Annotated in this window: 40 protein-coding genes; 26 read left to right on the forward strand and 14 right to left on the reverse strand. The window is 61.4% G+C overall.

Annotation, left to right across the window (positions count from 1 at the left end; genetic code table 11):
* Window positions 1-475 precede the first annotated feature (475 nt).
* On the forward strand, window positions 476-952 hold the full coding sequence (locus tag KHO23_RS31745; protein ID WP_236067074.1) for a hypothetical protein: 477 nt from the start codon (window positions 476-478) through the stop codon (window positions 950-952).
* Between the two features lie 170 nt (window positions 953-1,122).
* Here the strand turns inward: KHO23_RS31745 and KHO23_RS31750 are convergent, their stop codons facing one another.
* The 5 genes from KHO23_RS31750 to KHO23_RS31770 form a co-directional block, all read right to left on the reverse strand.
* On the reverse strand, window positions 1,123-1,485 hold the full coding sequence (locus KHO23_RS31750) for a cupin domain-containing protein (RefSeq protein WP_211616599.1): 363 nt from the start codon (window positions 1,483-1,485) through the stop codon (window positions 1,123-1,125).
* A 148-nt stretch (window positions 1,486-1,633) separates the two neighbouring features.
* A complete protein-coding gene (locus KHO23_RS31755; RefSeq protein ID WP_236067075.1) occupies window positions 1,634-2,710 on the reverse strand; it encodes a polyamine ABC transporter substrate-binding protein in 1,077 nt (358 codons plus the stop codon).
* Window positions 2,711-3,511: 801 nt separating this feature from the next.
* Window positions 3,512-3,823, reverse strand: a complete 312-nt coding sequence (locus KHO23_RS31760) for a DUF4148 domain-containing protein (RefSeq protein WP_211616603.1) — start codon at window positions 3,821-3,823, stop codon at window positions 3,512-3,514.
* Between the two features lie 174 nt (window positions 3,824-3,997).
* Window positions 3,998-5,083, reverse strand: a complete 1,086-nt coding sequence (locus KHO23_RS31765) for an aldose epimerase family protein (protein WP_211616605.1) — start codon at window positions 5,081-5,083, stop codon at window positions 3,998-4,000.
* 33 nt (window positions 5,084-5,116) lie between these two features.
* The gene (locus tag KHO23_RS31770) at window positions 5,117-6,334 is read right to left on the reverse strand and encodes a XylR family transcriptional regulator (protein WP_211616608.1); all 1,218 of its coding nucleotides are present in this window, start codon (window positions 6,332-6,334) and stop codon (window positions 5,117-5,119) included.
* A gap of 14 nt (window positions 6,335-6,348) precedes the next feature.
* Here KHO23_RS31770 and KHO23_RS31775 point away from each other — a divergent pair, with 14 nt between their 5' ends.
* The 5 genes from KHO23_RS31775 (at window position 6,349) to KHO23_RS31795 (ending at window position 12,003) form a co-directional block, all read left to right on the forward strand.
* On the forward strand, window positions 6,349-6,609 hold the full coding sequence (locus tag KHO23_RS31775; RefSeq protein ID WP_211616610.1) for a hypothetical protein: 261 nt from the start codon (window positions 6,349-6,351) through the stop codon (window positions 6,607-6,609).
* A complete protein-coding gene (xylA, locus tag KHO23_RS31780; protein ID WP_211616612.1) occupies window positions 6,609-7,931 on the forward strand; it encodes a xylose isomerase in 1,323 nt (440 codons plus the stop codon). The genes KHO23_RS31775 and xylA overlap by 1 nt, the downstream gene beginning before the upstream one ends.
* A gap of 172 nt (window positions 7,932-8,103) precedes the next feature.
* On the forward strand, window positions 8,104-9,132 hold the full coding sequence (xylF, locus tag KHO23_RS31785) for a D-xylose ABC transporter substrate-binding protein (protein WP_211616614.1): 1,029 nt from the start codon (window positions 8,104-8,106) through the stop codon (window positions 9,130-9,132).
* Between the two features lie 88 nt (window positions 9,133-9,220).
* The gene (xylG, locus tag KHO23_RS31790; protein WP_211616615.1) at window positions 9,221-10,807 is read left to right on the forward strand and encodes a D-xylose ABC transporter ATP-binding protein; all 1,587 of its coding nucleotides are present in this window, start codon (window positions 9,221-9,223) and stop codon (window positions 10,805-10,807) included.
* Window positions 10,804-12,003, forward strand: a complete 1,200-nt coding sequence (locus tag KHO23_RS31795; RefSeq protein WP_211616617.1) for a sugar ABC transporter permease — start codon at window positions 10,804-10,806, stop codon at window positions 12,001-12,003. Before xylG ends, KHO23_RS31795 begins: the two co-directional genes overlap by 4 nt.
* Window positions 12,004-12,082: 79 nt before the next feature.
* Here the strand turns inward: KHO23_RS31795 and KHO23_RS31800 are convergent, their stop codons facing one another.
* On the reverse strand, window positions 12,083-13,504 hold the full coding sequence (locus tag KHO23_RS31800) for an aldehyde dehydrogenase family protein (protein WP_211616619.1): 1,422 nt from the start codon (window positions 13,502-13,504) through the stop codon (window positions 12,083-12,085).
* Between the two features lie 101 nt (window positions 13,505-13,605).
* Here KHO23_RS31800 and KHO23_RS31805 point away from each other — a divergent pair, with 101 nt between their 5' ends.
* The 3 genes from KHO23_RS31805 to KHO23_RS31815 all read left to right on the forward strand — a co-directional run bounded on the left by KHO23_RS31805 (window position 13,606) and on the right by KHO23_RS31815 (window position 17,587).
* Window positions 13,606-14,499, forward strand: a complete 894-nt coding sequence (locus KHO23_RS31805; RefSeq protein ID WP_211616621.1) for a LysR family transcriptional regulator — start codon at window positions 13,606-13,608, stop codon at window positions 14,497-14,499.
* A 326-nt stretch (window positions 14,500-14,825) separates the two neighbouring features.
* Window positions 14,826-17,099 (forward strand): xanthine dehydrogenase family protein molybdopterin-binding subunit, encoded by a 2,274-nt coding sequence (locus KHO23_RS31810; RefSeq protein WP_211616623.1) that lies wholly within the window; start codon window positions 14,826-14,828, stop codon window positions 17,097-17,099.
* A gap of 26 nt (window positions 17,100-17,125) precedes the next feature.
* Window positions 17,126-17,587 (forward strand): (2Fe-2S)-binding protein, encoded by a 462-nt coding sequence (locus tag KHO23_RS31815; protein ID WP_211616625.1) that lies wholly within the window; start codon window positions 17,126-17,128, stop codon window positions 17,585-17,587.
* Window positions 17,588-17,867: 280 nt separating this feature from the next.
* Here KHO23_RS31815 and KHO23_RS31820 read toward each other — a convergent pair whose 3' ends face one another.
* From KHO23_RS31820 to KHO23_RS31840, 5 genes are read right to left on the reverse strand one after another with little or no spacing between them, the layout of a single operon-like run.
* The gene (locus tag KHO23_RS31820) at window positions 17,868-19,415 is read right to left on the reverse strand and encodes an efflux transporter outer membrane subunit (RefSeq protein WP_211616627.1); all 1,548 of its coding nucleotides are present in this window, start codon (window positions 19,413-19,415) and stop codon (window positions 17,868-17,870) included.
* Window positions 19,412-20,419 carry an efflux RND transporter periplasmic adaptor subunit gene (locus KHO23_RS31825; RefSeq protein ID WP_211616629.1) on the reverse strand — a complete coding sequence of 336 codons (1,008 nt, stop codon included), beginning with the start codon at window positions 20,417-20,419 and terminating at the stop codon, window positions 19,412-19,414. Before KHO23_RS31825 ends, KHO23_RS31820 begins: the two co-directional genes overlap by 4 nt.
* Window positions 20,416-20,625: a DUF1656 domain-containing protein gene (locus tag KHO23_RS31830; RefSeq protein ID WP_211616631.1), complete on the reverse strand. Its 210-nt coding sequence runs from the start codon at window positions 20,623-20,625 to the stop codon at window positions 20,416-20,418. The genes KHO23_RS31825 and KHO23_RS31830 overlap by 4 nt, the downstream gene beginning before the upstream one ends.
* A gap of 45 nt (window positions 20,626-20,670) precedes the next feature.
* Window positions 20,671-22,773 (reverse strand): FUSC family protein, encoded by a 2,103-nt coding sequence (locus KHO23_RS31835; protein ID WP_211616633.1) that lies wholly within the window; start codon window positions 22,771-22,773, stop codon window positions 20,671-20,673.
* Window positions 22,774-22,779: 6 nt separating this feature from the next.
* Window positions 22,780-23,241, reverse strand: coding sequence for a MarR family winged helix-turn-helix transcriptional regulator (locus KHO23_RS31840; protein WP_211616636.1), 462 nt, complete (start codon window positions 23,239-23,241; stop codon window positions 22,780-22,782).
* A 281-nt stretch (window positions 23,242-23,522) separates the two neighbouring features.
* Between KHO23_RS31840 and KHO23_RS31845 the strand changes: the two genes are divergently transcribed.
* Entirely contained in the window at window positions 23,523-24,599 is a 1,077-nt protein-coding gene (locus tag KHO23_RS31845; RefSeq protein ID WP_211616638.1) for an alpha/beta hydrolase, read from the forward strand.
* Between the two features lie 28 nt (window positions 24,600-24,627).
* Here KHO23_RS31845 and KHO23_RS31850 read toward each other — a convergent pair whose 3' ends face one another.
* A complete protein-coding gene (locus tag KHO23_RS31850; protein ID WP_211616640.1) occupies window positions 24,628-25,314 on the reverse strand; it encodes a histidine phosphatase family protein in 687 nt (228 codons plus the stop codon).
* Window positions 25,315-25,551: 237 nt separating this feature from the next.
* Between KHO23_RS31850 and KHO23_RS31855 the strand changes: the two genes are divergently transcribed.
* From KHO23_RS31855 to KHO23_RS31870, 4 genes are all read left to right on the forward strand, one after another.
* The gene (locus KHO23_RS31855) at window positions 25,552-25,773 is read left to right on the forward strand and encodes a CbtB domain-containing protein (protein ID WP_211616642.1); all 222 of its coding nucleotides are present in this window, start codon (window positions 25,552-25,554) and stop codon (window positions 25,771-25,773) included.
* 11 nt (window positions 25,774-25,784) lie between these two features.
* Window positions 25,785-26,531 carry a CbtA family protein gene (locus tag KHO23_RS31860; RefSeq protein ID WP_211616644.1) on the forward strand — a complete coding sequence of 249 codons (747 nt, stop codon included), beginning with the start codon at window positions 25,785-25,787 and terminating at the stop codon, window positions 26,529-26,531.
* A gap of 635 nt (window positions 26,532-27,166) precedes the next feature.
* A complete protein-coding gene (locus tag KHO23_RS31865) occupies window positions 27,167-29,611 on the forward strand; it encodes a DUF6531 domain-containing protein (RefSeq protein ID WP_236067072.1) in 2,445 nt (814 codons plus the stop codon).
* Window positions 29,611-30,126 carry a hypothetical protein gene (locus tag KHO23_RS31870; protein WP_211616646.1) on the forward strand — a complete coding sequence of 172 codons (516 nt, stop codon included), beginning with the start codon at window positions 29,611-29,613 and terminating at the stop codon, window positions 30,124-30,126. Before KHO23_RS31865 ends, KHO23_RS31870 begins: the two co-directional genes overlap by 1 nt.
* A 631-nt stretch (window positions 30,127-30,757) precedes the next feature.
* Here KHO23_RS31870 and KHO23_RS31875 read toward each other — a convergent pair.
* On the reverse strand, window positions 30,758-31,570 hold the full coding sequence (locus tag KHO23_RS31875) for a 2OG-Fe(II) oxygenase (RefSeq protein WP_211616648.1): 813 nt from the start codon (window positions 31,568-31,570) through the stop codon (window positions 30,758-30,760).
* Window positions 31,571-31,800: 230 nt separating this feature from the next.
* Here KHO23_RS31875 and KHO23_RS31880 point away from each other — a divergent pair, with 230 nt between their 5' ends.
* From KHO23_RS31880 to KHO23_RS31935, 12 genes are all read left to right on the forward strand, one after another.
* Entirely contained in the window at window positions 31,801-32,643 is an 843-nt protein-coding gene (locus KHO23_RS31880; RefSeq protein WP_211616650.1) for an FAS1-like dehydratase domain-containing protein, read from the forward strand.
* Between the two features lie 375 nt (window positions 32,644-33,018).
* Window positions 33,019-34,518, forward strand: coding sequence for an L-piperidine-6-carboxylate dehydrogenase (amaB, locus tag KHO23_RS31885; protein WP_211616652.1), 1,500 nt, complete (start codon window positions 33,019-33,021; stop codon window positions 34,516-34,518).
* Between the two features lie 141 nt (window positions 34,519-34,659).
* Window positions 34,660-35,832: an NAD(P)/FAD-dependent oxidoreductase gene (locus tag KHO23_RS31890; RefSeq protein ID WP_211616654.1), complete on the forward strand. Its 1,173-nt coding sequence runs from the start codon at window positions 34,660-34,662 to the stop codon at window positions 35,830-35,832.
* A gap of 123 nt (window positions 35,833-35,955) precedes the next feature.
* Complete coding sequence (locus KHO23_RS31895) at window positions 35,956-37,152, forward strand: aminotransferase-like domain-containing protein (protein ID WP_211616656.1); 1,197 nt, start codon at window positions 35,956-35,958, stop codon at window positions 37,150-37,152.
* A 521-nt stretch (window positions 37,153-37,673) separates the two neighbouring features.
* Window positions 37,674-39,464, forward strand: coding sequence for a DUF2138 domain-containing protein (locus tag KHO23_RS31900; protein WP_211616658.1), 1,791 nt, complete (start codon window positions 37,674-37,676; stop codon window positions 39,462-39,464).
* 45 nt (window positions 39,465-39,509) lie between these two features.
* Window positions 39,510-40,238 carry a DUF1175 domain-containing protein gene (locus KHO23_RS31905; RefSeq protein ID WP_236067076.1) on the forward strand — a complete coding sequence of 243 codons (729 nt, stop codon included), beginning with the start codon at window positions 39,510-39,512 and terminating at the stop codon, window positions 40,236-40,238.
* Window positions 40,235-45,028 carry an alpha-2-macroglobulin family protein gene (locus KHO23_RS31910; RefSeq protein WP_211616660.1) on the forward strand — a complete coding sequence of 1,598 codons (4,794 nt, stop codon included), beginning with the start codon at window positions 40,235-40,237 and terminating at the stop codon, window positions 45,026-45,028. Before KHO23_RS31905 ends, KHO23_RS31910 begins: the two co-directional genes overlap by 4 nt.
* Window positions 45,029-45,039: 11 nt before the next feature.
* Window positions 45,040-46,947 carry a DUF2300 domain-containing protein gene (locus tag KHO23_RS31915; RefSeq protein WP_236067073.1) on the forward strand — a complete coding sequence of 636 codons (1,908 nt, stop codon included), beginning with the start codon at window positions 45,040-45,042 and terminating at the stop codon, window positions 46,945-46,947.
* A gap of 185 nt (window positions 46,948-47,132) precedes the next feature.
* Window positions 47,133-47,906 carry a YfaP family protein gene (locus KHO23_RS31920; RefSeq protein ID WP_211616662.1) on the forward strand — a complete coding sequence of 258 codons (774 nt, stop codon included), beginning with the start codon at window positions 47,133-47,135 and terminating at the stop codon, window positions 47,904-47,906.
* Between the two features lie 22 nt (window positions 47,907-47,928).
* The gene (locus KHO23_RS31925; RefSeq protein ID WP_211616664.1) at window positions 47,929-48,726 is read left to right on the forward strand and encodes a YfaP family protein; all 798 of its coding nucleotides are present in this window, start codon (window positions 47,929-47,931) and stop codon (window positions 48,724-48,726) included.
* 296 nt (window positions 48,727-49,022) lie between these two features.
* Window positions 49,023-50,129, forward strand: a complete 1,107-nt coding sequence (locus KHO23_RS31930; protein WP_211616666.1) for a YjgN family protein — start codon at window positions 49,023-49,025, stop codon at window positions 50,127-50,129.
* Window positions 50,130-50,136: 7 nt separating this feature from the next.
* Window positions 50,137-51,171 (forward strand): M48 family metallopeptidase, encoded by a 1,035-nt coding sequence (locus KHO23_RS31935; protein WP_211616667.1) that lies wholly within the window; start codon window positions 50,137-50,139, stop codon window positions 51,169-51,171.
* A 170-nt stretch (window positions 51,172-51,341) separates the two neighbouring features.
* Here KHO23_RS31935 and rpoD read toward each other — a convergent pair whose 3' ends face one another.
* Window positions 51,342-53,345 (reverse strand): RNA polymerase sigma factor RpoD, encoded by a 2,004-nt coding sequence (gene rpoD, locus KHO23_RS31940; RefSeq protein WP_211616669.1) that lies wholly within the window; start codon window positions 53,343-53,345, stop codon window positions 51,342-51,344.
* Window positions 53,346-54,048: the final 703 nt, after the last annotated feature.

Consider the following 54,048-nt stretch of genomic DNA (forward strand, 5'->3'; position numbering starts at 1 on the left):
ATGCCGATCCGGGACTGGAAAGCAGCCCTGAACCGCTTCACCATCCAGTTCGAAGAACGGCTCGTGCCGGGTTAAACACAAACCCGTTTACACAAAATTCGGGACACCCTCCGTCAGTTCCGGCCGAGCAGCGGTCCGCCATCTTGGCCCTACCCAGCATCATCCATTCGGCCAAACGACACATTTAGCCTACGTAGTTGAAAGCACCACACCCACTCTGATTTATAATTACCAAGCCATCGGGAAACACTCGACGGCCAGGTTTGACAGCCTGCGCTTGAAACCGCACACCCGCCCAGGCGGGTCGTGCGTCTACGCCTGCACGTCTATATTCCAATGGGCGGGCTGTAGTGGGGGAGCCGCAAGGCTCGCCGGTTTGTTTCAAGCCCGGTCTGTCAACTCCATTACGTGCCCGCTCACCCACTGCACAAGCGCGAGTGTCGGGCGATCCAAGCAGCACCTGGGAGGTCGCACCATGAGCAGCAAACCAACAAAACCCACAAAACAAACTCAACCCGCTTCACGCCCACCTGTCGACGCGCTCCAGTACGAGAAACTTGCATTGCAGGCCTTCGACCTCTGCAACCGGCAGATGGATCAACTGGAAACGCTTGTCACTTTTGCGGCCACAATATGTAGGAATCCTGCCATAACGATCGAGGAACGTCGGAACCATCGAACGTTGCTTGAATTGCTGGTGCACACCGCGGAGCAATATCAGCAGCAATTGGCTGGCGACCGCGAACTGTTCAAGGTGATCGCGCTTGACGCGAAGGGCGTGGCGCAAAGCCGCATCACAGCGAGCCGTGCGGCGCGCCTGCTCGAAGAATCCGCTCAGATAGCAAACGGAACACCGGCCCCCGCGAAGCCCATCGAACGCGACGAAGCGACTGACACATTCGCAACCGATGTGAACGCAGACGCGCAACAGTCAACCGCCGTCAAGCACTAAACCCCTAAACGCGGTCAACATCGCCACGTCAACAAGATGCGTCGCAGTAGACAAACCGCTCCCCGGAAACCTTGGACATCTGTCCACGCTAACGGGGGCGCGGTTAATCGCTCACGCAACATTCTCCAACTACAACGTCACCACCACCACAAACACACCACCGCCGCAACCTACCCCTTAAACTCCACCGAAACAAAAACCTTCTTGCACGGCTCAAGCACTTCCCACGTCCCCTTAAACCCCGCCGGAATCAAAAACCGATCCCCGGCGCGCACCGTCTTCGCCGTCCCGTCCGCATCGCGAATCACGGACACGCCCTCAAGAATCTCGCAATACTCATTCTCGGTGAAGTTCACCGTCCATTGACCGCAAGCCCCCTCCCAAACCCCAGCCGAAAGCTGTCCACACGGGCTAGCAAAATGCGTGTGAACGGATTGCGAAGGATCGCCCGCAAGCACCGCTTCCGCCTTCGGCATGTACTCAATGCTTTCCTTGGCAGGCTGCGCAAAATCTACGATGTTCAAAATGCTCATAGTGGTTCGAATGCAAACAGAGTTAAAAATCGAAGCTTCAAAAAGGGCGTAGCGCACACACCCACTGCATGCGCCACGCTCAAAAGGAATCAACCAACATCACCAAAGATCACCAAAGTTCACCCAGGCACAACACCACAACTCACTCTCAGCTCCCCGACTTCAACTGCGCCCACAGCCGGTTCTCAAGCCGCATGATCGGCGCAGGCTGCGGCCGCATCAGCGTCATCTTGTTCAGCACCGCCTCGGGCGGATACACATTCCCATCCTGCTCAATCTCCGGCGTCACAAACTGCCGTGCAGCCCGGTTCGCAGTCGGATAGAACACTTCGTTAGTAATCGCCGCGCTCACCTTCGGATCTTCGATGTAGTTCATCCACTTCATCGCCGCTTCCGGATGCGGGGCGTCTTTCGGAATCACCATCACGTCCATCCAGAGCAGACCCGCGTCCTTGATGTTCGAGAACCGCACCTCATACGAGCGCTTCGCTTCCGACGAGCGTCGCCGCGCAATCCCCACATCGCCCGAATAACCGAGCGCCACACAGATATCGTTGTTCGCCAGATCGTTGATGTAGCCGGACGAATTGAACTGCGTGATATACGGTCGCACTTTCTTCAGTACTTCATACGCGGCCTGGTAGTCGCCGGGATTGGTGCTGTTCGGGTCCTTATGCATGTACTGAAGCACGGCCGGGAAAACATCCGCGGCCGCGTCGAGGAAAGACACGCCGCAGCTTTTTAGCTTGGAAAGATTCGCCGGGTCGAACAACAGCGACCAGTTGTCAACCGGCGCATCGGCGCCGAGTGCTTTTTTCACGGCCTGAACGTTATAGCCGATACCATCCGTGCCCCACGCCCAAGGCACGCCATACTGATTGCCGGGGTCCGCATCGGCAATCAGCTTCATCAAACCCGGATCGAGATTCGCGAGATTCGGCATCTTCGATTTGTCGATCTTCTGATACACGCCGGCTTCGATCTGACGCGCCATATAACTCGATGTCGGCACAACGATGTCATAACCGGAGCTGCCTGCGAGCAGTTTGGCCTGCAGTGTGTCGTCACTATCGTAGCTGTCGTATTTCACCGTGATGCCCGATTGCTTTTCAAAGCCGGAAATCGTGTCTTTGGCGATGTAGTCCGACCAGTTGTAGACGTTGATCGTCGTGTCCGCTGCGCGTGCAGCGTTCATCGGGGATAAAGCGGTCAACGAGCACAGCATGGTACCCGTGAACGAGAGAAGCTTGGCATGACGGATTTTCATACTTCTATCTCCTTGGTTTCAATCTTCAGTTTTCGCTGTAGCGCAGGCGCGGATGCACGAGCGTGACGACCCACACGTCCCTCTATCGCGCATGAATGCGGACGAGAACGGGACGCGACGCCGCCTGCCGCAGCGCAAGCGCACAGCAGAGCTAATAGGGATGTGGATAGGCGAGCGCTATAAACCGGCCAACGCTAGCAAGACAACTTGCAAAACGCGGACAGGCAAACGCATTGCAGACGTGAGACCGCTAAATAAAGCGGCCCAATCGCACGCAACACGGGCTCACGAAAAGAGAAGGGGGCTAAGGCAGAAGCGACGCGATTTCGTCAGTTCGCACCCCAATGGCTGCGGGGGCTGCAATGACGTTGTGCCGGCGGACGGAGCGCCGCGACAACACGGTATCAATGGACAGGGGGCGGGATGGCGAAGCGCAGTTGCTCCCCTGATGAGCGATCGAACAGCCGGACAGGAAAGTTCTTTCCCGACCTGGCTGGTATCTCACCAATGGACCACGGACTTTCACGATGGAACCCGAAGCGACGTTGAGTAGAAGTCCTCGCTGATGCGGATCGACTGCACCGCGAGAACCACCAAACTGCCGCCCTAGGATATATGAGCCATTATTTTCGTCAAAGGATTTTCTGACACTGTGCCGTCATAGTCGCGCACAGTGGAGTGCGTTCATGCGGGCGCATGCTTCGACAAACATGGCTCGCATCGAACTACGCAACGACAAATACAGACACCGTTGGCGTATTACTGACCACCCATCGGCTCGGGCTGAACCGCGGGCGCGGCGGGTGTGGTCGTGCCGGTTTGCGACGACCCGTTAGCCGACGAACCATAGCCAGTGTTGTCATGCTGTGCGGCTACGCGCGCTTCGGCTGCCTGGATGTCCCCGGGGTAGCTGGAGTCATTTGTAGCGGCTGGGTTGTAGCCGGCCTGTTCAATCTGGATCAGTTGTGCCTTGACCTCCGCGCGGGTCAGTGGTTGCTCCGACTGTGCGAACGAAGCCACCGGCGCTGCGATGACAATGACCAGGGCGACTGCTTTGATCAGCGAATTCATGATGCTTCCCTCCGAGAATGGTTCTATCCGACACCGCCACATGGGTTCGGCGACCTATGGAGAGATTCTAGGAAGCGGGTGATCTAGGGCAAACCCCTAAACGGGTAATTCAGTCTTGCCTCAAACGATAAGTCGGCGTTATGTAATGTTCTTCGTAAGATAGGGAAAATTGCTTCAGACTCCAGAACGTACGCCCACGCGATACGTCGTCACCTGCCGGTATGTATTGCCGGGCCGCACGATCACCCGCGCCTGCTCAGCCATGTTGACTTCGTTTGGAAAGCCGCCCGCTTCGAGACACAGCCCGGCGTGCGGTTGGTACGCGATGCCACCGCGTCCCGTGTCGCCATTCAGAAAATTGCCCGTATAGAACTGCAAGCCGCGTTGATCGGTCGAGACGGTCAGTTCGCGTCCGCTGCCGGGATCGTAGGCGCATGCCACCGGGCGTACCGGCGGCGCGCGTCCGGCGATCGTGGCATCAGGCGCGTCGCGCAACATATAGCAGTGATCGAAGCCACCGGCCCTCGCAAGCTGCGCATGCGGCCAATCGAGCCGTGCGCCGATCGGCGCGCTCTGCCGGAAGTCGAATGCATTGCCCGCTACGTCGGCAAGCTCGCAAGGAATCATCGACGCGTCGACTTCGAAGAACCGGTCGGCATCGATCGACAACACATGGCCGCGAATGTCCGACCCCTGCCGGCCTGTCAGATTGAAGTAGGGATGGCTCGTCAGATTCAGGGGCGTCGCAGCGTCCGTCATGGCTTCATAAGCGATCGTCAAGGTGCCGTCGTCGTCGAGCGTGTAACGCACTTGCACCGTGACATTGCCCGGAAAGCCAGCGTCGCCTTCGGGCGATTCCAGACGCATGAGCAGCGCGCCGTTATCTTCGCTCACGTCCCACAGTGTGCGATGAAACCCCTGCGTGCCGCCATGCAGCAGATTCGCGCCTTCATTGCGATCGAGCGTGTACTCGATACCGTCGAGCGTGAAGCGTGCATTGGCAATGCGGTTCGCCCACCGGCCGATCAGTCCGCCCATGTAGGTGGTGGCCGCAACGTATTCAGCGGGCGTGTCGTGGCCGAGCAGGATGTCGCCGAGCCGGCCCGCGCGGTCCGGCGCGTGCCACGAGACCAGCGTCGCACCCAGATCGCTGATGGCGACCTTCATGCCGTGTGCGTTGCGCAGCGTGAAGAGCCGCACGGGATCGCCGCCGGGCAGCGTGCCCCATGGCTCAGAAGAAAGAGGTGCAATGCTGATCATGTCGTCGATGGAGATAAAAGATGAAAGGCATGCTCAGCCTGGCGTGGCGGTCGAATTCGCACGGTCCTGGTATTCGCGTGGCGTACAGCCGAGTTCACGGCGAAACACCGCGTACATGTATTGCAGCGACGTGAAGCCGCAACGAATCGCCACTTCGGCGCTCGACGCATCGCGCTTCGCCAGCAGCGCCTTCGCGACGTCGAGCTTGTGGCGCAGAATTTCCTGATGCACGGTGCACTGCCGTTCGCGCCGGAAGTACTCTTCGAGCGACGATCTCGAGACGCCCACGTAATCGGCAACCTGTTCAGTGCGTATGCCCTGGCAGGCGTACTGCCGGATGAAATGCCGCGCGCGCATTACATATGGACTCGCGAGCGGCTGGTGCTTCGTCGATTCGAGTACGTTGATGCCAACCGGCGGCACGAGAATGCGCCGCCCCGGAAAGCGCGCGCCGTGCAGCATTTGATGCAGCAGGTGAGCCGCGGTGCGGCCCATTTCTTCGGTGCCTTGAATCACGGAGGAAAGCGGAATGCGCGTCAACGTGCGCGTGAGCGGATCGTTGTCGATGCCGATGATCGCCACTTCTTCCGGCACAGGAATGCCCGCGATCAAACAGGCCTGCAGCAGATGCCGCGCGCGGGCGTCAGTGACGGCGATGATGCCAACCGGCTTCGGCAGTTGACTTAGCCATGCGGTGAGTTGTTCGATGGCCTGATTCCACGACGGCGCACTGGTGGACAGGCCGCGATAAATCTCAGTGCCGATTTGCTCGGCGCTGTGACCATCCGCGCTGCGCAGATGAGCGAACGCCAATTCACGCTGCTGCGCCCAGCGATTCTCCTGCGCTTGCGGGAGGCTATACAGCGCGAAGTGTTCGAGGCCCGCGCCAATCAGATGCGTGTAGGCGAGTGAAACGAGCTTGGCGTTATCGGTGGCGATATAGGGTAAATCCGGGGGATAGTGCGCGGGATCTTCAAACGACGAACCGACCGCCACCACCGGCAACGGACAATCACGCAGCGCTTCGCCCACAGCGGGATCGTCGAAATCCGCGATGATGCCGTCGCCGTCGAAACGCTCGATACCCGTCAACCGGCAACGGAAATCTTCTTCGAGGAAAAGATCCCATGCCACGCGCGTGGACAGCAGGTAATTGCCGATACCGGTGATGATCTCGCGGTCGTAGACCTTGTTCGCGTTGAACAGCAGCGCGATCCGGTGGGTCGTCTGGGGTGTTTGCGGACGGGTCATGGCGGGTGGGTGGCGTGCGGATCGGCGGGACCCGCAGTGCCTTCGTCTCCAGTTGGGTGCGCACCGAAGGCGGCACCGTTTTTAAGCGTCTGGTTATTCTAGGCCGCGAAGATCGCGCCGGTGTGAAACAAACGCTTGAGCAATCAGAAACATTACGCACGCTGCGCAATTTCGCAATTGCCGATGCATCTTGCAAGCGGCAGCATGGCGTCACCTTGTCAACCGGCGCGGCGATGTCGCACGGGTTGCAGTGCAGCATAAAAAGGAGACGTTGATGTCCTATTTCGAACACATTCCCGCCGTCCGCTACGAGGGCCCGCAATCGGATAACCCGCTTGCGTATCGCCATTACGACAAGAGCAAAAAGGTACTCGGCAAGACACTCGAAGAGCATCTGCGTATCGCCGTGTGCTACTGGCATACGTTCGTGTGGCCGGGCGTCGATATCTTTGGGCAAGGAACGTTTCGGCGCCCATGGCAGCAAGCCGGCGACGCGATGGAGCGGGCACAGCAAAAGGCTGATTCGGCATTCGAGTTTTTCTCGAAGCTTGGCACCCCGTATTACACGTTTCACGATACCGACGTCGCGCCGGAAGGCGACAGCCTGAAAGCCTATAGCGAGAACTTCACGCGCATTTCAGACTATCTCGCCCGCAAGCAGCAGGATACGGGCATCAAGCTGCTGTGGGGCACGGCGAATCTGTTCTCGCATCCGCGTTACGCGGCCGGCGCGGCGACCAGTCCCGATCCGGAAATTTTCGCGTTCGCTGCAACGCAGGTCCGTCACGCGCTCGACGCCACGCAACGGCTCGGCGGTGAAAACTATGTGTTGTGGGGCGGCCGCGAGGGCTATGACACATTGCTCAATACCGACCTCGCGCGCGAACGCGATCAGCTTGCCCGTTTCCTGCACATGGTGGTCGAGCACAAGCACAAGATCGGCTTCAACGGTGCATTGCTGATCGAGCCGAAGCCGCAGGAGCCCACCAAGCATCAATACGACTACGACGTGGCGACCGTTCACGGTTTCCTGCTGCAATACGGGTTGGAGAAAGAGATTCGCGTGAACATCGAGGCCAATCACGCGACGCTTGCCGGCCACTCGTTTCATCACGAAATCGCCACCGCCTATGCGCTCGGTATTTTTGGCAGCGTCGACGCGAATCGCGGCGATCAGCAGAACGGCTGGGATACGGACCAGTTTCCGAACAGCGTCGAAGAACTGACGCTGGCCTTCTACGAGATCCTCAAGCACGGCGGCTTCACGACCGGCGGGATGAACTTCGACGCCAAGGTACGGCGGCAGAGTGTCGATGCGGAAGATCTGTTCTTCGGCCACATTGGCGCAATCGATAATCTGGCGCTCGCCGTCGAACGTGCAGCGACGCTGATCGAAAACGACCGGCTCGAACAGTTCAAGCGTCAGCGCTACGCGGGCTGGGAATCGGAGTTCGGCCACAAGATTCTCAAGGGCGATTATTCGCTCTCGACGCTGGCCACGGATGCACTGACACGCGGCCTGAATCCGCAGCACGCAAGCGGCCGGCAGGAGCAACTGGAAAACGTGGTCAATCAGGCGATATACAGCAGGCGCTAATAGGCAGTTACGAAGTCACGCCCGAAACAGGGCACCCAGTAAGACATAAAAATCGCGCGGCCACGTTGACCGCGCGAATGGAGAAGCTTTGGGTTGTCGCTTGTCCGGCTCTGTGGCTCGCAGCGCAGACCGTCCAATCCGGTATTCCGGCTATCAGAACAAGGAGTGAGACATGAAATTCGCAACGCGTCGTACCGTACTGAGTTCGCTCGTGTGTGGAGCGATGCTCGCCAGCCTGTCACTTGTTGCGCCGCTCGCGCATGCAAGCAAGGATCATCCGGAAATTGGTTTCTGTATCGACGATCTGCGTGTTGAACGCTGGTCGCGCGATCGTGACTATTTCGTTGCGGCAGCAGAAAAGCTTGGCGCCAAAGTGTCGGTGCAATCCGCCGATGCGAGCGAAGAGCGACAGATTTCGCAAATCGAAAACCTGATCTCGCGCGGCGTGGATGTGATCGTGATCGTGCCGTTCAATTCGAAGACGCTCGGCAACGTAGTCGCCGAAGCGAAGAAGGCGGGCATCAAGGTCGTCTCGTATGACCGCCTGATTCTCGACGCCGACGTGGATGCCTACATCTCGTTCGACAACGAGAAGGTCGGCGAACTGCAAGCGCAAGGTGTCTACAACGCGCAACCGAAGGGCAACTACTTCCTGCTCGGCGGCGCGCCAACCGACAACAACGCGAAGATGCTGCGTGAAGGCCAGTTAAAAGTGTTGAAGCCTGCAATGGACAAGGGCGATATCAAGATCGTCGGTCAGCAGTGGGTGCCGGAGTGGAGCGCGTCGACAGCGCTGCGTATTGTTGAAGATGCGCTCACGGCGAACAACAACAAGATCGACGCGATTGTCGCCTCGAACGACGGCACGGCGGGCGGCGCGATCCAGGCGCTTGCCGCGCAGCACATGGCGGGCAAAGTTCCGGTGTCGGGTCAGGATGCCGATCTGGCGGCAGTGAAGCGTGTGATCGCCGGCACGCAAACCATGACCGTGTACAAGCCGCTGAAACTGATCGCGGGTGAAGCGGCGAAACTCTCCGTCGCGCTGGCGAAGGGCGAGAAGCCCGCCTTCAATGCACAGTACGACAACGGCAAGAAGAAGGTCGACACGGTGCTCCTGCAACCCACGCTGCTCACCAAGAGCAATGTCGACGTAGTCATCAAAGACGGCTTCTACACCCAGGCCCAGCTCGCGAGCCAATGAGCGTAACGTGTGTGCGGTTCGAGCCGGTGTGCCGGGCAGGCGTCAGGCACATCGGCGCCACCGCGCGCCTTGCAGCGAGGCATAGCGAATGACGCAACCCTTACTGACGATGCGCGGCATCGTCAAAGCGTTTTCCGGCGTGAAGGCGCTCGACGGCATCGACCTGACGGTGGCGCCGGGCGAGTGCGTGGGCTTGTGCGGAGAAAACGGCGCCGGCAAATCGACGTTGATGAAAGTGCTGTCCGGCGTCTATCCCCACGGCACCTGGGATGGCGAAATAATCTGGGAAGGCGAACCGCTGAAGGCGGCGAGCATCAAGGATACGGAACGCGCGGGCATCATTATCATCCACCAGGAGTTGATGCTGGTGCCGGAGCTTTCGGTGGCCGAGAATATCTTTCTCGGCAACGAGATCACGCTGCCCGGCGGCAGAATGAATTACGCCGCTATGTACCAGCGTGCTGATGAACTGCTGCGCGAGCTTGGCATCAGCGGAATCAACTCCGCGCAACCGGTAATGAACTACGGCGGCGGCCACCAGCAACTGATCGAGATCGCGAAGGCGCTGAACAAGCGCGCGAAACTATTGATCCTGGATGAACCTTCGTCGTCGTTGACGGCGACCGAAATTCACATTCTGCTGGATATCGTGCGCGATCTGAAGCGGCGCGGCGTCGCCTGCGTGTATATCTCGCACAAGCTCGACGAGGTCGCGGCCGTGTGTGACACGATCAGCGTGATTCGCGACGGCCGCCATGTCGCGACCGAGCCCATGCGCGCGCTAACCACGGATCGCATTATCTCGTTGATGGTGGGCCGCGAGATCAAGAACCTGTTTCCGCGGGAGCCGCATCCGATCGGCGACGTGATCTTCGAAGCGCGCCACGTGACCTGTTTCGATGTCACCAATCCGCGCCGCAAGCGAGTGAACGATGTGTCGTTTGCGTTACGACGCGGTGAGATTCTCGGCGTTGCCGGTTTGGTCGGCGCGGGGCGTACGGAGCTGATGCAAGCGATCTTCGGCGCATATCCCGGTGTGAGCGGAGCAACCGTGTTGATGGACGGCAAGCCGATGAAAATCCGCGCGCCTGTCGATGCGATTCGCGCAGGCATCGGCATGGTGCCGGAAGATCGCAAACGCCACGGCATCGTGCCGGGTCTAAGTGTCGGTCACAACATCACGCTTGCGGTGTTGCAACGCTTCGCGAAGGGCGGGCGGATCGATTCCGCCGCGGAACTCGATACGATTCACACGGAGATGAAGCGGCTTTCAGTGCGCGCCGCCCATCCGATGTTGTCGATCGCGAGCTTGTCGGGCGGCAATCAGCAGAAGGCCGTGCTGACGCGCATGTTGCTGACCGACCCTAAAGTGCTGATCCTCGACGAACCGACGCGAGGTGTCGACGTCGGCGCGAAATTCGAAATCTACAAACTGATTTTTCAGCTCGCACAGCGCGGCATGTCGATCGTGATGGTGTCGTCCGAATTGCCCGAGGTGCTTGGCATCAGCGATCGCGTGCTGGTGATCGGCGAAGGCGAATTGCGCGGCGATTTCGTCAACGACGGCCTCACGCAAGAGGACATTCTCAGCGCCGCGATCCGTCCTGTGCAGCGATCCCCGAACTCAACCGCGTCAACCGCGCCAACCACACCAACCGCAGCGAGTGCCGCATGACTCCCGACGTCACTTCCCAATCCGCAGAAAGCGTCGTATCGCGAGGCGCATTCGGTGGCCCGCAGCGCATTCAGCAACTGTTCGCGCGCTACAAGATTCTCGCGTTGCTGATTGCAGTGGCTGTGATCTGGATTTTCTTTTCCTTCCTGACGCACGGCGCGTTTGTGACGCCGCGCAATCTGTCGAATCTGCTGCGGCAGATGTCGATTACCGGCATGCTCGCGTGCGGCATGGTGTTCGTGATCATTGCGGGTGAGATCGATCTGTCGGTCGGGTCGTTGCTGGGTCTGCTCGGCGGTGTCGCGGCGATTCTGGATGTGAACCGCCACTGGCCGATCGGTGTCACCGTGCCGGTGGTGATGCTGCTCGGTGTGCTCGTCGGCATGTTCAACGGATGGTGGTCGACGTACCGGCGTGTGCCTTCGTTCATTGTGGGCCTGGGCGGCATGCTGGCGTATCGCGGCATTCTGCTCGGCGTCACAGGTGGTTCGACGATTGCGCCGGTTTCGGACAGTTTCGTGTTTGTCGGCCAGGGGTATCTGCCGCGTCTTGCAGGCGATACGCTCGCCGTTGTGCTGTTTGTGGTGCTGGCCTTTCTCACGGTGCGGCAACGCAGCAACCGCGAGCGTTATAAGTTGCGCGTCGTGCCGATCTGGCAGGACGTAGTGAAGGTGGTCGGTGCGGGCGTGATTCTGGCCGCGTTTGTCGCCACGCTCGATCGTTATGGCGGGATTCCCGTGCCGGTTCTGCTATTGCTCGCGTTGTTGGGTATTTTCACGTGGATCGCGACGCAGACCGTGTTCGGGCGGCGCATCTATGCGGTGGGTTCCAACCTGGAAGCGACGCGGCTCTCCGGCGTGAATACGAATCGCGTGAAGCTGGCCATCTTCGCGCTGATGGGGCTGATGTGCGCGTTCGCCGGCATTGTCAATACGGCGCGGCTCGCGGCCGGCTCGCCGTCGGCGGGATCGATGGGTGAACTCGACGCGATCGCCGCGTGCTTTATCGGCGGGACGTCGATGCGTGGCGGTTCGGGCACGGTCTACGGCGCGTTGATCGGCGCATTGGTGATGGCGAGCCTGGATAACGGCATGTCGATGCTCGACGTGGACGCGTACTGGCAGATGATCGTGAAAGGCAGCATTCTTGTGCTGGCTGTGTGGATCGACGTGGTGTCGGGGTCGAACCGGCGGTGATGAAGGGGAGGTGCGTTTGGCGAGCGCGTGACGCACCTCCCGCTGCGCAATCAGACACGCAACGTTGCTAAAGCCTTGTTCAGTTCACGCCGAGCAGGGACTTCGGCTCCATGAAGGCTTCCAGTCCGAACGTGCCATATTCGCGTCCGATACCCGATTGCTTGAATCCGCCGAATGGCGCGGCCGGTTCATGGGCCAATGTGTTGACCATCACGCGTCCTGCGTCGAGACGGGCGGCGACCGCGCGAGCACGCGCTGTGTCGGCTGAAAGCACGTACGCTTGCAAGCCGTAGCTCGTGTCGTTGGCAATGGCGATCGCTTCGTCGGTGTCGCGATACGCGATGATCGATAGCACGGGCCCAAAAATCTCCTCGCGGGCAATCGTCATGGTGTTGTTGACGCCGCTAAACACGGTGGGCCGCACGAACCAGCCGCTCTGCAAACCGTCCGGGCGGCCTTCTCCGCCGGCGATCAGTCTGGCGCCTTCGTCGATGCCGATTCGGATATAGCGCTGAACGCGTTCCCATTGCTTGGCGCTGACCATCGGGCCGATCTGCGTAACAGGGTCACGCGGATCGCCGGCTTGTACGCGGGCCACTTCATCGCGTATGCGCGCTTCAAACTCCGCGAGGCGGCTTTGCGGCACCAGAATGCGCGTGCCGGCGATGCACGCCTGGCCGCTATTCATGAAGCCGGCCTGAAGCGCCAACGGCACCGCTTCGGCGAAATCGGCGTCGTCGAGTATGACCATCGGCGATTTGCCGCCCAATTCCAACGTGACGCGCTTCAATGTCTCGGCACCGGTGCGCAGAATCGTCTTGCCGACAGCCGTCGAGCCCGTGAAAGAAATCTTCGCCACGTCCGGATGCGCGCTGATTTCCGCACCGACGGTCTCGCCGCGGCCCGTCACGATATTGAAGACGCCCGCCGGTAAACCCGCTTCGTGCAATGCCTCGGTGACGATCTGCGTCTGGATCGCGCTCATCTCGCTCGGCTTGATGACGGCCGTGCAGCCCGCTGCAATCGCCGCCGCCAGTTTCCCGCAGATAAAACCGCCATTGCTATTCCACGGCGTGATCAGACCGGCGACGCCGAGCGGTTGCATGACGACGTCGGCGGTGCCGGCGCGTCGCGTGAAATCATAGGTCCGCAAGACCTTGATGACCTCCGCCAGCACGTCGGCCGCGTGTTTGGCCATCCAGCGCGCGCGTGACACCGGCGCGCCGTATTCATCGACGATCGCTTCGAAGAGGTCGTCTTCTCTCGCTTGAACGGCGTCGTGCATACGCTGGAGCAGCGCGATCCGTTCTTCTTTGCTGGTGCGGGAAAAGGCCGGGAAGGCGCGTTTGGCGGCAGCGATCGCGCGACGAGCGTCTTCCGCGTCGGCCAGACGCACCTTGCCGATTACCGTTTCCTTAGCCGGGTTGTGAAGATCGAACCACTCCTCGCCGTGCGGCGTCACGAACGCGCCGTCGATATAAACCTTGTCGATTTGCTGCATGAAAGCTCCTACCTGGAAGTTATCTTGCCTCGAAGATAGGCTCAATGGATTAGGCTGACTAGCCATATAATCAAGGATGATTCGTTGAGCAAGATGGGATAATGAAAACACCTGGTTTGAGCGAACTGGAAGGGGTGCTGGCCGTGGCACGCCACCGCAGCTTCCGCGCGGCGGCGACGGAACTCAGCGTGTCGACGTCGGCGCTCAGTCATGCTATTGCGGCGTTGGAGGCGCGCATCGGCGTGCGGCTTTTCAACCGCACGACGCGCAGCGTGTCGCTTTCAGAAGCGGGCGCGCAATTCGTCGACAGCGTGGCGCCCGCTTTATCGACCATACGCGTGGCGATCGAGCAGGCCGGCAGCTATCGCGACACACCGGCGGGCACGCTGCGCATCAACTCATCGGCAGGTGCGGCGCGGCAAGTGATGCCTTTCCTGCTTGAATACCTGCGCCGCTATCCGGAGATGAAGCTGGATCTCGTCACCGAGGGTCGCATGATCGACATTGTGGTGGAGGGCTTTGACGCCGGCATTCGCCTAGCCGATTCCGTGCCGCAGGACATGATCGCCGTGCCATTCAACCAGCCGCAGCGCTTTGCAGTAGTTGGGAGTCCGGCTTATTTCGCCGATCATCCGAAGCCGCGCATGCCAGACGATTTGCGAGCGCACCGCTGTATCCGGCTGCGTATGCCGAGCGGACGCATTTATCACTGGGAGTTCGAGCGACGGGGCGAAGCGATCAGTGTGGACGTGCAGGGCATGCTGACGCTCGATGAACCGTCGCTGATAATGGAGGCGGCCCGCGAGGGCTTCGGGTTGGCGTATATGACCGAATGGAACGTGGCCGCGGACCTGGAAGCGGGCACGTTGCAGCGCGTGCTGGAGGATTGGACGCCGCCGTTCGACGGGCTGTGTCTTTATTATCCGGGGCGACGTCATGTGCCGGCGGGATTGAGGGCGTTGATTGAGATGATTCGGGGGAGTGGGGGAAGCTAGCGGGCGTTCAAAGGTTGCTCGCATGTGTATTCGACGCGTCATGAAACAGCGCCCGATCATTAGCAAAAATACGCCACTTCTCGGCATGCTCCGCCGTTCTTTCCAGTTGCACTGCAGCGTGCCGCCACGCGACGAATAACATTAAATGAACTGACGTACGGCACGCGCCCGCCCGTTCCGCCAGCGCCGCACAGATCGACTGAACCGCTGGCTTTCAGTCCCCCACCCACTCTTCCGTCTTATTACTGTTCCGACGAAACAAACTCCCGCGCCTGGCCGCGCTTTCACAGCTTCCCCGCCACCGTGCAAGCTGATCGAGTCATACGATGCTAAAGCGCAGAACCTTTCTGCTAGGCGGCGCCGGCGCGCTCGGTGCGTTGCTGGTCGGCTGGTCGGTGCTGCCGCCGGGGCAACGCCTGACTGCCTCCATGCCGTTGCCGGCGGAAGGCAACCAGGCCGCACTCAACGGCTGGGTCAAAATCGCCGCCGACAACACCGTCACGATCATGATGTGCAAAGCGGAAATGGGGCAGGGTATCCACACCGGCCTCGCCATGCTGCTGGCCGAAGAACTCGACGCCGACTGGTCACAGGTTCGTGTCGAAAATTCGCCGATCGACAGGATCTACAACAGCGTGCAGAACATCGTCGACGACCTGCCGTTTCGTCCGGACGACGACAGCACGGTCAAGCGCGCCACGGTCTGGATGACCCGCAAGCTGGTGCGCGACGCCGGCACGATGATGACGGGCGGCTCATCGAGCATCAACGATCTGTGGACACCGATGCGTGAAGCCGGCGCCTCGGCGCGCGCGATGCTGATCGGCGCGGCGGCCGCGCAATGGAAAGTGCCACCCGGTGAATGCCGTACGGAAAGTGGCTACGTCCTGCATGCGTCAGGCGGACACAAGGCGAGCTTCGGCGAACTGTCCACGCTGGCCGCACGGCAACCGCTGCCCCGCAAGGTCGCGCTGAAAGATCCGGCCGACTTCAAGCTAATCGGCAAACCGATGCGGCGTATCGAAGCCGCATCGAAAATCAACGGCACCGCGCGCTTCGGCATTGATGCGCTACCCGATGGTCTTCTTTACGCGAGCGTGGTGATGTGCCCCACGCTGGGCGGCACGGTGGCGCATTTCGACGCCACATCTGCGAAGAACATGCCGGGTTTCATCAAGGCCTTCGCGCTAGCGCCCTACGCGGGCGGCGGTGGCGGCGTCGCGGTTATCGCTGACAACGCATTTCGCGCGATGAACGCAGTGAGCGCCATCAATGTGACGTGGCAAGACGGCCCGGCGGCCACGCTGTCGAGCGCCGACGTGGACACCCGCCTCGCGCAGGCACTGGACGACAGCGACGGCCACGCCTACTACGATCGCGGCGACGTCGACGCCGCATTGAGCCGCGCGGCGCGAATTCTCAGCGCCGAGTACCACGCTCCGTACCTCGCGCATGGTTCGGTCGAGCCGGTGAATTGCACGGTGCAGGTCGCGGACGGCGCGGCCACCGTTTGGGTCTCGACGCAGATGCCGGCCCTCGCGCGGCAGCACGTCGCCAAAGTGCTGAACATCGACGCCGACAAGGTCGACGTGCAAGCACAACTGCTTGGCGGTGCATTCGGGCGACGTCTCGAACTCGATTTCATCGCGCAAGCCGCGGCGATTGCGCGGGAGGGCGGTGGCCGTCCAGTGCAAACAATCTGGTCGCGTGCGCAGGATTTCACCCACGATTTCTATCGGCCGGCGTGCGTGTCGCGCCTGAAGGCCGGTTTCGACAAAGACGGCAAGCTGGTCGCGTGGCACGCCACGTCCGCGAGTCAGGCGATCGTGCCGGAAGCGCTCGCGCGTTACTACGGTGTGCCGCGCATGCCGATCGACAAGACCACGTGCGAGGGAGCGTTCGATCAGCCTTACGAATGGCCCGCTGCACGCGTGGCGCACAAGATCGTCGAATTGCCGGTGCCGGTTGGATTCTGGCGATCGGTCGGCCATTCGCATCAGGCGTTTTTCACCGAGGGTTTTACCGACGAACTGGCCGTCGCCGCCGGTCAGGACCCGATTGCGTTTCGCGCGTCGCTGCTCGTGCAGCATCCGCGCCATCTGGCGGTGTTAAGGCGCGTTGAAGCTCTATCGGATTGGGGGCATCCCATGTCGCATGCCGCCGACGGCACCAGGCGGGCACGCGGCGTTGCGCTGCACGAAGCGTTCGGCAGCGTCGTCGCGCAAGTGGCGGAAGTATCGGTCGGCACGAACAAGCAGATTCGCGTGCATCGGGTGGTCTGTGTGATCGACTGCGGACTGCCGGTGAATCCCAACCTGATTCGTCAGCAGATCGAGAGCGGTATCGTGTTCGGCCTTTCGACTGCGTTGCAGGACGAAATCACCATCGAAGGCGGCGTGGTGACGCAGAAGAACTTCGTCGATTTCCCCGTTGTGCGGATGAACGATTGTCCGGTGATCGAAACCGACATCATGCCGAGCGGGATGCACCCGCAGGGCGTCGGCGAACTGGGCGTGCCGCCGGTCGCGCCGGCGGTAGCCAACGCGGTGTTCGCGCTGACCGGCCAGCGCTTGCGCGCGCTGCCGTTGAGGCTCGCGTGAAAAGCATCGGATTGACGGAGACAAGCATGGGATCGCTCAACATCAACGGCCGCGCGGTGGCCGTGCAAGCCGAACCGGATATGCCCCTCCTGTGGGTGCTGCGCTGCGACCTCGGCATGACCGGCACCAAGTTCGGCTGCGGCGTGGGCATTTGTGGCGCGTGCACGATTCATCTGGACGGCAAGGCGAGCCTCGCCTGCCAGACGCCAATGTCGAGCTTGCACTCACAAAAGATCACGACCATCGAAGGCGTGCAGGGTGCCGAAGCGCAGGCGCTCAAAGCAGCGTGGATCGATCTCGACGTGGTGCAGTGCGGCTATTGCCAAAGCGCGCAGCTCATGGCCGCCTGTGCGCTGCTCAAGCAGAAGCCCAATCCCACTGACGCGGACATCGACGCGGCGATGTCCAACATTGTGTGCCGTTGCGGCACGTATCCGAGGGTGCGGGCCGCGATTCATCAGGCGGCCGTGAAGCGGCGGCCCGCTTAGGCGCGGAGCCCGGGTGGGCTGGTCGCGAGCCAGTCGGGCTCAGTTCGCCAGCATCTCCACGACCGCGACGACTACCGTAAAGACGCCGATACAGCCGCCCAATGTGGCTGCGCCTTGCATGAAATTCGACATACGTGACCTCGTGACGTGGGGTTGAGGCTCGTATTTAACCTGAATTGAAAGGTAAAAGAAAGCTTATCAATAATAGAGATTTACCCGGACGTGACAGGCACAGATGGCGGACGTAAGTCGGCGTCACGGGAGTCGATCGAAGCCTCAGTCAGGGCGTTTTTGTGGCCGCCGTCGGCTCGGCTTTGGCCGGTGGTGTCATGGCAGCAGGCGTTGCAGCGTTAGACACCGCTGCGCCAGGCGCCGTCGGCACGTCAGTCTCCCACCCGCCGCCGAGCGCGAGGAACAGATTGACCTGATCGATCGCCACCTGACCTTCCGCGGCTGCCACTTGAGACTTCGTCGAAGTCAGCGTGCGAGTCGCATCCAGATCCGAAATGAACGACTCGCGTCCGGCGCGATACAGGCGATGTGTTTCATCCGCCGACTCCGTCGCCGACTTCAACGCGGCACGTAATGCGTCAGCGCGGGCGTAGTCGGACGCATAGGTCGCGAGACTGGTTTCAGTTTCGCGCAACGCGGTCAGCACTACGCCGTCGAATTTTGCCAGCGCGACGTTGCTGGACGCTTCCGCTTCGCGCACACGGCCACGCGCGCCGTTCGTTGGAAAGGTCCAGCTAATCAGCGGGCCGAAGCCCCAGCGCGCGGTCGGCGACGTGCCGAGGTCTTCCAGAATCCCGGTCAAACCCGCCGAGGCACCGATGCTCACGGTCGGATACAACGCGCCCGTTGCGACACCGATGCGCGCCGTCGAAGCCGCCAGTTGACGCTCGGCCTCGCGCACGTCCGGACGGCGTTTGAGTAGCGCGGCGCCGTCACCGACTGGAATCGGCTGACGGATTTCCGGCAGCCGGCTGCAGGCCAGCACGGCCGGCGGCAAATCGGAGGGCGCGCGTGCGAGCAGCGCCGCAAGCCGGTATTGCGCGATCTGGCGGCGCGCCGTGTAGCGGGGGATATCCGCCGCCAGCGTATCGACCTGGGTCTGGCCGCGCGTGACATCGGTCTGATTGCCGCGGCCCGCGTCGCGCAAGCGTCGTGACACGTCAACGCGTTCCTTCTGCAATGCCAGGGACTGCTGCGCGATTCTGAGTTCATCGGCGGCCGAGCATTGCTCGACGTAAGAGCGCACCACATCCGCAACCACGGTGATCCGCGCAAGATCGCCGGCCGCCCGCACGGCTTCCGTATCCGCCGACGCCGCTTCGACACCACGCCGCAGCTTGCCGAACAGATCGATTTCGTACGAGATGCTGATACCGATGTCGCCTTCGTTAGCGACCGGAAGTTTGTTGAAGAGCAGATACTGCTCGGCCGATTCCTGCGCCCGCTCGACGACTGCCGACGTCTTGCCGGAGAAGCCGCCTTGCGCCTGCGCGACGCCCAGTGCTTCACGCGAACGCGCGAGGTTCGCCGCCGCGACGCGCAGGTCGGTATTCGATTGCAGCGCTTCGTCGACGAGGCTGTTCAGCACCGGATCGTCGTAGAGCTTCCACCAGACCGTGGGCACGTTCTGCCGCGTGGTCAGCCTGGCGTCGGCGCCTTCGATCGGCGCATTGGCGAGCGGGGCGTTGACCAGCGCCTGCTTCGGCAACGCGTAATTGGGACCGACGTTCATGCAGCCGTTGAGCGCGACGGCTAACGGCAAAAGCGGCAAGAGCGGCAGCAGTGGCAATAAGGGCAGGGCGCGCGGCAGCTTCATTGCGACGCGCCCGACATGAGGGCAGCAGATGCCGGCTGCGCAGCGGAAGCAGCGGACGTAGACGAAGACATAGCCGGAGCCGACGATGCATCCACCGCGCCTGAAGCACCTGCAGCCGGACGCGGCTTGCCGGTCGGCGACAGATCGCGCACCGACACCGTCGCCGTGCGTCCGGCGATCATGCGAAAGTCGGCGGGGACCTCGTCGAGTGCAACGCGCACGGGAATCCGTTGCGCGAGCCGCACCCAGCTGAAGGCCGGGTTCACGTTCGGCAGCAGGTTTGACCCTTGCGTCCGGTCGCGATCTTCAATCCCCGCGACGATGCTTTGCACGTGCCCGCGCAACACCTTCGGCTCGCCCATCACCTGAATATCGACCCGCTGGCCGATGTCGATGCCACGCATCTTGGTTTCTTCGAAATAACCGTCGACCCGGAACGAATGCATATCCACGACCGACAGCACCGCGCGGCCCGCCGAGACGAACTCGCCGGTACGTGGCGCGCGGTCGTTCAGATAACCGTCGACCGGACTCAAGATCGTGGTGCGCTGCAGATTGAGCCTGGCGGTATCGATCGCGACGTTCGCATCGGCGAGCGCGGCTCCCGCCGTTTCGACGCGCGAGCGGCTTTCTTCGGCGACTTCCGCTGCGACGAGGTTGCCGAGTTTGCGATTGCGCGCATCTTCGCGGCGCGCCTGATCGAGGGTCGCCCGACGTTGCTGCGCGGTGGCCTGCGCCTGGCGCAGTGCGAGCGCATAGCGGGCCTGGTCGATCACGAACAGCACCTGGCCTTGCTTGACCTGCTGGTTGTCGGCCACCTCGACCGATGAGATCAGCCCCGAGATATCCGGCGCGACCTGGATCACGTCGGCGCGCACGTGGCCGTCACGGGTCCACGGTGCGAACATGTAATAGGCGACCAGTTTCCACAGCACGAAGGCGGCCACCACGACGACGATCAGGGTCAGCAGGATTTGACCGACGGAGAACCAGGTTTTTTTCACGTTATTAGTCTGTGCGAAACAACGACGACAAGGCCCAGCACCAGCACATAGATGCCGAGATCGAAGATGGAACGGTGCCAGACGAAGCGGTAAAAACCGACACGCGCGAGCACCGTGCGGATGGCCTGATTGATCAGATAGGCGACAAACATCAGCACGAGCACGGCCGGCACGAATACGCCGAAGATATCGATTTCACCGATCATCGCGGGAACTGGGAAAGAGGTGGATCGGGTTGCAAGACGGGCACATCAGGCGGCGGCCTCCGGTTCAGGCGGCGTTGGCGTGACTAGCGTGGCCGGAAACAGCGAAAGACGCAAGCCGACCAGCGCGTGCAATGCCTCGCGCAAATGGCGCGCCGAGGTTTGCGAGGTCGGGCTCGGCGCCCCGGCGTTGGCGAGCCCTTGTGCCGTCACGCGTGCCACGGCTGCGTCGATCGACGACATCAGGCTATTGGGCACCGGTTGGCGCGCGCGCTGGTCGATGCACGTTTCGAAGTATTGGCGCACGTCGTCGAGGACATGATCGATCGCGGCCGGCGCTTCGCCGCCGAGCCTGGCGGTAAGGCGGCGCAGATCGAGCGCGTTGAAGGCGATGCGCAGATCGCGGAAGCTCTCGATCGACGGATGACGATGGTCGTCTGTCGCGGCAAGGCGCGGGATCAGCTGCATCAGCCGGTCGAGCATGCGCGCGGCGAGATTGCGCGGGTCTTCGATTGTTCGCGTGGAGGCGGTCAGCGCCACGTCGGCCCAGCTCGAACGCAACAGCCGGGAAGCCGCGAGTTCAGCGCCGAATGGCCGCGTCGCACGGGTCCATAGGTACGCATAAAGCAAGCCTGCGAGGCCCGCGAGATTGCTGTTCAGGAAGATCAGGAAGTCGGCCGAGTAGGCGTCCTGAATGCTGATGAAGGTGGCGGTATTGACGGCCACGAGCACGGTCACCATGTTGAACTGCGGACGCGGGATCATTGTGCCGACGAGGATGAACGGCGCGGCGAACAGGACGACCAGCATCGGGAAATCATGCACGTGCGGCAGGACAGCGAACAGATAGATGCCGGCGGCCACCACGCTGACCGCCGTGGCGACGAAGAACTTGAACACCAGGGGCGCGGGTTCGTCGAGCGCCGCAAAGAAGCAGCAGGCGACCGCCGCCAGTGTCACTGCATTGGCGCCGTCCGCCCAGCCTGAGCCGATCCACAAACTGCACGCGAGGACAACTGCGGCACCTGCTGAAACCGTCGAAAACAGCATGATGCCGCGGTCGAAGAAACGCTCGGTGCCGCCTAGCCGCCAATGGCGAAAGCGCGGCCGCCACGAACCTTCTTCGCGCGTGATGATGATGCGCAGCGAGCGGCAGTCCTGCCAGACATCGATCACCTGTTTCATACGCCATAACGCGTTCGAAAGCAGCGCGCCGTCCCAGCTCGCCAGCGCGGCCGGCGGCGGCTGCATGGCGGCGATGCGCTCGCGCAATGCGTTGGCCTCCGGGTCGGGGTGATAGCCCTCGCTGACTGCTGGAAGTGGCGCATTGAACCACTTGATGACGTCGTTGAGCAACGCTTCGAGACCCTCTGGCCAGGTCTGACGGCCGCTGTTGTAGAGGGCGATGAGTGGATCGGCCAGCGCCGACATCATGGGCAGCAGCAACTGCATGCGACCGCGCAACTCGTGGGCACGGGCCAGAATGTCCGGCCGGGTGTGGTCGTAGGTAAGCTGGCTCAACAGCAGTTCCAGCCCGTTGATCGTGGCCGCGATCCGCTGGCGGGCCCCCGAGATCGCCGCGCCCGCAATGCGCCCGGACAGCGTTTCGGTCGCATAGAACGCGGCGTCGCGAAACCACGCGTCGGTCCGCTCGATGATGGTGGGCGCGAGCCGGCTGGGAAACAGCGAACTGCCGACGATGCTCGCGCATACGATGCCTAGCAAGATCTCTTCGGTGCGGCTGATCGCGAGATCGAACACGCCGCCTGGATTGGTCACCGAGGGGAGGGCGATGATCGGCATGGTGTAGGCCGCCAGCATGAACACGTAGCTGCGCGCGGTGCGGTCAGCCACCGCCAGATACAGCAGCGTGCCGGTCCACAATGCGACGACCACGCTGAACAGATACGGCGATTCGACGAACGGCGGCACCAGCAGCACCGCGGCCGACGCGCCGAGCGCGGTGCCGAGCGCACGATAAAGCGCCTTGGAGCGGGTCGCGCCGACAAACGGATTCGATACGATATAGACGGTGGCCATCGCCCAGTACGGTCGCGGCAGTTCGAGCGAGAGGCCGATGTAGAGGGCGATCATCGCCGCGGCGAACGTCTTGACGGAGAACAGCCAGTCGCGGATGGAGGGATAGACCATAAACCCTTACTCGGAATCCCCGGCGTTGTTCGGCGCCGGTGCGTCCGCGGTGAACGCGGCCAGTACCCGCAAGGTCGCTTCGAGATCGCTGCGCGAGATGCCTTTCAAAGCTTGCGCCCGCAACGTATTGAGCTCTTCTTCCATTTTCGCGGTGACGGCGCGGCCTTCATCGGTGAGCACCACGGTCTTGGCGCGCCGATCCTCGGGATCTTCGTCGCGGCGCATCAGGCCGGCCGCGCACAGTTGATCGAGCAGCCGCACGAGCGAGGGCCCTTCAATACCGATGTGATCGGCCAGCGTAACCTGCCGCACCGCTTCGCCAATCCGGCTGGCGGTGAGTAGCGGCGTGGCGCACGCTTCGGAGACGTTAAAGGCCGCGAGCACGCCATGGCTCGTACGCCGCCATTTTCTGGCAGCGACGACCAGCGTGCTGCTGACAGTGCGGCGCAAGGTATCGAGATTCGACATGGCCGATATTGTATTTCCAAAATATTCGTTAGCAAACTATTGAATTGTGAGTTTTGTGCGGATGGCCTTTGCGACAGCCTGCTGCCGCAATGTGACAACTCTACTAAGATCATCGTGCATTGCACCGTTTGCGGAACGGTTTGCCGGGCAATTGATGCATTTGCGATGACAGATAGCGCTCGCCGGGCATGGTCTGGAGGTCGACATTCAGGCTGTCGATGGCGACGGATTTAACGATGCCCCGCGTTCAAGACTGTGCACGGTGACCAGGAGCAAGCCGCATGGCATTCAATCTTTCACGACGTCTGGCGATGAAGTACGCGGCAGCAGGCGCTGCCATGCTGGCCTTGCTCACGCAACCGGCATTCGCGGTGCCTGCCCACGAGTCCCATCTGAAACCGGTAGCGACGATCTCGGATACTCGGTTCGCGATCGACACGCCGCAAGGTCGCGCTGAATTCCCGCTATATCTGTCGAAGGATTGGAACGTCGCGCAACCGCAGGTGACGCGAGCGGTAATCGTGATCCACGGCAAGTTGCGCAATGCGGACGTCTACTTCCGCACTGCGCAGAATGCACGCGACGCCGCTCACGCGGATGCCGACAGCACGCTCCTGATCGCGCCGCAATTCCTCGCCACGCTCGACACGCGCGTGCATGATGAACCGGCCGATCTGCTGCGCTGGACCGGCGACGCATGGATGGGCGGCGAAGCGGCGCGGGCACCGCTGCCCATCAGTTCGTACGCGGTGCTGGACGCAATCGTTGCGCGCCTCGCGGATCGCAAGCTGTTTCCGAATCTGCGGCACGTTGTGTTTGCAGGGCATTCGGGCGGCGGACAGGTGGTGCAGCGTTACGCTGTGGCGGCGCGTTCCATTGCCGTGTTGACCAAAGAGGGTATCGACGTGCGCTACGTGGTGGCGAGCCCGTCGACGTATGCGTATTTCGATGCGCAACGGCCGAATGCGCAAGGTGTAGCCGCGCCGTTCGATGCCGCGCAGTGCGCCGGCTTCAATCAATGGAAATACGGCATGGACAATCGGCCGCCGTACCTTGATGACCGCTCGCCCGCGCAACTCGAAGCGATTTATGCGTCGCGCCGGATCGACTACCTCGTCGGCGGCGCGGACGACGATCCGCAGCAAAGCGCGCTCGATAGAAGCTGCGCCGCGGAAGCGCAAGGTCCACAGCGTGTCGCGCGCGCTGAAGCGTATTACCGGTATATCCAGGCGCGTCATCCGGAAGGGCTGAAGCAGAGCTTTCATATCGTGCCGGGTGTGGGTCACGACGGCGCGCGCATGCTGACATCGGTCTGTGCGCTGTCGGCGATGTTCGACACCCAGGGGTGCGAGCAATGAGCGGGGCGCGGCTCCTCGCGAGCGGCAGTCATCTCTTCTGCCTTTTTTGTGACGCCGGCCACCATGTCCAACCGCGTCGCGAGCGTCGCAACTCGACCATTGAGAGCGGCGCAATCTCGATGCGAGAGAACACGTCTGGCGACGCCCCGAGCGCATGAACGATGGCGGCCCTGATTAACGGCGCATGCGTGACGGCGACCACATTTTGCGTATTGCGCGGTACGCCGGTCGCTTTTGCGCTCTGCGTTCGGCTTTGTGCCTCGTTTGTTTCATCGCTTGATGCGCTGTCCATTGCGCGATGCGATACGCCGCTTATCGCATCGTCTAGTGCATCGAGCCATTGTCCTACCCGCGTCACGAGTTGACTGAATGACTCGCCACCGTGCGCGGCAGCGTCGGGGTTGTGCGTCCAGGTGGCGAGGTCTTGCGGCGCTTCGACGGCGAGATCGGCGAGCCGGCGGCCATGCCATCGGCCGTAGTTCATATCCGCCAATCCCTCGTGGACCGTTGCAGCGAAGCCCAAGGCCGACGCCGTCTCACGCGCGCAAACCGCAGGGCTGACGAAAACCGCTGCGTCGTCTGGAATCGACAGACGCGCACGCGCGGCGCCTGCTTCGGCGAGGCCGCGTGCGTCGAGCGGATCGTCGGCGGGGAAGCGGGCCGCCCGCATCGCCGCGGTCGATGCGTGGCTGATCAGTAACAGCCGTGTGTCCATTCAGTTGTTTTCCATAAAGGCCGGACTGAAGCAGGATGCATGCGGCCATGCTGTGCCTTGCCGGGAGGCAAAGTTTAGCGCGTAGAATAGCGACACTGCGAAGCACGGAAGCCGGTGAGAGCCCGGCGCGGTCGCGCCACTGTAATCGGCATTTGCAAGCCGAAAGCCAGACCTGAGCTTTGTATCATCCCTCTTCAATCGACTATCGGGGCGCGTTACCCCCAGGAGATGTCCATTATGACCAACGCTGTTTTCGATTCCGCGACGCAGCCTGTCGCCCAACCCACGCCGATTCCGCTGCGTGAACTGCTGCCCTGGATCGTGTTCGGCGGCTTGCTGTTGTTGCTCGCGCTGTATTTCGTGGGTGCGGAACAGGGTGCCACGTCGCTGGTGCCTGGCATGTATGTGCACGAATTCGTGCACGACGGCCGCCATCTGCTCGGCTTTCCCTGCCACTAACGGAGTCGAACATGGTTGGTAAATTGTTGGTACGCGGGATGCTTGCAGGCATCGCCGCGGGGTTGCTCACGTTCGGCTTCGCCAAATTGGTGGGTGAGCCGCAAGTTGATCAGGCGATTTCCTTCGAGGAAAAGGCCGATGCCGCCAAAGGCGACGCGCCCGAACCCGAACTGGTGAGTCGCGGCACGCAAGCGGGCCTGGGGTTGTTGACGGGTGTGGTCACGTACGGTGCGGCGTTCGGTGGGCTGTTCTCATTGGTGTTCGCGTATGCATATGGCCGCGTCGGCGTGTTGAGTGCGCGGGCATTGTCCGCATGGCTCGCGCTTGGCGCGTTTATTGCGCTGGTGATCGTCCCGAACATCAAGTATCCGGCGAATCCACCCTCGGTGGGCGACCCCGAGACGATCGGGATGCGGACCGGCTTGTTCTTCCTGATGATCGCGATCTCGATAGCTGCGATGGTGTTTTCGCTGAAGGTGCGGCGTCGCGCGGCGCTGAAGCTGGGCGCTTGGAATGGGTCGATTGTGGCCGGGGTGGTGTTTGTCGGGATCATTGCTGCTGTGCAGTTGTCGATGCCGGCGATCAACGAAGTGCCGGCGGCCTTCCCGGCGGTGCTGTTGTGGAAGTTCCGCGTCGCGGCAATCGGGATGCAGGTGATTATGTGGACGACCATTGGGCTGCTGTTCGGCGCTATGGTTGAGCGGAGCAAGCTGCTGGCTTCCGCGGAACGTGGTGTGGCGAAGTCTGCTTATCTTTGATGTGAGAGGTGAGGCGGCGAAGGTTGCCGCGATGCCTTTTACTTTTTGGCGCGTGAGGCGTGACCGTTCATGCGGTCACGCCGACGTGCAGCGCAACAGAAGCTAAATACATCAAGTACTTGGCGCGCTTGCCAGAAGGTTATCCACAGGCTTGCGAACAAAAACTGGGGATAACTTTCGGCCGCCCTTTGGGCGGCTAGCCAGTGAGGTTTGGCCCGGTTTTTGATGGGGCTGATTTTTTTGAAATCGCACTTGGTATTGCGATTAGTCTCGTAGCGCTTTCTCGCGCTACTCATCTCCCTTTCGGGCGACGCTCTACGCGGCCCTTCTCTTCCCTTCCAGCCTGCCTTGGTTTGGGTGCCAACGTCCAATTACTTCACGTACGGGTATCCAGCGTCTGACGTTCCAGTTTTTTCACTGCGACGCATTGATGACTGACGAACTCTTTCGTAGATCCGTACGGATTGCGTAGGGAGGGTGACGGTAACGTTTGTACAGACACAAGGAAAATGTAATTTTAGGAATTGTCGGATAGCGACGATGGAATGCTCCTTATAGGGTGCTTGGGCTTCAAACAAGTACAACCAATAAGGATGACTATGAAAAACAAAAGACTGAAGGAGGGACCAGCGGGTATGGCTGCTCGCCTGCTTGCCGCATTCATGCTGCTACTGATCGCGTTCGGCGCAAACGCAGCTGACTGCAACGCGGTGTGGACAGCAACCGGAGCAAAACCGGGCTCGCCTACCTGCCGGTGGGACGCATACGCCGGTGTACCCGGCGGCATTCAATACTACAACTGCGTCAGTTTTCCGCTTATCGACGCGTGGTGCGCGACGCCAACTACGGAAGAACCAGAAGCGAGCTGTCCCGTCGCTGATCCGGTGTACCCGGGCAATGGTGCTGTCACTCTGACTGATGCGGACTTCGTCAGCGGCGACGACATTCCGATGCAGTTCACACGGACCTACCGATTCAGGTCACTGGGCAATTCCACCACGGCGATGGGACCGGTCTGGTTCCACAGCTGGCAGCGCAATCTGGGGCTCGCGAATGCCAACAGCGGAAGCGCGTCCAAAGTGCTTGCGTATCGCGAGAACGGTGAACCTGTCACATTCAACTGGTCGGCGGGCACCTGGCGTACTAGCGGCTTTACCGGCCTTGCACTGGTACAGAACGGCTCCGGATGGACGCTGACCGATCTCAAGACCGATACCGTCGAATCGTATTCGGCTCAAGGCGCGCTGCTTTCGGAGAGCCTGAAGACTGGATTTGTCCGAACGCTGACCTATGGTGGCTCAGGGCTGCTGACCACGATCACGCAACATGCAGCAGGCACGGACGCGAACAACGACATCACGCTTCGCCTCGACTATGACGACAAGAACCGTCTATCTCGCCTGAACGACCCCTTGGGCCGCATGACGCAGTACGGGTATGACACGAATGGCAATCTCGTTTCGGTCACCTGGCCTGATGGCAATGCGCGCCGCTATGTCTACGACGACCTACGTTTCAAGAGTGCGCTGACTGGCGAGATCGATGAGGCGGGTAACCGCGTTGCGACGTGGAGCTACGACTCTCAGGGGCGTGCGGTGGCAGTCAGCCACCCCAATGCCGTGCAAAACGCGCAGTTCGCCTATAACACCGGCTCGACCGTTATCACTAGTCGCAACGGTGCGACCACGCTGAATATGTCGTCGATTGGCGGGCTGCTGCGGCCTACGGGGACCACCTCTGCTGCGGGCAATAGCAGCTCGACTTGGGACGCGTCGGGCAATCTCCTGAAAGACGCAGACGCAAGCGGCGGCACGACAGAGTACAGCTACGACGACACTGGACGGCCAGTTCGGGCGACAGTGAAAAATGCGTCCGGTACGTCGATATCCACGATCCGCTACGCCGACGCGACAAGTCTGCGTCCGTCGATGATCTCGTCACCGAAGCTGATGCAATCCTTCGTATACGACGCAAACGGTAATACGACGGGCGTCAGCGAGATACCGACTACCGACCCGACCGGCGCCAGCGCCTTCGACGCGGGAAGGGCGGATGGCGTGACGATCGCGTACGGGATGACCTATGACGCATTTAACCGGCTCGCGTTCGTTCAGCAGATGGCGGACGGAAAGGTCGCCGGACAATGGAAAGTCACGCGCGACGCAACGGCTAACGCCTTTGCGATCATTGCGCTAGGCGAGCTTCCGCAAGCGACGGAAATGATCTCGCGTGATGCGGCTCACCGTGTTTTGTACGGCTATAACCCGACTGGCGACTTCTATCTTCGTTACGACCGGCGCGCCCGCATTGACCTCTTCAAGTTCAATGAGTATGCGAGTCCTGCAAACGGCGGCATCCGACGCGTGTTCAAGGTCCGGTTCGGCTATTCACCAGATGGCCAGGTCGTGTCGCGTACGGGCACGGTTGCGAAGGACGGCAGCGTTCTTGATCTGAATGACGGCACGGACATCGCGATTTCGAGCGAAGAAATCAACCAGTGGATTGATAACTATAACTACGGCGACTCACCGGTAGGGCCGCCCGCCAACCTCCAGGGCGCGCGTCGGTTGCTGGGCGATAACTTCCTGGGCACGTCGACCGTATGTAGCGGATGCCATTTCTCGGCAGGACTGTTTGACGGTGCTGTGCGCGGTATCGTGATTGTCTACCGGCTTTTGCAGAACCCGGTAGTCCGGTATGGCATCGGGCAGGGCGCACGGAAGGTCTCTGAAAACTGGGAGCGCATCAAGGAGATGTGCAAGCCCGCCGCGGAGATGGAGGTCGATGGGATTCCGCCGGGGCGCACTACTTCAGAATGGTCAGACGCAACAGAAGGATTCAGCGTCCGAAACATCGAGACGGACGTAACGAAAGCTGAGTTCGAGGCAAATCTGCGCAATGAGGGTTGGGCGCAGACGCTAAGCAAGGACGGCAAAACCGATATTTTCAAAAAAGGCGATCTCAAATACACAGTGCGAGAGGAGTCGAGGTCTGGTGGTCCCACGGCCGAATACTTTCCCACTGGTGCAGACAAGGCCACGGTTAAAATTCGATTGGACAAACCTCAAGGTGGTAAGTAATGAGCCGACTAGATTACATCCACGATCTGGAGTCGTTCACGACGCTGCGGGATCGCGCGAATGCGGGCATTCAGCTGCTTGCAAGCAAGCAACGCGATGAGTTGCTCTATTTCGATCCGATCGATATCGCGACGCAAAAGTTCTTCGACCTTGTACAGACGTTGCTGGCGTTCGAGGGCGGGAGCGACTTCGCGACATTGATCCTGAAGCCAGATCCGTTGAACTACTTTCACTATCACTTTGGCAAATATCCGGGCTTTGTTCACGGCCGAGAAAACACCGACGAAGAGTTCTTCCACTTCATGATGCAAGACCCGGGGGGGAGTCCGGCCGATGCGCTTGGAGTGAATCATGAACACTATGTGCTATTGCCGATTGATGGTGACTGGATCGCTTTTGGTGACAGGTCATGGGAGGTGGGTGTGTTCTATGGCCCCCCTGACATCATGGAATGCGCGAGGAATTTTTACCCGTTTTTCATCACCCCTCCGAATGGCTTCCGGATTGAGCTGTAATCGATGACTTCGAATTTGTTGACTAGGTACGGCTGAAGGAGGCTGCCACCCGGTACGGAAAGGGCGCAACTGGTCGCGCCTTTTCCGTCTACCCAGCAAGCGTCCCATTCAAGTGTGTGAAAATTCCGGCAAGTGCCCGTGCCGTTAAGGACGGCGACGCTAGTTCCGCCTCCATCGCGGGTGCAGATCAGGCGAAGGTTAAGGTCCGACCGGATAGGCGGTGAGGCAATTGGATGACGCCGACAATCTGGCGTAGTTCGCTAGGCGCTTCCCCGCGCTGTGCATGCTGAGGACCCTCGAAAGGTATCGAGCGAGAGGGTATTGATGGCTATTGATCCACCCCGTTCCGTAGTTCTGAACTACGACCAGGACGGTCCTGCTGTAGGGGGACGAAAGTTTCCCTGCGCCGCAGCATGTGGGGAAACGTGGCGGAATGGATGGGTGAGGGACCGTGGGGAATGCAATTTTCCCCATGAGTCGTCCGCAAAGCGTTATGAGGCGGGGCATCGTGCCACAGGGGACGGATTGTTCTCAGACTAGTCAACATTTTCTGTGGGCAAGACCACAAGGCCAACGGACCCAAACCCCATCGCCGTCTACGCGAGACCGATGCATACCGCATTGAACTCAATCAACTCGCGTCGTGAAAAATCACCCCAAGCGTGTGCCGGTGGCCCGACCGCAGGCGGCTCACGCCATGTCGCAGATTCACCCGATACACGCCGCGCGTGCCCTTCACCGGTCGGTGATGAACCGCAAACACCACCGCGTCGCCCTTGCCAAGCGGCACGACTTCCGTGCGCGATTGCATCCGCGGACGCTGCTCCGTCATGACGAATTCCCCGCCCGTGAAATCCTTGCCTGGCTCGGACAGCAGAATTGCGACCTGAAGCGGGAAGACGTGCTCGCCGTATAGATCCTGATGCAGGCAGTTGTAGTCGTCGGTGGCGTATTGAAGCATCAGGGGCGTTGGGCGCGTCTGACCGGCGGCGTGGCAGCGCTCGATGAATTCGTCGTGCGCGGCGGGATAGCGGACATCGATATTCATCACCTCGTTCCAGCGATTCGCGACTGGCGCGAGGCGCGGGTAGAGTTTCGTGCGCAAATCACCAACCAGATGCGGCAGCGGATACGCAAAGTATTTGTACTCACCACGGCCGAAACCATGCCGCGCCATCACGACGCGGCTGCGATACAGATCGTCGCTCGGATAGAGTGCGGTCAACGCGTCGCATTCCCGCGCAGTGAGCAGATTGCGCAGCATTGCGCAGCCATATCCGTTCAGCTCTTCTTCGACATCGAACCAGTCGATCGCGTCGACACGCTGCGTTAGCGAATCGGAGGCAGTGCCTGACTCCAATACCCTCGCGTGTTTCGGATTGGGCTCGAACCCCAGGTCCAATTCGGGCGACTGCGAGTGCGGGTCCTTCGCGACCGTATTCATGAGCATTCTCCGTAAGGCGATTCATCGAGTGATGACTGAGTGTAAGGACGCAACTAAGGCCATGCACTCCGACTCTTGCTCTTCAATTCCCGTATTGTTATGGCCGCACCGCTCGAAGCCAGAGCAAAAAAGCAAAGACCTGACTCGAAAATGCAAACTTCGCGAAACGTGCCGCGAGGTTCATAGTAAAACCCTATTTGGCGCACCAAGCGTATTCGGAGACCTTACCCATGTCTGCCTCTCCAGAGAAACTTGACGACTGGCTCAACAAGGAGGTGGTGACCGAAGACGTCATCACCGCTTTCCCGCTGACGGCAATGGGCGCGACCCTGAACCGGGAAGAAAGTGGTGATGAGGTGCCACCGCTCTGGCATTGGCTGTACTTTCTGCCGATCGCACCACTGTCCGAGGTCGGTCCGGACGGTCATCCGAGGCGCGGCGACTTTCTGCCGCCGGTGCCGCTGCCGCGCCGCATGTGGGCCGGTGGCCGCCTGACGTTCCACGCGCCGCTCAAAGTTGGCGAACATGCGAAACGCACGTCGACCATCGCCAATATCGAAGACAAGACCGGCCGCTCGGGTCGACTCGTGTTCGTGACCGTGCAGCACGCGATCGAAGTCGGTGGTGAACTGAAGCTCGAAGAAGAGCACGACATCGTCTACCGGGGCGCGCCGCAAGAGGGCGCCCGGCCGCCGCAAGCGGCGCTCGCACCGGAAGGCGAGACGTGGAGCCGCACCGTTGATGCGGACGCCGTGATGCTGTTCCGATACTCCGCGCTGACTTTCAATGGGCATCGCATCCATTACGACTATCCGTACGTGACCGAGGTGGAGGGCTATCCGGGACTGATCGTGCACGGACCGCTGATCGCGACCTTGCTGGTCGATCTGGTGCGCCGCGAACAACCGGATGCAACACTGGAAAGCTTCGCGTTCACAGCGCTGCGGCCCACGTTCGCTGGCCAGCCTTTTACGGTATGTGGCAAACCTTCTGCAGATGGCAGGACCGTCGACCTCTGGGCTAAAGACCACGAAGGCTATCTGACCATGCGGGCTACGGCAGCGCTTGCCTGAACGCGGCGAAATGGGTTGTGCCGATCGCTACCTCGGAAAATTGAAAAATTCGAAAAGGGGAAAGCTTTCAGAATGAGCCGCGGCCGAATCGCGTCTGTCGTCGGTCGCCAGCGAACTGCAACCTAGGTCCAAGCCGGAATCATTAATTTCCAATAAGAAACGGCTGGGCGAGTTGCGCGACGCCTCCGGAGCCCCGGCCGCAGCGGCCTACAGCACGGCATGGCGCCCCGCCATCCCTACGATGCATCAAGCTCACAAACCCCTACAGCCCCACCCCGCACCCAACCCCGGGCAAATACCCTTGCCGCCATAAACGCCCGCGTGTATAGTTTCCGAACTTACTCTTGTTTCGCATCGGAAATTAAAGGGATTTTCATGAACGCTTCCACCATCCTCGCCGATCTCGGCATTGCCCACGCGGCGCAAGCCGGCGACATCGCGGTTCATTCGCCGATTAGCGGCGAACTCATCGGCCGCGTGGCCAGCAACACGGTGGCGGAAGTCGACGCGGCTCTCGCCAATGCGAAAGAGGCGTACACGGCCTGGCGCAATGTCCCGGCGCCGCGCCGCGGCGAACTGGTGCGCCTGCTCGGCAATCGTCTGCGTGAAAAGAAACAGGCGCTCGGCAGCATCATCACGCTCGAGACCGGCAAGATCCTGCAGGAAGGCTTGGGCGAAGTACAGGAAATGATCGACATCTGCGACTTCGCGGTCGGTCTGTCGCGCCAGTTGTACGGTCTCACGATTGCCTCGGAACGCCCTGGCCATCGCATGGCTGAAACATGGCATCCGATGGGTACGTGTGTCGTCATCTCGGCGTTCAATTTCCCGGCAGCGGTGTGGGCGTGGAATGCAGCGCTGGCATTGGTGTGCGGCAACGCGGTGATCTGGAAGCCGTCGGAAAAGACGCCGTTGACCGCGCTCGCCGTCAACCAGATCCTCAGCGAGGCACTGAAGGAATTCGGCGACGCGCCGGCCGGCCTGACGGCGCTGATCAACGGTGGCCGCGACGTCGGCGCGAAGCTGGTGGCCGACCCGCGTGCGTCGATCGTCAGCGCGACGGGCAGCACGGAAATGGGCCGTACGGTCGGCGTTGAAGTGGCGAAGCGCTTCGGTCGCTCGCTGCTCGAACTCGGCGGCAACAACGCGGGCATCGTCGCGCAAACGGCGGATCATGAACTCGCCATGCGCGGCATCCTGTTCTCGGCGGTGGGTACGGCGGGGCAGCGTTGTACGTCGCTGCGACGTCTGTTCGTGCACGAGAGCGTGTACGACAAGACTATCGAACGTCTTAAGCAGTTGTACAGCAAGGTGCCGATCGGCAATCCGCTCGAAAAGGGCACGCTGATGGGGCCGCTCATCGACAAGCAATCGTACGCCCGTATGCAGGAAGCCCTGCAGCAGGCTACGGCTGAAGGCGGCAAGGTGTTCGGCGGCGAGCGCGTCGAGGTAACGGGCCATGAAGGCGGCTACTACGTGCGCCCGGCCATCGTCGAAATGCCGTCGCAAACGGCAGTCGTACTGAAGGAAACCTTCGCCCCGATTCTCTACGTATTGCGCTATTCGGATTTCGCGGATGCGGTCGAGGCGAACAATGCGGCGGTGCACGGTTTGTCCTCGTGTGTGTTCACGACCGACCTGCGCGAAGCCGAACGCTTCCTGTCCGGCTCGGGCAGCGACTGCGGTATCGCCAACGTGAACATCGGACCGAGCGGCGCGGAAATCGGCGGCGCGTTCGGCGGTGAGAAGGAAACCGGCGGCGGCCGTGAGTCGGGTTCGGATGCATGGAAGGCCTACATGCGCCGCGCGACCAACACGGTCAACTATTCGTCGGCATTGCCGCTCGCGCAGGGTATCGATTTCAACATCGGCTGATCCGGTTCGCAGCAGTACAAAAAAGCAACCAGGCATCAGAAAGCAGCGGCGCATTCCCGCGCCGCTGCTCACAACCTCTTTCGGCAGTCCGTTTGCGCCGCCCGCCGTTTCTGAGCGGCCACGCTATTCGTGGAGTAAGACGTGAGTTCCAAAGTCGTGATCGTCGGCGGTGGGGTGATCGGCAGCTCGATTGCGTATTTCTTGCGACTGTCAGATCCGACGGTCAGCGTCACGGTGATCGAACGCGATCCGACGTATGCGCGGTCGTCGTCGGCATTGTCAGCGGCATCCATTCGCCAGCAATTCTCTACACCGCTTTCCATTCAGATGTCGCTGTTCGGCATCGAGTTTCTGCGCTCGATCGGTGAGCGGCTCGAAATCGATGGCGTGAAGCCGTCGATCGACCTGCACGAAGGCGGCTATCTGTTTCTCGCTACGCCCGCCGGTGAGGCGACGCTGGGTGAGAATCACGCGCTGCAAAGGAATCTCGGCGCCGATATCAGTTTGCTCGACAAAGGCGCGTTGCAAGCGCGCTTTCCCTGGCTCAATACAGAAGACCTTGTTGCCGGTGCTTTCGGTGAAAGCGGTGAGGGCTGGTTCGATGGTTATGGTCTCGTGCAAGCGCTACGCAAGAAAGCACAGGCGCTCGGGGCACGTTACGTTGCCGCCGACGTCACCGCGCTGCATCGCGACGGCAAGCGTGTCACACAAGTGCGGACCGCGAATGGCGAGGTCTATGCCTGCGACGTCGTGGTGAACGCTGCGGGTGCCTGGTCGCGCAAGGTCGCGCAGATGGCCGGCATCGACCTTCCGGTGTTTGCGCGACGCCGCAGTATTTTCAATGTCACATCGCCCGCGCGGCTCGAACATTGTCCGTTGCTGATCGATCCCAGCGGCGTGTATTTCCGGCCGGAGGGCAAGTCGTTCATTTGCGGTGCGTCACCGTCAGCGGATAACGATCCGGACGATTTGCCGCTCGACGAAGTCGACCACGCAATATTCGACGATGTGATCTGGCCGACGCTCGCGCATCGCGTGCCGCAATTCGAAGCGCTGCGTGTGCAGAATTGCTGGTCCGGTTATTACGAATACAACGTGCTCGATCAGAACGCGATCATCGGCTATCACCCGGACGTCGATAACTGTATTTTTGCCAATGGCTTTAGCGGGCACGGTTTGCAACAGGGCCCGGCAACCGGCCGCGGCATCGGCGAACTGATTCTTCATGGCCGCTACACGACACTCGATCTCGGTTCGCTGAGTTTCACTCGCGTGCTCGAAAACCGGCCGATCGTGGAAAAGAACGTGGTTTAGCCGGCGCGCTGAAGGTGATGCGGAAAACGCAAAATGTAGTGCGTAGATATCGTTTGCCGCTTGCCGGGACGATGACCACAATCGACGCCGACCATCCATCGACAAGATAAACGGCCCGTCACCATGTTCACGTTCAATCCTGCTTTCGAAGCGCCGACCGGTTCGCCGATCCGCGAGCTGTTCAAGTATCTGGCGCAGCCCGGCATGATTTCGTTCGCCGGCGGTTATCCGGCGAGCGATCTATTCGACCGCGAAGGTCTCGATGCGGCCGCGGCGCGTGCGTCGCAGCAGCCCACGCTCTGCCTGCAATACGGCCCGACGGATGGCCTCGCCGTGCTCAAGGAACAGCTCGCCCACTTGATGACGCGACGCGGCACGCCTTGCACGCCGCAGGAATTGCTCGTCACGACCGGTTCGCAGCAGGGCTTCGATCTGCTGCTGCGCGTGATGGTCGCCCCGGGCGACGTGGTGCTGGTCGAGCAGCCCGCCTATCCGGCGACCTTGCAGGCGCTGAAGTTGCAGGAGGCCGATGTGGTGACGGTGCCGGTCGATCGTGACGGGCTCGATGTCGCCGCGCTCGCCGCGTTGTTCGAAGCGGGCACATTGGCGCGGCCGCCGAAGCTGCTCTACACCGTCCCGACCTTTGCCAATCCGACCGGCGCAACCTTGTCCATCGAGCGCCGCATGGCGTTGCTGAAGCTGGCGGCGCGCCACCATTTTCTGATTGTCGAAGACGATCCCTATGGCGACCTGCGTTTCAGCGGTACGGCTTTGCCGTCGCTGCTAGCTTTAAGCGACCAGGTGCCCGGTTCGCGCGACTGGGTTGTGCATTTTTCGAGTCTGTCGAAGATCGTCGCGCCGGGTTTGCGAGTCGGCTGGATGGCCGCGCATGCGGAAATCTTGCGCCGTTGCGTGGTCGCCAAGCAAACCGTCGACCTGTGCAGTTCGCCGTGGACCCAGGCCATCGCCGCCGAATACCTCGCGAGCGGCGCGTTGGAGCGGCATCTGCCGCGGATCATCGACGCTTACGCTCTGAAGTGCAGCACGCTGTGCAACGCGCTCGACGAGCATTTGGGCGGCGCCATCGCATTTCATCGTCCTGCCGGCGGCATGTTCGTGTGGGCACAATTGAAGGGCGGGCAGAATGCGTCCGACACGCTGCGTGCCTGTATCGAGCGTAACGTCATGTTCGTGCCGGGCGTCGCGTTCTATAAAGACAATATCGATCTGACGGCACTGCGCTTGTCATTTGCAGCTCCCGGTGTCGCCGATATCGAAACCGGCGTGCAAAGAATGAAGCAGGCACTCGCGCTCTTTTGATGACGGCTAACGCGGCTAACGCGGCTAACACAATACTGGTGGCAAAGCGGTAAAGGCCATACTTGAAATAACCCGGTGAGCGCGTGGTGCGCAGCCGGGTTTTTTTATGCAAATGCTAAATCGCGGAGATTCAGCATAAACATGCTGATCCGGTAAAGCCGCGTAAGGCCAAACGCGCCACACGCGTCACCCTCGGTCGAACCATGCCCGTCGGCACTTCTCCGTGCCAATACTGCCTGCAACAGGCGCGCATGCCGCTCTTTTCGTGTGCCGTCGACTCATTCGGCTACCGTTTTAACTCAAGCCGCCGCTTCAAACGAGCATGCTTTCTAAAGATCTAATTTCGCCCGTTCAATAATTCCGTCAAACTCCTGAAACATGGCTGATTGTTAAATGGAGAGTGCTGCTGGTTTGGGGCTAAAAATATCGGTTATCATCGTTGGCACTCAGCGAATGATTCAGTTGAGTTAATTCATCGGCCATCCACGTTAATACCGTCGCATCGAACCAGAAAAAATCAGATGAAGATGTCACGTAAAAAGATTGCAATCCTGGTGGTCGGTCTTCTGATCGTGGCCGGCGTGATCATTCAGGCGGTGTGGCGTCCATTTGCGCATCGCAAAGCCGCCGGGACCGGCGAAATCGTGCTCGATATTCATCACCCGGATGCGGTGATCGACAGTGAAGCGCTCTCGCGTTTGCCGCGCGACATCTTGCGCGTGCCGCTATTGCACGACGTGCTGACCCAGGACTTCGTCGACTATTACGAATCGAACGACACGCGGCTTTCCACAGAAGGTGCGTTGCGGCGTCTCGCATTCGAACATCAACTGGACTGGCGCGACGAACTGATCCGCCGCGTATTCGACGAACCCGCCCATGTGTTGCTGTGGCGCTCGCCGGATGGCCGGCTGGGTTACTGGGTGATGTCGATGCGCCGCAATGGTCTGGCGAAGCTGCTGCAAGGCTTCGGCAACGTCGCCGCGAGCGACACGCAATTGAGCCAGGTGGCCAAGCTTTCCGGTGACGTTCCGGTTTACGCATTGAAGCTGGCGGTTAACCGCACGATTCTGTTCGCCACGAAGGACGACCGCCTTGTCGTAATGTCCGCACCCGGCGTGCTGCTCGACGCGAAAGGCGGCTTGCTGAGCGAGCGGGCCGACGCCGTGTCCGAGATGCTGTCGTCGGGCCGCGACGACGCGGCGCGCGCCTATCGACTGGACGCACCCGGCGACGCGCCGAAGGGGCACCGGCTGGTGGTGTCGGCGAATTATTTGTCGTTTGGCTATCAGACGTTTTTCTCCGGTATCGACGCACTGCGATTCGACTTTTCGCCGAACGGCAACTCGGCGGCGAACTGGCAGACTGCCGCGCTGATCGAACCGGGCAAGTTGCCGCAGGCGTGGAATAGCGCCGACTTGTGGCGCGCCTTGCCGGCTAATCCGGCGGCGTGCACGAGCTTGCCGGCCGACTGGAAAGAAGCGTCGGGCCTGTTGGGCAAGGTTGCGGATGTTGGCGCGGAGAGCGCTGCTGCGATTGGCGATCAGCTCGCCGGCCCCGCGGCCGTCTGCTGGTATGCGAAATCCACGCTGGTCTCGCCGGTGTTCGTCGCTCGCGTGAAGACGCAGGACCCGGCGAGCATCGCCACACTGAAGACCGCGCTCGGCAAGACCTTTGGTGAAGTGATCGGCGCGTACGAAGCGAAGGCCGCCAAATCCGGCGACGCTGATTCGGGCTACCGTCGCTTGCCGGTCACGAAGCACGACCAGGGCGCAAGCGTCACCGTGTGGCAACGGCCGGTCAGTGCACTGTCGGGCACCGCTCTGTCCAGCAAGGCGCCGTTCGCATCGCAACTGTCGGCGGAGCGCTATTTTCCGGTGACGCTAGCACTGGCACACGGTTATCTGATTTTCTCCCCTGATTCACGTCTGGTCGACGATACGCTCGCCGTGCTCGACAAGCGCTATCCGGCGCTTGCCGATACGCTCGCGCCGCAGCGTCTGCCGCGTACGATTCTCACGCTGACGCCTTCGTCCGCGGCTGCGTTGATCGAACGCGAAGCGGGCGCGGCGCTGCCGGCCGATCAGGAAGCGGTGTTCCGCAATGCGTCGCGCACGCATCTCGTGCCGAAGCTGCACGCGCTCGCCCACTACCCACCGGTTTCGTTGACGCTGCCGGAGAACTTGCCGGGTTCCACGGGCTGGGTGCCGGTGGAGTGGTGGTTCGATAGCGCAAAGGCAGGTGCCAGTGGTGGTGCGGACGCCGGTGCGGCCGATGCGCCTGCCGATCAGCCCGGCACCGAGGGCGATTGAATGCGCCGCCTTCACGTCTCAGACGTGGCGTTCGCGACGACAGCTATGGGCGCTACGGGTGCTACGCCGCGAATGGCTCATACGGCCTGCGCATCACGCCGTGTCTGGCTTACTCGCGTGGCTTCCGCATTCGCGATGGCCAGCCTCGCACCCTATGCGAATGCGCTCAGCAGCACCACCGCATCGCCGGACCCCGACGCGCTCTCGCCGCAGCAATCCGCCGCGTTTCGCGCCTGGTTCGTGCGCATCGTCGACCAGCAAATGCGTCGCGGCCCGACGCCGCGCTGGACGCAACGCGATTGCGCGGGTCTCGTGCGCTTTGCCGTCGGCGAGACGCTCAAGCCGCATGACACCAAATGGCTGCGCGCCAACGGCATGACCAGTCTCGCGGACACCAGCAGCATGCCGCCCGAACTGCAACTGTCCGCATCGCAACGCGGAATCGCGAATCGCTGGACCCGGCTCGACGGGTCCACCGGCGCATATGCCTCGGCGATCGCACTGATTCAACGTAATAGCCGGTTTGTTTCGAAGGACGTGAATCAGGCGCTGCCCGGTGACCTGCTGTTCTTCGACCAGGGCGACGACCAGCATCTGATGATCTGGCTGGATCGCTACATCGCTTATCACACAGGCACCGTTACGCCGACCGATACCGGTCTGCGCGCCGTGGCCGTCTCCGACCTGATGCAATGGAAAGATTCCCGCTGGCAGCCGCTCGACGGCAATCCGAATTTCGTTGGCGTGTTTCGTTTGGACTTTCTGACACCATGACCCGAATGAATTCCGTCACCGCGTCGCGCGCCTGGCTCGGCAACTTACATCGTCGTGTGGGCTTCACCGTGGTCGCGCTTATCGCGGCCATGACGTTCCTCATCGCTCCAACGGCCTATGCCGATGACAACGCATCGAGCACCGCCGCCGATACCAATATCGCCGCAAACCCGACGCTGCAAACCGCGCCGTCGAGCAACTTCGCTTCGCAGAAGGTCGACGGCCAGCCATTCTTCCTGCTCTCGGATGCGAGCTTCGGCAGCGATCAGTTGGCGCAGGTGCGTCTCGAAGCGCCCGGCCGCGAGTTCAAGGACGCGCTGCAAGCGTACGGCGGTGCGGACATCGTTGTGTATCGCGTACCGAAACCGTTGGACTTTTTGAAGGCGCAGAAGAATCTGCATCGCCTGAACGTCGCGCCGAATTATCAAGGTGAAGGCCTCGCAAATACGCTGGCCTATCTGTGGGACCGTTGGTTCACCGAAGCACGCCGCGCCTGGCAGCGCGTGCTGTCGTTCGCGACGCGTAGCAAGGCAACGCAAGCCGCACCGCAATTCAAGCTCGGCGAACAGACTGGCAAGCCGACGCAATTCCAGCAGAACTCGCAATTCGCGCCGCTGAAAGGCTATGACATGGTCGCGCGCTTTCGCTATCCGATCTGGGACGCGAAGGTGATCGAGCCGCCGAAGGGCGTGAACCTCGAAGGCAGCAGCAGTAACTTTATCGAAGCGAGTTCGGGCAACGTGATGATTCCGGTCGGCAAGCTGCCACCGGGGTTGTATATCGTCGAGGCCGTGATCGGCAATTATCGTGCGCATACCTTACTGTTTGTGTCGGACACGGTTGCGGTCGTGAAAGCGGCGTCGAGCGGCATGCTGGTGTGGACCGCACGGCGCGATAACGGCACGCCGGTGGCGAATACCGACGTGAACTGGACCGACGGCGTAGGCGTGCTGCAAAGCGGCACAACCGGGAACGACGGTGCACTGATGCTGCAACACGTGAGCCCCGAGCGCAGTTACGTGCTTGGCACCGATCCGCAAGGCGGCGTGTTCGTCTCGGAGAATTTCTATTACGACAGCGAGATCTATAACACTAAGATCTATGCGGTGACCGACCGTCCGATGTATCGTCCGGGCGACGCGGTGCATGTGAAATTCATCGGCCGCACGTTCCAGAACGCGACGCAATCCACCGCGCCCGCCGAGGCCGATATCAAGCTCGACGTACTCGATCCGAACGGCTCGCCGGTGGCGACCAGCAAGGTGCATTTCGCTTCCGACACGGGCGCGGAGTCGTCTTTCACGCTTCCCGCCGATGCCACCGCCGGCGGCTATACGCTGCGTTTCGACTACAACGGCGATGTATACGGCAGTGCATTTCGCGTCGCCGAATATGTGAAGCCGCATTTCGACGTCAACCTGTCGATGGATAAAGCCGACTACGCAACCGGCGAGCAATTGAAGGGCAAGATCCAGTTGCGCTATCCGGACGGCAAGCCAGTGCGTGACAGCAAGGTCTCGGTCACGCTGCGTGCGCAGAAAGTGACGATCGTCGACGGTGAACTGCGCTACGCAGGGTTGTTTCCGGTCAAGCTGGAACAGCAGGAGCTCACGACCGATAGCGACGGCAATGCGAACCTCACGCTGCCCGCCGCTAAAGAGCCGAGCCGTTATGCGTTGACGCTGTTCGCGCAGGACGGTGCGGCCTACAAGGTGCGTGTGACGCGTGAGGTGCTGATCGCGCGCGGCGCGACGCCTTATCGCCTATCGTCTGCCAAGTCGTTTTCGCAGCCAAAGGAAGCGGTCAATTTCGATCTGCAAGCGCTCGGCACGATCGATCCGTCTTCGCATGCGCTGGCCAGGTGGGAATGGACACGCCTCGAATCGCAAACGCACGGTGAAGGCACACTCAAAGGTGCGACGCCAGGCGGCAAGCTGTCATTTCCGGTGCAATTCGACCAGCCGGGTTCGTACATGCTGTCCGTCAAGGACGACACCGGCAATCTGCTAGCCGCCGCGAGCCACTGGGTGGCGGGCGATGGTCTGAAGGCGATTCCGGGCAGCGTCGAGATCGTATTCGACCGCGACAAGTACAAGATCGGCGATACCGCCGAAGCGTTGATCACCTTCCCGATACCGGTCGACGATGCACTCCTGACGCTCGAGCGTGACAACGTCGAACATCGCGCTTTACTGACAGCAGGCGGCGACTGGCTGCAACTGCAACGCGTGGCCCCCTCGCAATGGAAAGCACGCATCAAGGTCGGTCAAGAATTCGCGCCGAACATGACGTTCTCGGTGCTGTACGTGCATGCCGGCGAATATGTGTTCCAGAACGCGGGCATCGTGGTCGCGCAGCCGCAGATCGAATTGAACGTGAAGAGCGACAAACCGGTGTATGGTCCGGGCGATACGGTCACGCTGAACTTCGACAGCACGCTGAACGGCAAACCGGAAGCGGCGAATCTGACGGTGAGCGTGGTCGATGAAATGGTCTACGTGTTGCAGCCGGAAATCGCGCCGAATATCGTCGACTTTTTCTATCACCCGCGCCGCAACAACGTGCGGACGTCGTCGAGTCTCTCGTTCATTACGTACGACCTTGCGCGCTCACCGTTGAAGGGCGCACCGGGCGGCCCGCAACGCGCGAACTACAACGAGCGCGGCGTGAAGGTGCTCGAACGGCCACGTCGTGACGATCAGGACACGGCAGCGTGGGAAGGCTCGCTGAAGACCGACGCGAACGGCCACGCCACCATGACCTTCAAGATGCCGGATTCGCTGGCCCGCTGGCGCGTCACCGTGCGCGCGGCGGCGCCGGACGGCATGGTCGGTCAACGCACCGCCTACGTGCGCTCGGACAAGGCGCTGTATCTCAAGTGGAGCGGGCCTTCGCATTTCCGCGTCAACGATCAGCCAGCCATCGACATGATCGCCTTCAATCAGACCGACGCCGATATGGAGGCCGAGTGGGTGGTCGACGGCGGCGGTCTCTCGTTGAACCAGAAGGTCACGCTCAAGCGCGGCGCCAACTATCTGCGTCTGCCGACGGGCGCGCTGAAGGCGGGTGTGATCAACGCGACCTTGCGCCGCGCCGGTAAGGATGTGGATCGCTTGCAGACCACCATCCATCTCGATGCGAGCGGCTGGCTCGATCTGCATCAGAATACGGTGGCGCTCGACGGCGCGAACAAGCCGCTCAATCTGCCGCAAGATGCGCAGGACGTCAGCGTGCGGTTCATCGGCAGTGCCGCGAGCCAATTCGCGCGCGTCGCCGACGATCTGATCAACTATCCATACGGTTGCGCCGAACAGACATCGAGCCGCCTGATTCCTTTGGCGCTCGCCCACGATGCGATCGGCCGCAGCGACAATTCGAATTCGACGCAGGGGCTCGAAGCGCTGTTGCGCAATCAGCGGCAACGTCTGGCGATGCTCGCGGGTGTCGGCGGCACGTTCGGCTGGTGGGGCGATACGACCGGCGGCAGTTCGCTGATTACCGCCTACGCGTACTACGCGGACTGGCTCGCGAGCCGTAGTCTCGGCATTACGCTGCCCGCGGACAACTGGCAGCACGCAATGGACGTCTATCGCGATGCCGGTGCGAAAGAGCCGCTGTTGCATCGCGCGCTGGCGCTGTGGTTCATGCAGCAGATGGGCTTGCCGGTCGCGACGCCGGTTGCGGGCGTCGCGGCGGACTTGGTGAGCGATGCAGCGGCTTCGGGCAAGGCGTCTACGTCTGCTCGAAATGGCACGTATGGCGCGTCGGACAGCATCGTGTTCGCGCAAGCCGATTCGCTGCGTGGCAAACAGATGGCGACGTTGCTGATCGCTAACATGGCGCGCAGCGCGAGTGCTCAACTGCCGGATGGCTTCGATGCTGCGGCGAGCACCGCGCGTACGGCCTTGGCCAGCGATCCCGCACCGCTCGTACAGAGCCTGCTTTATATGACAGGTGGCGACGGTGGCACGGCGGTCGATGCATCGGCCTTGCTCGCGAAGAGCAGCGCAGACTACCCGACGCTCGATCGCGCGCTGACATTGCTGTGGGTGCGTAAGGCGCTCGGCGGCGACGCGGCGCCGGCTTCGTTGCCATCGCTGCAAGGCGCGGGTTGGACGCGCGCTGTGACGCCGACCGGCACGCCGCTCTGGAAGTGGACGGGTGCTGGCTTGCCAACCACACTCGATGCAGGCGCCGCGCGCACCGACGTCAACGCGCTGGTCTCGTTCCGCAGCCATACGAGCGAGGATAGCCGTCTGAACATCACCGTCGAACGCCGTTTCTACAAGCTGGAGCCGCTCGAAGTGAAGGTCGATCCGAAGAAGGCGGGGGGCGCCGAGAGCCAGCTGGGCCGCTCGGCATTTACCGCACGTCTCGTCAAGCAGGGTGATGCAATCGACAGCAATGCGCTGTACGTCGACGAAGTCACGCTCACGCCGCGCTCCGGCAATGCATACCACTACGGTCTGCTCGACGTGCCGCTGCCGCCGGGCGGCGATGTCGAGGCGACTAGCTGGGGTGTGTCGATCGACGGTTTGCCGGGCGCGAAAGAAGGGACAAGCGGTCCGCAGCCGTTCGCGCGCGCTGCGTCGTATGAGATGGGCGAGTTGGCCTATCACCAGCCGGTGCCCTTGCTCGACCGTCCGGTGACGCTGCGGCAACTGGTGCGCTTTGCGTTGCCGGGCACGTTCGCGTTGCCGCCGGCTCGCTACTTCCGCATGTATCAGCCGGACGCCAAGGCGTTCGAAGGCGGCAAGAGCGATCGCGTGACGTCCCTGCGTATTCATTAAGCGAGACTGTTATGTTTTCCGCTCTCCGGCACCCGCGCGATCGTCTGGTAGCTACGCTGCGGGTCGCACTCGTGGCGGGAGCGGGGTGTGTTTTTAGTGGTGCGGGGGCTGCTGCTGCTGCGTTGTCGACTGCTTCTCCAGCGGCTGCGGCAAGCTCGTCGCCGATCGCATCATCGAGATCGGCGCCGAACTTATCGCTAAATGTGCCGTCACAGTCGTCGCCAAGTTCATTGCCAAAGTCGACGTCAATCGCATCGCCAGGCTTGCCGTCAGCCGAGCCCTCGGCGCAATTGCTGCGCTTCGCCTGGTTGCACGACGGCCAATCGCAGTTGTGGCAGTTCAATGCTCAGGGTGCCGGCGATGGCATTACGCCTCAGTCCGCACGCCCCTTACCGGCGACATTGGAAACGCCGCTCGGCAGCGTGTGGAAGCTGTTCGTCTACGGCTATCTGGTCGATCGCAATATCGCGACGCCGGACTACACCTGCAGCGGCGGCGATCCTGAAGAAGTGTATTGCTGCATGACGGGCGGCCACATCGACCGTGAACATGCGCTGGTGCAATCCTGCGGACGCTTTTTCGAACCCGCGCGCCTGCAACTCGATCCCGCCGATTGGCGCAAGTACTGGACGGCCGCGCATGCGCCCGCCTGGCTGCGCGACCTCCACACGATGACGCCGACGCGGCGCGTGCCGGTGACCGACTTGCTCGCCGCATTGCAGTCGATGCCGGCACGGCCGCGCGAGGCGGCGGCGAGCACGCTGGTGTCAGTGCTGACCAGCGGACGCGGTGAGGGCACCGTATCGCTCTACGGCAGCGTGCTGCGAGCCAAAACCTGGACCATGCCGGACCCGGCGCGTCCTGGCGCCTCGATCGGCGGTGCGGCAGGCTGGCTTGCCGACGGCACGCCGGTGTGGCTGGGCGGCCCCGGCGGTAGCGCGCGCGTGCTGGCGGACGCCGCGCCGCGCATCGCGCCGTTGCTCACGCAAGTCGCCGTGCCCGACGACAACGCGTGCGTACTGGTCGATTTCTTCAGTCGCTATCCGATTCGTCAGGTGCTCGGCGACAAGGGGCCGGCAGCGGTGCCAGACGGCCCGCTGCGGGGCGATTTCCGGATCGGCTTCGTCAACGGTAACTGGGCGCGGGTGGAAAGCCGCGGTGAACTGCGGCTCGATCGCGACGACGCAGGGGCGCCACAAGTGGTCGGGCGCTTCGGCATGAACGACTACGTCGCGCGGGTGGTCGAGCGGGAAGGCGACACGAGCCAGCCGGAAGCGGCGAAAGCGTTGGCCGTGGCGGCACGGACTTACGTCGTGCAGCATGGCAATCACGATCACGGCTGTTTCCGTATCGACGACAGCAGCAGCACGCAGCGCGTCCTGCCGCGTGCGCCGACCCCCGCCGCGCGCCGTGCGGCCGATCTGACCGACGCGCTGGTGCTCACCGGCGTGCCGGTTCAGTATCACCACGACAAGGCCGCGCCTGGCCAGATGAGCTGGCTGGCCGCGAAGGCGTCCGCGCAAACCGGTCTCACGTTCGACGCCATTCTCTCGCGCACCTGGCCGCAAGCGACCTTGACGTCGTTCGGGAGCCCATTGTCCGGCGATTGCGTCCAGGTGGCCGGCGCGCAGCAATGGCTGCAGCGCAACGCGCCGTTATGGGCACGGCGCATGGACGGCGCGGCGGGCTATGAGACGCCCGATTTGCCGGCCGTCTGCGCGGTGCGCGAAGGGCGGCCTTATGCCGACGCGCAGCGCAATCGCGTGTACGTGTATCGCTTGCAGACAGAAGAAGACCGCATCGCGCTGGCGCATGAATATATCCACCTCGCGTTTCAGCATCATCCGCGTGGCCTTGATGAAGCGTTCGTCGAACGTACCGCGCGCACGTTGATCCGTACCGACAATCCCATCCAATGAACACGGTCTCGCGCCCGCCTTCGCAAATGTTCCGTGCGCCGCTGCTTATTGCAGCGCTTATGGCACCGCTTATTGCATCGCTTTTTGCGCCGCTTTCGGCACCGCGTGTCGCACCGCTGATGCGCGGCGTCCGATCTCGCACGGGAGTCGCCTTTATCGCGGCTACGCTATCGGCAACCACGGCAATGAACGTACAAGCAGCCGGCGCGGATGGCGGTGACGGTGCGATTGCCGATCTCACCGGTGCGTTCGGCGGCTGGCGCCACAGCGGTCTGACAAACGAAGGCGAGCACTTCGTCGCGGCGTATCCCCGGCCGCCGGTCGACCGCGGCGCACAACGCTATCGCACGCTGATCGAAGGGCGCCTGAAGCACATCGACAAACACGCGCGCAAGCCGCCCACGCTGGTCGTCAACGGCAACCCGACGCCGCTCTACACCGACGACGAAGGCGCATTCGCGCGTCCGTGGGCATTCGGCGCGGGCTCGAACAGCATCGAATTGATTTCCGCGGACGGCAAACAGCGCCAGCGCATGCAGTTCTATGAAGCCGACCGCAGCAAGCCGCAGGCCAAGCTGCGCGCGATCGTCACATGGGACGATCCGAAAGCACAGGTGGATCTGCACGTGATTACGCCGGACGGTCTGCACGCCTTCTTCGCCAATCCCACGCTCGAAGACGGCAGCGGCTTCGACGTCGATTCGGTGGACGGCGCGGGTCCGGGGATATTTTCGTCGGCGGCGCCCGAACACGGTACGTGGCTGTTCTTTCTGAACTACTGGGGCAACTTCGATTCGACCGGCTATAACTTCGACGCCGCCGCGCACGAGCGCGACGTGATTACCGCGACGTTGACGCTGGTCTTCAATGAAAACACGCCGAACGAACGGCGTGAAACGAGGGTCGTGCCGCTGCGCAAGATCGGCGACCTGCTGCTCGTGAAAAGCGAGCGACTCTGACAGCGGGATGGGAGCAGTGACAATGAAGTTCAAGACGACGGGTTGGGTGAAGGCAGGCTGGATGGTGTTCGCTTTCGCCTGTTTGCAGGTTGCGCCGGCGGCGCACGCGAGCGATATCGACTTCGCCGCACCGCTGAACGGCTGGCGCAACACCAGGGGCGACAGCGAGCGCTATACGCAGGATGTACATTACCCGGCGGTGTCGGTGTCGACGCCGGAAGGCCAGTCGAAGTTCGCGCTGATCGAAGGGCAGATCCGTAACGCCCCGAAGAAGAAGGGCACGACGGTAGGCACGCTGGTGGTCGACGGTACGCCGTTGCCGCAGCGCGTTGAGGAGGACGGCAAGTTCTCGCGGCCTTACGCGTTTCCGTCCGGCAGCAACAGCGTTGAACTGCGGGCGCCGGATGGGTCGCGCAAGCGCGTGCAGTTTTACGACGCGTACAGCGGCAAAACGCAGCCGAAGTTGCGCGTCGTGCTCGCGTGGGACACCGATGGCACCGATCTGGACTTGCACGTGGTCTCGCCTGACGGGGTGCATACCTGGTATGGGGACCGCGTTGCGCCGAACGGCGGCGCGCTCGACGTGGATGTGACGACCGGCTATGGGCCGGAGATCTACTCGTCGGCCGCGCCATTGAAGGGCACGTATCTGGTCTACGTGAATTACTACGGCAACGGAAACAGCGGCAGCGATATCACCGTCGCTCAGGTGACGATCATCACGAACGAAAATACGCCGAACGAGAAGAGCGAAACGATTCGGGTGCCAATGCGTAAGCCGGGCGAACTGACGCTCGTGAAGACGTTTGTGATGCCTTGAAGCGGTTGGCGAGTCACGGCGTTCGACGTTTTTAAAGCTATGCGAAATGAGTGGGTTTGCCGGCTGGCTTTTCGCTCAATGAGGGAGCGGTTGGTCAGGTTTTAAGTCTGTTTAAAAATATAGAAAAGCGTGTAATCATCGCGCTTATCGGCTTGCTCCTGCTTGCGAGCCGGATTGCAAATTTTCGCCCAGCCTCAGTCAGTTTTGCACGGGAAAGACCACCCGCCCGCAACGCGTATGCGCTTACGCGCACGCGGGTCACAAAAACATATATTTGCCAGCTAGGGGAAGCAAACATGGACTCACTCGACCAGAAGCAGCCGCTTTTGAGCTACGACGGCAGGATTGGAGAGCTCTACGGAATATTTATCAAGAACCTGTTGCTGCAGATCATCACGCTTGGCATTTATCGTTTTTGGGCCACCACCAATAACCGTCGATATATCTGGTCGCGCATGCGCTTTCAAGGTGAGCGTTTTGAGTACACCGGAACCGGCGGCGAATTGTTCAAAGGTTTTCTGCTGGCGATTGCGATTATGTTCGGAGCGATCGTCGGTGCAGTCATTCTCAGCGGGATTCTGCGCGCAATCACAGGGAGCGCGGCGCTGGCCGTCTTGCCGATCATCGTCCTCTACGTTGTGATTGCAGTGGTCGCGGCGGGGGCGTATTTCAGCGCGCAGCGTTATCGCCTGAGCCGCACCCAGTGGTGCGGGATTCGCGGGGGCATGACCGGCTCATCGTGGGTCTACGGCGTGTATGTGCTGCTGTATGGCCTGCTGTGCATCGTCACGCTTGGACAGATGGTGCCGTGGGTGTCCATGCGTCTTGCGGAGCGCCGCATCAACGCGAGCAGTTTCGGCAGCCTGCCGTTTCATTTTGAAGGCCGCGCAGGCGCGCTGTATGGCGCGTTCGTCGGTACTTTTCTGGGCATCGTTGCGCTGCTTGTCGTGCTCGGGGCCATTTTCCTCAAGAGCATCGTGGCGCTGCTGCCCATCGGGCATGCGCCGCTGAAGGCCCATGATCCCGCTGCGTTCGCCGCCTTCGGTTCGCTGTTCCTCTTTTATGTCCTGTTCATCGTTGGCGCGTTGCTGATCCAGTGCTTCTATCTGGCGCTGGTGACACGCCATGTGATGGGCAATACGACGCTCGGCACGCAACTGCGTTTCGGCAGCAGGATCACCGCTCGGGGTCTGCTCGGAATGATGCTGGGCAATCTGGCGATCATCGTTTTCACGCTGGGTCTGGGGCTGCCGATCGTGTTGCACCGTGTCTTGCGGTTTGCTGCCGATACGCTGCAGGTGTCCGGTCAACTCGACCCGCAGACGCTCGGTCAAAGCGATCAGACGCCGCCGCGCACGGGCGAGGGCATGCTGAACCTGCTCGATCATGGCGGCGCGTTCTGACGCGGTTTTGGAACCTCCTGTTCCCACCGGCACACGCTATTACGACGGCAGCGTTGCCGCGGCTCACGCGGCAACGCTGCGCTGGAGCGAGGCGTTTCTGTCGATCGACGGCCTTGAGGGTGAGCTGGCGGTTTGGCCGCGTGCGCGGCTGATCGTCGGTGAGCCCGACCCGGAAGGCAGAGTCGCGTTGTCGTGCAAAGGCGAGCTGGGCCGCGTGTTGACCGACGCCTTATCGCTGCCCGTGCAAATGCCGGTGCCGCGCATGCAGCGCCGGCATTATCTGGGTTGGATCATGGTCGGCGTGGCGGCACTGGCGCTTGCGTTCGTGCTCGTCGCGCGACTGCCCGCGGTTGGCGCGGCGCTTGTGCCGCGAAGCGCGGAAAACCGGCTTGGCGAGATGGTTGAGTCGGTCGTGGTCGGCAAACATCGCGTGTGCCGCGGCGACGACGGACAACGCGCGCTCGAGCAACTCGAAGCGCGGTTGGCCCATGCGGCGGGGATAGTGCAACCGGTACGCGTGGTGGTCATCGACAGCAAGACGGTCAATGCGCTGACGCTGCCGGGAGCCCGCATGATAATCATGCGGGGCCTGTTCGAACAGGTTGGCAATCCTGATCAACTGGCCGGCGTGATGGCACACGAGACCGGACATATCGCACGGCGCGATCCGTTGACCGCGTTGTTTCGCGGCGCCGGTATCAGCGTGATCAGCACGATGTTCGGCATCAATCTTGGTTTTGCAGACGTGTCTTCGCTGGCAGGGCGATTGGTGGGTTTGTCGTATAGCCGCGATATGGAGCGACTCGCCGACGCGAACGGCGTTGCCTATCTGCAAGCGAGCGGATTGCGCAGTGATGGGCTTGCCGCATTTTTTGCATTGACCGAAAAACGTAGCGGCAGCGCTAGTCGTGCGATTGAATTCCTGTCGGATCATCCGCGTACGATCGACCGGGAAAATCGGAGTCAAGGATCGTCACTCGGCGACAGCGCGTTGACGGCGCAGCAATGGGCGGCAATTCAGGCGATGTGCGGAAAGCCGTAGGCCGCGCGATCTGTTGGAAGCGCTGGTCTGAAAGCCAATAGACTCAACGACTTGGGTGACTCTTGCTCAGGATATCCACAGGCTTGCAAACAATTTCTGTGGACAATTGGGAGGGGGCGGGAGGGAGAGGCGCTTGCCGTGCATGACACACGGCAAGCGTAACAGCTTGATTAACGGTCGAGGAACGACTTCAGACGGTCTGCGCGGCTCGGATGCATGAGCTTGCGCATTGCCTTGCTCTCGATCTGACGAATCCGCTCGCGCGTGACGTCGAACTGCTTGCCGACTTCTTCGAGCGTGTGGTCCGACTTCGTGTTGATGCCGTAGCGCATGCGCAGCACCTTCGCTTCGCGCGGCGACAGCGAGTCGAGCGCGTCGTCGATGGCGGCGCGCAAGTCGGCCTGCATCGCTGCGTCAGCCGGCGAGGAAGCCGCCGAATCTTCGATCATGTCGCCGAGCGTGGCGTCGCCGTCGTCGCCGACCGGCGTTTCCATCGACACCGGCTGCTTGGCGATCTTCAGAATGCCGCGCACCTTCTCTTCCGACAGTTCCATGCGTTCTGCCAGCACCGACGGATGGGCTTCCTGACCGGTCTGCTGCAGGATCTCGCGCGAAATGCGGTTGAGCTTGTTGATCGTTTCGATCATGTGCACCGGCACGCGAATCGTGCGCGCCTGGTCGGCGAGCGAGCGCGTCACAGCCTGGCGAACCCACCACGTTGCATAGGTCGAAAACTTCCAGCCGCGGCGGTATTCAAACTTGTCCACCGCCTTCATCAGACCAATGTTGCCTTCCTGGATCAGGTCGAGGAACAGCATGCCGCGGTTCACGTACTTCTTCGCGATCGAGATCACGAGACGCAGATTCGCCTCGATCATCTCGCTCTTGGCCTTGCGCATCTTCGACTCGGCCGCGACCATCTGACGATTGATCTCTTTCAGATGCTTGAGCGGCAGCGAAACGGTGGCTTCGATGTCGATCAGCTTTTGCTGTTCCGACTGGATGGCCGGCAGATGGCGCTCCAGCGCCGCACCGAATGACGACGAGCCGCGCGCGGCACGCTCGGTCCAACCGAGGTCGGCCTCGTGGCCCTTGAACGATTCGATGAACTGCTCGCGCGGCATGCCGCTCTTCGTTACGACGATTTGCAGGATGTTGCGCTCGATCGCGCGAACCTGCGCGACCTGGTGTTGCACGTCGCCGCACAGGCGGTCGATGGTGCGTGCCGTGAAGCGGATCTTGGCGAGGTGCTGCTGGATCTCTTCGCGGGCGCGCAGGTATGCCTTCGAGCTGACGTCGCCGCGTGTGTGCGAGGCGTTCTGCTGGTCGGACAGAATGCCGACCTGGGCGAAGATTTCCAGACAGTCGCTCGTGAGTTGTTTCAGACGTGCTTCGTCCGCTGCCGAGGAGTCGGCCGGACCGGCGTCGTCGTCTTCTTCGCTATCGCTGTCGTCATCGTCGGTCGCGTCGGCGTCGACGTCCGCTGCGGCGTCCGCGCTCGCGTTGGCTTCTTCCGCGGCGGCCGTGTCTTCATTCAGACCGTCGACCAGTTCGTCGATCCGCAGTTCGCCGTCCGCGACCTGTTGGGCGCTCGCCAGAATGGCGGAGATCGCGAGCGGGCATGCGGCAATCGCCTGCACCATTTCGTGAAGACCGTCTTCAATGCGTTTCGCAATCGCGATTTCGCCCGCGCGCGTCAGCAGCTCGGTTGCGCCCATTTCGCGCATGTACATGCGCACCGGGTCGGTCGTACGGCCGAACTCGGAATCGACGGTCGACAGCGCGACCTCGGTTTCCTCGTCTGCCTGATCGTCCGACACCACAGCCGGGGTGTTCGAGTTGAGCAGCAGGGTTTCCGCATCCGGAGCCTGCTCATAGACCTGCACGCCCATGTCGTTGAAGGCGCTAACGATGCTGTCGATCGCCGCCGTCTGCGCGAAGTTGTCGGGCAGGTGGTCGTTGATCTGCGCGTGGGTCAGGTAGCCTTGCTCCTTGCCCAGCTGGATCAGCGCGCGCATCTGGCGCTGGCGCTCTTCGGCTTGTTGCGGCGGCAGTTCAGCCGCGACGGGGATCGCTTTGCCTGCGCCTTTGCCCTTGGCTGTACGGCCAGCGGGCGCCTTGGCGGTGTATCCGGCAGTTTCGTGTTGCGAATCTTCGCGATCAAAAGGGTTCACGTATTCTCCTCTAGAGACTTCGCTATGAGACGCAAGACGCTACCGTCAGGCGTTTCGAGCATGGCTCAACATCACCTGAGTGACTCAACGCGGTTGTTTGGCTGTGCTCTGGGGAGCAAAAAAGATGAGCCCGCTCGAAGCGGGCCGATAGAAATGTGCGAAATTCGCGCGGCTCGTAGTATATACGAGCTTGCGCCTTCGCGCTCATTGTGAGTGCACCTTTTGTTGTGCGCTCCTGTTGCAGGCCCGTTCGCGCCCCGCTGGCCATAGGGCGGATGCTCGTCACGGGCGGCGCGTTGGCAGTTCACCGCGCCTCACGACATGCTTCCTACTACCTACTATATAGATGAACTCGTGCGCCGTCACACGACGTACTCGTAATCTGCTGCCTTGCCATATATAGGGGCGCTATGCGGAGACGCAAGTTCTGGCGCTGATTCGCACTTGCCCAAAAGAAAATTCACAAGAGGGGGTTGACGACATGCCGATCGTTCTCCATAATCTCGTTTCTCTGCTGCTGATGCAGCGACGCAGAACGAAGCGGTGCCGGGTAGCTGGAAGTCTGGTGCGGTTTTGGTGGTGAATGCGTAAGCGATCTTTAAAAATTAACAGCCGATAAGTGTGGGCGCTTGATGCGCGACGCGAGCCAGGTTCTTCGGGATCTGGCATAAGCGAAAGTATCAAGTCTCACACTAGTATTAAA

Source organism: Paraburkholderia haematera, assembly GCF_905220975.1.
Classification (GTDB): Bacteria; Pseudomonadota; Gammaproteobacteria; order Burkholderiales; family Burkholderiaceae; genus Paraburkholderia; species Paraburkholderia haematera.

What these genes read in the sequence shown, in the direction of transcription:
- KHO23_RS31880 (WP_211616650.1), top strand. Translation starts at nt 31,801, where the DNA reads ATGTCTGCCTCTCCAGAGAAACTTGACGACTGGCTCAACAAGGAGGTG.
- xylG (WP_211616615.1), top strand. Translation starts at nt 9,221, where the DNA reads ATGACGCAACCCTTACTGACGATGCGCGGCATCGTCAAAGCGTTTTCC.
- KHO23_RS31875 (WP_211616648.1), bottom strand. Translation starts at nt 31,570, where the DNA reads ATGAATACGGTCGCGAAGGACCCGCACTCGCAGTCGCCCGAATTGGAC.
- KHO23_RS31840 (WP_211616636.1), bottom strand. Translation starts at nt 23,241, where the DNA reads ATGTCGAATCTCGATACCTTGCGCCGCACTGTCAGCAGCACGCTGGTC.
- KHO23_RS31765 (WP_211616605.1), bottom strand. Translation starts at nt 5,083, where the DNA reads ATGATCAGCATTGCACCTCTTTCTTCTGAGCCATGGGGCACGCTGCCC.
- KHO23_RS31905 (WP_236067076.1), top strand. Translation starts at nt 39,510, where the DNA reads ATGGGCGCTACGGGTGCTACGCCGCGAATGGCTCATACGGCCTGCGCA.
- KHO23_RS31760 (WP_211616603.1), bottom strand. Translation starts at nt 3,823, where the DNA reads ATGAATTCGCTGATCAAAGCAGTCGCCCTGGTCATTGTCATCGCAGCG.
- KHO23_RS31865 (WP_236067072.1), top strand. Translation starts at nt 27,167, where the DNA reads ATGGCTGCTCGCCTGCTTGCCGCATTCATGCTGCTACTGATCGCGTTC.
- KHO23_RS31910 (WP_211616660.1), top strand. Translation starts at nt 40,235, where the DNA reads ATGACCCGAATGAATTCCGTCACCGCGTCGCGCGCCTGGCTCGGCAAC.
- KHO23_RS31750 (WP_211616599.1), bottom strand. Translation starts at nt 1,485, where the DNA reads ATGAGCATTTTGAACATCGTAGATTTTGCGCAGCCTGCCAAGGAAAGC.
- amaB (WP_211616652.1), top strand. Translation starts at nt 33,019, where the DNA reads ATGAACGCTTCCACCATCCTCGCCGATCTCGGCATTGCCCACGCGGCG.
- KHO23_RS31860 (WP_211616644.1), top strand. Translation starts at nt 25,785, where the DNA reads ATGGTTGGTAAATTGTTGGTACGCGGGATGCTTGCAGGCATCGCCGCG.
- KHO23_RS31930 (WP_211616666.1), top strand. Translation starts at nt 49,023, where the DNA reads ATGGACTCACTCGACCAGAAGCAGCCGCTTTTGAGCTACGACGGCAGG.
- KHO23_RS31900 (WP_211616658.1), top strand. Translation starts at nt 37,674, where the DNA reads ATGAAGATGTCACGTAAAAAGATTGCAATCCTGGTGGTCGGTCTTCTG.
- KHO23_RS31755 (WP_236067075.1), bottom strand. Translation starts at nt 2,710, where the DNA reads ATGCTGTGCTCGTTGACCGCTTTATCCCCGATGAACGCTGCACGCGCA.
- KHO23_RS31895 (WP_211616656.1), top strand. Translation starts at nt 35,956, where the DNA reads ATGTTCACGTTCAATCCTGCTTTCGAAGCGCCGACCGGTTCGCCGATC.
- KHO23_RS31830 (WP_211616631.1), bottom strand. Translation starts at nt 20,625, where the DNA reads ATGATCGGTGAAATCGATATCTTCGGCGTATTCGTGCCGGCCGTGCTC.
- KHO23_RS31795 (WP_211616617.1), top strand. Translation starts at nt 10,804, where the DNA reads ATGACTCCCGACGTCACTTCCCAATCCGCAGAAAGCGTCGTATCGCGA.
- xylA (WP_211616612.1), top strand. Translation starts at nt 6,609, where the DNA reads ATGTCCTATTTCGAACACATTCCCGCCGTCCGCTACGAGGGCCCGCAA.
- KHO23_RS31855 (WP_211616642.1), top strand. Translation starts at nt 25,552, where the DNA reads ATGACCAACGCTGTTTTCGATTCCGCGACGCAGCCTGTCGCCCAACCC.
- KHO23_RS31815 (WP_211616625.1), top strand. Translation starts at nt 17,126, where the DNA reads ATGGGATCGCTCAACATCAACGGCCGCGCGGTGGCCGTGCAAGCCGAA.
- KHO23_RS31870 (WP_211616646.1), top strand. Translation starts at nt 29,611, where the DNA reads ATGAGCCGACTAGATTACATCCACGATCTGGAGTCGTTCACGACGCTG.
- KHO23_RS31810 (WP_211616623.1), top strand. Translation starts at nt 14,826, where the DNA reads ATGCTAAAGCGCAGAACCTTTCTGCTAGGCGGCGCCGGCGCGCTCGGT.
- KHO23_RS31745 (WP_236067074.1), top strand. Translation starts at nt 476, where the DNA reads ATGAGCAGCAAACCAACAAAACCCACAAAACAAACTCAACCCGCTTCA.
- xylF (WP_211616614.1), top strand. Translation starts at nt 8,104, where the DNA reads ATGAAATTCGCAACGCGTCGTACCGTACTGAGTTCGCTCGTGTGTGGA.
- KHO23_RS31805 (WP_211616621.1), top strand. Translation starts at nt 13,606, where the DNA reads ATGAAAACACCTGGTTTGAGCGAACTGGAAGGGGTGCTGGCCGTGGCA.
- KHO23_RS31920 (WP_211616662.1), top strand. Translation starts at nt 47,133, where the DNA reads ATGAACGTACAAGCAGCCGGCGCGGATGGCGGTGACGGTGCGATTGCC.
- KHO23_RS31770 (WP_211616608.1), bottom strand. Translation starts at nt 6,334, where the DNA reads ATGACCCGTCCGCAAACACCCCAGACGACCCACCGGATCGCGCTGCTG.
- KHO23_RS31835 (WP_211616633.1), bottom strand. Translation starts at nt 22,773, where the DNA reads ATGGTCTATCCCTCCATCCGCGACTGGCTGTTCTCCGTCAAGACGTTC.
- KHO23_RS31820 (WP_211616627.1), bottom strand. Translation starts at nt 19,415, where the DNA reads ATGAAGCTGCCGCGCGCCCTGCCCTTATTGCCACTGCTGCCGCTCTTG.
- KHO23_RS31850 (WP_211616640.1), bottom strand. Translation starts at nt 25,314, where the DNA reads ATGGACACACGGCTGTTACTGATCAGCCACGCATCGACCGCGGCGATG.
- KHO23_RS31915 (WP_236067073.1), top strand. Translation starts at nt 45,040, where the DNA reads ATGTTTTCCGCTCTCCGGCACCCGCGCGATCGTCTGGTAGCTACGCTG.
- KHO23_RS31800 (WP_211616619.1), bottom strand. Translation starts at nt 13,504, where the DNA reads ATGCAGCAAATCGACAAGGTTTATATCGACGGCGCGTTCGTGACGCCG.
- KHO23_RS31845 (WP_211616638.1), top strand. Translation starts at nt 23,523, where the DNA reads ATGGCATTCAATCTTTCACGACGTCTGGCGATGAAGTACGCGGCAGCA.
- KHO23_RS31925 (WP_211616664.1), top strand. Translation starts at nt 47,929, where the DNA reads ATGAAGTTCAAGACGACGGGTTGGGTGAAGGCAGGCTGGATGGTGTTC.